The organism is Paenarthrobacter sp. RAF54_2, from assembly GCF_052113945.1.
Lineage (GTDB): Bacteria > Actinomycetota > Actinomycetes > Actinomycetales > Micrococcaceae > Arthrobacter.
Genome location: NZ_JBFRDV010000033.1, coordinates 1 through 45,307, shown reverse-complemented (window position 1 = coordinate 45,307; position 45,307 = coordinate 1). Strand labels below are relative to the sequence as shown.

Below are 45,307 nucleotides of genomic sequence, written 5' to 3'. Positions count from 1 at the left end.
CGCAAACGCCAAGCCGAGGGACGAACCACAAAGGAGATCCGCCGGTGCGTGAAACGCTACCTCGCCCGGCGGATCTACCGAACCCTCAACGCCCCAAACCCCGGCCCTTGCCACACTTGACAACCATAGAAGGATCCCCGCGTTGCTTTAACCTGAGGTATGGACGTCGTCGTCATCGAAACACCCCAGTTGGGGGACCGGAGCTACCTGGTGCATGACGGCCGTGTGGCCTTGGTGATCGACCCCCAGCGGGACACCGATCGGATAGAGACGGCGGCGAGGGAAGCCGGTGTCCGGATCACCCATGTGGCCGAAACCCACCTGCACAACGACTACGTCACCGGCGGATTGTTGCTCGCCGAGGCACATGGCGCCGCTTACCTGGTCAATGCTGATGACCATGTGGAGTTCACACGTGTTCCCGTCACAGACGGACAGGTGCTTCACGTCGGCCAGCTCACTGTGACGGTGGTTGCCACGCCTGGCCACACGCACACACACCTCTCGTACGTGGTCCGGGATGACGTGCACGACGACGGCCCTGAGGCTGTGTTTTCCGGCGGCAGCTTGCTCTACGGTTCAGTCGGGAGAACGGACCTCGTCTCGCCCCACGACACTGCGAAGTTGGCCCACGATCAGTATTCATCGGTCCGGCGACTGGTGGATCTGGCGCAACCCGAGGCATTTCTCTATCCAACACACGGCTTCGGTTCCTTTTGCTCCGTGGGGCCCTCCAGCAAGGTGAATGCCTCAACCATTGGCGAGCAAGCCGCAGCCAACCATGCCCTTACTGATCCCAACGAGGACCATTTTGTGGCCGAGTTGTTGGAGAACATCACGGCCTACCCGGCTTACTACGCGCACATGAGCCCCCTCAACGCCGGCGGCCCCGGTGCAGCGAACTTGCAGGTGCCTGATTCCGTGGACGCCGGGGAGCTGAGCCGGCGCCTGGAGGCGGGGGAGTGGGTGGTGGATCTGCGGCACAGAGTGGCCTTCGCAGACAGCCACCTCCAAGGCAGCGTGAGCTTCGAATACGGGCGAGGTGATAATTTCACCAGCTATCTCGGTTGGGTGATCCCATGGAATCAACCCCTTACCTTGATGGGCCCGCTGGATGAGGTGGAGAAGGCGATCCGCGATCTGGCGAGGATTGGCATCGATAGACCGGATGCCGCCGTCGGGCCTGAGTCGGGTGATTCGGATATCGGCGCCTTGGCGCCGGACACTCCCCAAGTGAGCTACGAGCACGGGGACTGGGCTGCACTCCTCAAAGACCGGGAGCCTGGGGACGTGGTGCTGGACGTTCGCCGCCCGGAGGAATACAAGGCCTCGCACGTCAAAGGAGCACTCAATGTTCCGGTCTACGAGTTGCTCGGCAGGATCACCGAGCTGCCGGACGCCAGGATCTGGGTGCACTGCGCCACGGGATACCGGGCGAGTGTCGCAGCGAGTCTCCTGGACCGGGCGGGACGGGACGTTGTCCTGATCAACGCGAAGTTCAGGGACGCGGATGGGGTGGGAATCGAGACTGAGCCTTAAATCGGGACCGTGCCTAAGACGTTGCAGGCCCGCTATTTCGTGGTCGGCCCGCTATTTCGTGGTTGGGCAACAACGGATAAGCGGGCTGGCAACGGACTAAGGCCGAGCTAACGAGGGGTTTTGTCTGCGCAGAAATCCAGGTTCCGGTAGACGCTCTGGACGGCGGCGTCGGGATCGTGTGCTTCCAGGGCATCCACTAGTTCGTCGTGGCCCTCGCGGGGGATGCCGTTGAAGCCTTCCTTGCGTTGCTGCCGGAGGAGATCGTTGTGGAAGACGCCGCCGAAGGAGACGTAGAGCTGATGCAGCAGCGGATTTCCGGATGCGAGGGCAACCCGTTCATGGAATTCCCAATCGGCCCGGGCCCAGTTGGGGTAGTCCTCGGACTCCCACGCGTCATGGCGCAGGGCCAGGAGGCGGCGCATCTCAGCCAGGTCTTCGACAGTGGCGTGCTTTGTGGCGAGGCGGGCCGCCTGAGTGTCCAAGCCAAGCCGCACTTCCACGATGTGTTCCTGGGTGTGCTCCAAGTACATACGCTGGGCTGCACCGGACATCTCACTGTTGGCACGCACGTATGTGCCGTCACCCCGGCGGACTTCGAGCATGCCCGAGTGCGCCAATGCCTTGATGGCCTCGCGGAGGGTTCCCCGCGAAACGCCCAGGCTTGCCATGAGTTCAGGCTCTGCCGGGATGCGCTCCTGGAGCGGCCATTCGCCTGATTTGATCATGTCCCGCAGCTTGGCGGTGATCTCCTCGGCGAGGGCCGGGCGATGCGAAGGGGTAAGGGTCATGCTGTCCTCGGTCCGGTCTTGGTGGCAGTGCGCTTGCTCGTGAGCATGTGGCAGGTAACCATGAGCGCCACCGCCACGATGGACAGCAAGCTCAGGGGCAGCGCCCAGCCGCCCGTTGCGCTGTGGAGCAGCCCCATGCCAAAGGGGCCAATTGCCGCAATCAAGTATCCCAGCGATTGGGCGATCGTGGAGAGCGCGGTGGTTTCCGCCGTCGACCGGCCGCTGCGGCTGATGATTACCAGGACCAGCGGGAAGATGCCCAAACCAAACCCAAAGAGCACGGCGGAAACGAATGCCAAGGAGGTCGGCAACCAGATCATGGCGGCAATGGCAACCAGGGTGGAGCTGCTTGCGAGGTAGAGGGCAGGCCGCAGCATTCCGGGCCGGGAACCGAAGGCGAGCAGGATCATGCCGGCGGCCACGGAGACCAGCTGCATGATGCCAAACTGCAGCCCGCTTTCGGAGGCACTGAGGCCTTGGGACGTGAGGATGTAAGCGAACCAGCTCATCACGGCATAGGCGAGGAAAGCCTGGAACGTAAAGATGGCGGTGATCAGGATGCCCAGGCGGGTACGGAGCAGGGGCCACATGGATACACGCGGACGGTCCGTCTTGGTGGAATTCCGGTGCGAGTGCAGGACCACCGGCAGGAAGCCGAGCAGCGCTGCGACACCCAGGATGCCCCAGGCGGCAAGACCCATCGATGGCGAACCGAGCTGCTGCGCCAAGGGAACGCTCACTGCCGCTGCGAAGGTAGCGCCACCGGACATCGTGAAGGTGTAGAGGCCGGTCATCATGGAGGTGCGGTCCGCATAGTGCTCGCGAATGAACGACGGCATGGCCACGTTGCAGACGGCAAGTCCGGACATCGCCAGGACCGTTCCGCCGAGGAGCGCACTGGTGGCCGGGACGCCGCGCACCAGCAAACCTCCAGCGAGCAGGGCCAAGGCGATGGCGATAGCTTTCTCGACACCCACGCGGCGGGTCAGCCACGAGGTCCCCATCCCTGCAACCGCGAAGCACAGCAGCGGAATCGAGGGCAGGATTGAGGCCACCAAGGCCCCGTAACCCAGTACCTGCTGCAGCTCGTGGAAGAGCGCCGCTGCGCTGGTGATTCCGGCGCGAAGGTTCAGTCCGATGAGCACCACAGCAATGATGCCGACGACGGCGACGACGCGCGTCTTGGGAACTGCCTGGCGTTGGTTTGCTGCCGTAGAAGCAGTGGCAATCGTAGGGATGTTTCCGGTGGTGGGGGTAAGAGGGGTCGTCGCAGCCATATCTAAAGGTTAGACGTTTGACGTCTAATGTCTACACTTTTGTGGCGAACCTCTCTGGGCGAACCTCTCTGTACGAGCTCGCGGATGGCCTACCGCGGGTTGCGCGAACCCAGCCGCTGCACCGCCAGGGCGAGCCAAAGCTGCACACGATCCTGGGTTTGCGATGGGTCGTAGCCCGTCAGTTCGGTGATCTGGGCCAACCGGTACCGCACGGTGTTTCGGTGCAGGGTCAGGGCTTCGGCGACGGCGGCGACGGAGCCATTGTGATTTAGGTAGCTCTCCAGTGTGGCTACCAGTTCAGAGCCGTGGGCGGCGTCGAACTTCCTTAGCGGAGTGAGGGATTCGCTGGCCATGTCGGCCAACGGAACGTCCTCGCTGGCGAGCAAAAGAGACGTAAGGCTCAGGCGCTCCGGCTCGTTGACCGGCAAGCCGTGCGCCACGGCGTCGCGCGCTTCAAAGTAGCTCCAACGCAGGCCGTTTGGCTTCGTATAGGCGCCGCCGATTCCGATCACGGCGTGGATTCCGGCCTCTTGCAAGTGGTCGCTCAGGCTCTTGGCCAAGGACGTGGCGGAGCTGCCGTCGTCGGTGATGACGGTGACCAGATCCTTCCCTACGACGGCGCTAACGCCGGCTTCCAGCGCCTGGGGCAGCGAGATGCTCACCAGTTGCTTGTGGTGTGCCGTGGACTCCGCCACGAGCACCACGTTCTTCCTGGTGCTGTTGATTCCAACGCCTGCCAAACGGCGGGCGGCCTCTATGGTTTCCAAAGTGCCGTGGATGACGTCGTCCAGAACCTGCCCGGCCATGGCGCGCTGGGCCTGGCGCTGCTTGACCATATTGTTCAGCTCAACACTGATGAGGTTCTGCGCGTAGCTGACGATCCCCGAGTCCACGAATGGCTGCCGCAACCACAGCGTGCAGGCGTCCCTGCGGCCGGTGGGAATCGGGTACGAAGCCCAGCCGTCCGCCGTCGGGGCCGGTTTTCCGGGAACGCTGTTGTAGAGCTGCGCGCTGAACTGGGTGAGCACAACATCAGTGCGCAGCATGCTGCCCAACTGTTTCAGGAGCTCGCCCAGGCCGCCGCCAGTAAGGAGCGATCTGGCCAGGATCTGGTGCCCGGCCAGAAGCCGTTCCAGGTTTGAGTAGTGGTCAGCTGAGTGTGACTCGGCAACGAGCTTTCCGATCGCGATAAAGGGAATCTCGTACGGCACTTCAACCAGGGGCAAACCCCAACGGTTGGCTTCGGCGATGAGCGCCTCCGGAACGGACTCGTGGGTGAGGCCGATGCCGAAGCCGATGCCCACTGCACCTGCCCGCTGGACCTGCCGGACGAATCGGCGTTGGTCGGCGGCGCTCTTCAGGCGCAGGCCAGTGGTGAGGACCAATTCCCCGCCGCTGAGGAAGCGTTGTGGATCCTCCAGCTCCGTCACGGCCACCCAACTGATGTCCTGGTTCCAGGTTGTTTCTGCGCTACCTGTTTTACGGAGCTTCAAGGATGGGACAGCGACGAGCGAGGAGAGGGACATTGCCATGGTTACAAGCGTAACCCGGCGCTGGTCAAGCGCACTAAGGAGGGTATGCCGGTGTGTGCAGCTGACTATTCCTTGGACCCCTTCGCTGGCATAGGCTCTGATCAGCTAAAACCCATGCCCCAGACACCGAAAGAGGGTTGCACACCGTGGTTCAAACCTTGCAGAACTTCATCAACGGCGAATTCGTTACGCCGGCAGGTACGGGTCTCCTGGACATCGTGAACCCCACCAACGGGGAGATCGTTGCCAAGTCGCCGATTTCGGTGCAGGCCGATGTTGACGCCGCCATGACTGCAGCCAGCGAAGCCTTCAAGACGTGGAAGCACGTTACGCCGGGCCAACGCCAGCTCATGCTGCTCAAGCTCGCCGACGCCGTGGAGGCCAACAGCGACGAACTCGTTGACGCCCAGCACCGCAACACCGGTCAGGTCCGGTCCCTGATCGCTTCCGAGGAAGTTGCCGCAGGTGCTGACCAGCTCCGCTTCTTCGCCGGTGCAGCACGCATCATGGAAGGCAAGTCCGCCGGGGAGTACTTTGAGGGCCACACCTCCTATGTTCGCCGCGAACCGATCGGCGTCGTAGCCCAGGTTGCCCCGTGGAACTACCCGTTCCTGATGGCAATCTGGAAGATCGGCCCCGCCCTTGCAGCCGGCAACACCGTTGTTCTCAAGCCCTCGGACACCACACCGGAATCCACCTTGGTCCTGGCGCGCCTCGCCGGCGAGATCTTCCCGGCCGGCGTGCTCAACGTTGTCCTCGGCACCGGCGAAACCGGCGCGATGATGGTTGACCACAAGGTTCCCGGCCTGGTGTCCATCACCGGTTCGGTTCGCGCCGGCATCGCGGTCGCCAGCGGCGCAGCCAAGGGCCTCAAGCGTGCCCACCTGGAACTGGGCGGCAAGGCTCCGGCCATTGTCTTCAAGGACGCCGACATCAAGAAGAGTGCAGCGGCCATCGCCGAGTTCGCCTTCTTCAACGCGGGCCAGGACTGCACGGCCATCACCCGCGTGTTGGTGGAAGACTCCGTCCACGATGATGTTGTGGCAGCAATGGTGGAGCACACCAAGACCCTGCACACCGGTTCGCAGAACGACGAAGAAAACTACTTCGGCCCGCTGAACAACGTGAACCACTTCAACGCCGTCACCTCGGTGGTGGAGCACCTGCCGGCCAACTGCAAGATCGAGACCGGTGGCCACCGCGCAGGCGAGAAGGGCTTCTTCTTCGAGCCCACCATCATCTCCGGCGCCAAGCAGACCGATGACATCGTGCAGAAGGAAACCTTCGGTCCGGTCATCACCGTCCAGAAGTTCAGCACGGAAGCCGAAGCGCTCGAGTTGGCCAACGACGTCGAATACGCTCTGGCATCCAGCGTCTGGACCACCGACCACGGCACGGCCATGCGCATGAGCCGCGACCTGGACTTCGGTGCCGTCTGGATCAACACCCACATCCTCCTGACGGCAGAGATGCCCCACGGCGGCTTCAAGCAGTCCGGCTACGGCAAGGACCTCTCCATGTACGGCGTTGAGGATTACACGCGCATCAAGCACGTGATGTCTGCACTCGATGCATAACGCGTTCGCGTAACCCGTACGAATTTCCCAGAAAGGCAACCACCCCATGACCACTACCGCGAACGAACTCTCGTACCGCATCGAGCAGAAGCGCAACATCAACGGCGCCTTCCCCGGCCCCAAGTCGCAGGCACTGGCCGAGCGTCGCGCCGCCGTCGTTGCTGCCGGCGTCGCCTCCGGTGTTCCTGTTTACGTTGAAGACGCCGACGGCGGCATCATCCGCGACGTTGACGGCAACTCCTTCATCGACCTCGGCTCCGGCATCGCCGTGACCAGCGTCGGCGCGTCCGATCCCGCCGTCGTCGCCGCTGTCCAGGAAGCTGCTGCGCACTTCACGCACACCTGCTTCATGGTGACCCCGTACGAGGGTTACGTAGCTGTGGCCGAGCAGCTCAACCGCCTCACCCCGGGCGATCACGCCAAGCGCACCGTGCTGTTCAACTCCGGCGCTGAAGCCGTGGAGAACGCTGTCAAGGTTGCACGCCTGGCAACCGGCCGCGACGCAGTGGTTGCTTTCGACCACGCTTACCACGGCCGCACCAACCTGACCATGGCACTCACCGCCAAGGCCATGCCGTACAAGACCAACTTCGGCCCGTTCGCGCCCGAGGTCTACCGCATGCCCATGAGCTACCCGTTCCGTGAAGAGAACCCGGAGATCACCGGTGCTGAGGCTGCCAAGCGCGCCATCACCATGATCGAGAAGCAGATCGGTGGCGACCAGGTCGCCGCGATCATCATCGAGCCCATCCAGGGCGAGGGTGGCTTCATCGTCCCGGCCGAAGGTTTCCTCCCGGCACTGTCCGCATGGGCCAAGGAAAAGGGCATCGTCTTCATCGCCGACGAGGTCCAGTCCGGTTTCTGCCGCACGGGCGAATGGTTCGCCGTTGACCACGAAGGTGTTGTCCCGGACATCATCACCATGGCCAAGGGCATCGCCGGCGGCCTCCCGCTGTCCGCCATCACAGGCCGCGCAGACCTGCTCGACGCCGTACACCCGGGCGGCCTCGGTGGCACCTACGGTGGCAACCCGGTGGCTTGCGCAGCTGCACTCGCTGCCATCGACACCATGGAACAGCACGACCTCAACGGCCGTGCCCGCCACATCGAAGAGCTCGCCGTGGGCAAGCTCCGCGAATTGGCCAGTGAAGTTTCCGTCATTGGCGACGTCCGCGGCCGTGGCGCAATGCTGGCCATCGAGCTCGTCCAGTCCGGTTCCAAGGAACCCAACGCTGAGCTCACCAAGGCCGTTGCTGCCGCCTGCCTCCAGGAAGGCGTCATCATCCTGACCTGTGGCACGTACGGCAACGTGATCCGCCTGCTTCCGCCGCTCGTGATCAGCGATGAGCTCCTCATCGACGGCCTCGAGGTCCTCGCTGCAGCCATCAAGGCCAACGCGTAGTCTTCTGGCTAGATCCAAGGAGGGCCGGGGTTTCCCCGGCCCTCCTTGTGCATTAACGGGCGGCGCGCCGGCGTTCGCCGGTGCCCCGCCGACTACGCCGGAGCGCGTCCCATTCGCCGGAGCTGTCCGGCGTTCTGGCACTGTTCCCGCGTCCTCGCGTGGATCAGCCGAACGCACGACGGCGGTGCGCGTCCCGTTCGCGGGAGCACGTCCAGTTCGCTGGAAGTTTCCATACGTTCTGGCACTGTTCCCGCGTTCTCGCGTGGATCAGCCGAACGCACGACGGCGGTTCAGCCGGGCTACGCTCCCGCAGCGGCCGCGATCCGGGCCTTCTTCTTCAGCGACGAGTTCTTCTTCGCTGTGCGCAGCATGTCCACTGTGAGCACCAGCAGGGCGAGCCACACCACGCAGAATCCGATCCAGCGGGCCGTGGTCATGGCCTCGTTGAAGACGGCCAGCGCCACGATGAACTGGAGAATCGGTGCGAAATATTGGAGAAGACCGATGGTGGTCATGGGCAGGCGACGGGCCGAGGCGCCGAAGAAGAGCAGCGGCACTGCGGTGATGACGCCGGATGCCAGGAGCAACCAGAAATGCCCAGGCCCAAGGGCGGTGAGTGTTGCGACGCCGCTCGCGCCCAGGACAATCATGGTGGCGCCTGCCAAGGGGGCGAGGACCACTGTTTCCACGGAGAGGCTGGTGAGCGCATCAACCTTGGGCCCAACGCGCTTCTTAACGAACCCGTAGAGGCCGAAGCTGAAGGCCAGGATTAGCGCGATCCAGGGAAGCTGGCCGTAGGAAAAGGTCAGGACGCCCACTGCGATGAAGCCGATGCCCACTGCCGCCCATTGGAGTGGCCGCAACTTCTCCTTCAGCACGAATACGCCGAGCAGGACCGACACCAACGGGTTGATGAAGTATCCAAGGGAAGTTTCAACGGCGTGTCCTGTGGTGACGCCGAAAGTGTAGGTCAGCCAGTTGACGGCTATCAGTCCGGCTGCCAAGGCCAACGGCCCAAAGACTGAGCGGTCCTTCACGGCTGCGCCAAAGACCCGCCATGCCCGCGTGACCGTGATCAGCAACGCACAGAAGATCAGCGACCAAACGACGCGGTTGGCAACAATTTCGATGGCCCCCGCCGGTTGAAGCGCGAGGAAGTACAGCGGAAGCAGTCCCCACAAACTGTAAGCGCCAATGCCAAAGAGGATTCCCGCCGTCGACTCGCTCCAGACCGGCTTTCGCCCGCGGGTCCCGCCGCCAGAGGTCCCGCCGCGCGTGCTCCCGCCAGAGGCATGAAGTTCACTGCTGGACGCACTCGCAGTCGCGGGCTGGTTGGAAGTGGACGAGTTTGCGGTGATCTGCTCGGGTGTCGACACAATGTCGCCAACACCAAAAGGGGTCGCAATATTCCGAAATGTTGGCACCAATCACCTGTTTTCGTGTGACTCCCGCTATATAGGACGCCGGGTGCAGGGTGGACATCTAGAATTGGAATCTGCGCGCCCCAACAACGGCGTGGCTTACTGCTTCGGAAGGGCTTACGGTGTCCAACTCAGCCGCCACCACCCCCAAACGTCCGCTTCGCGTCGCCATCGTTGGCGCCGGTCCCGCCGGCGTGTACGCCGCCGACATCTTGACCAAGTCCAACGAGGTCAAGGACGGGGACGTGGAGGTCAGCATCGATCTCTTTGAGGCGTACCCTGCGCCCTATGGGCTGATCCGTTACGGTGTGGCGCCGGATCATCCCCGCATCAAGGGCATCGTCAACGCCCTGCACAAGGTGTTGGACCGCGGCGACATCCGCTTCCTTGGCAACGTGACCTACGGCCGGGATCTGACGCTTCACGATTTCCGAGCTTTCTATGACGCCGTGATCTTCTCCACTGGTGCCATCAAGGACGCGGACCTCAACATCCCCGGCATCGGGTTGGACGGTTCCTTCGGCGGAGCCGATTTTGTTTCGTGGTACGACGGACACCCGGACGTTCCCCGCGATTGGCCATTGGATGCCAAGGAGATTGCGGTCATCGGCAATGGCAACGTTGCCCTTGATGTGGCTCGCATGCTGGTCAAGCACCCCGAGGAACTGCTGGTTACCGAGATCCCGGAAAATGTGTACGAGGGGTTGAAGATATCACCCGTTACCGACGTCCACGTGTTTGGACGCCGCGGTCCCGCACAGGTGAAGTTCACCCCGCTGGAATTGCGGGAGCTGTCCCACTGCAATGACGTAGACATTGTGCTGTACCCGGAGGACTTCGAGTTTGATGAAGCCTCCGATGAGGCAATCCGCACCAATAACCAGATCAAGACCATGGTCAACACTATGACCAACTGGCTGGTGGAGGAACACGCGGAATCCGAGCAGCCATCCTCGCGACGTCTGCACTTGCACTTCCTGCACAGCCCGGTGGAAATCCTGGACTCGCCGGAAACTCCCGGCAAAGTTTCCGGCATCAAGTTCGAGCGAATGCAGCTGGACGGAACCGGCAACGTCAAGGGCACCGGTGAATTCGTGGAGTACCCGGTGCAGTCCGTCTACCGCGCGATCGGCTACCACGGCTCGCCGCTTGAGGAGCTTCCGTACGATGCCCGACGCGGTGTCATACCGAACGACGGCGGTCGCGTCCTGGATGCCGACGGCAAGCCCGTGCCGGGAATCTATGCGACCGGCTGGATCAAGCGTGGACCTGTAGGCCTGATCGGTCATACCAAGGGCGATGCACTGGAAACCATCGGCTGCCTCCTGGAAGACCGGCTCACGTTGCCTCCAGCAGAGAACCCGGATCCGCAGGCCATCATCGATCTCCTCGAGGAACGCGGCATCGAATACACCACCTGGGAGGGGTGGAACCGGCTGGATGCGCACGAGGCTGCCCTCGGTGCCGCATGGTCCAAGTCGGAGTCCGAATCCGGCAACGGCAATGGCGTGATCAGGGAACGCATCAAGGTAGTCCCGCGCGAGGAAATGATCCAGATCTCCCGCGGCTAGCCCCGCGTTTGTGTACAGCCAACGCCCTCAACAGGCTTCGCAAAGGCGTCAGCTGTACACAAACTGCATTCCTGGAACTAGACTTTCGGGTACTGTGCCGCCAGCACATACGCAGCGCACTGTCATTGCGGATTACCGGGGAGTTCGATGAGGAATCCAATCCATCCGCCTGTTCCAGGCAGCGAAGCCGGGAGGCTGGTGCAGAAGCGCGCCCTGGCCGCTCATGAAAACCTGGATATGCTGCGGGCCGGGACTCCTGAGGAAATCTCCGGCCTCCGGCGCTTGGTGCGCGAATCCTGGCAGCGTTCGGCCAGCCTGCAGGCCAATCCTGATGTCCCCGAAGCGCCGCTCGCGATGGACCGCGACGAACTGGAGGACTACCGCCGCCAACACCCGCTGGCTGCGATCATGCCCGTCATCAGGAAGTTGCTGGTCCAGCCCAGCCATGACAGTGGGCTGCTCGTGGCGGTGGGGGACGATGTCGGGCGGCTTTTGTGGGTGGATGGCGATCCCGTCATGCAGCGCAGGGCCGAGGGAATGATGTTCGTTGCGGGCGCCGATTGGTCCGAGGCCTCAGTGGGTACAAGCGCTCCTGGGACGGCGCTGGCCTTGGATAGGAGCATCCAGATTTCCGGTGCCGAGCACTTCAAGAGATCAGTTCACCCCTGGAGTTGTACCGCCGTTCCCTTCCATGATCCGGATTCCGGTGCCGTGCTGGGCGTCGTGGACATCACTGGAACGGAGACTGCGGTGGCCCCGCACACAGTATCTCTGGTGGAAGCAACCGTTGCGGCCGCGCAGGCGCAGTTGCGCATCGAACGCCTCCAGCTCGCCGCCGCTGCCCGGGACAAACCACGACGCCGGAGTTCAGCTTCCGCTGCCAGCCGCACTCTGTACCGGAATAGCCTGCAGTCGTTGGGCCGCGATCAGGCCCTTCTCAGCATTGATGGCCGGACCGTTTCCCTGTCCGCCCGGCACAGCGAAATCCTGGCTATCCTCTGCAGTCAGCCGACCGGCCTCAGTGCGGATGACCTCTGCGCCCAGCTATACCCAGGAGACGGCTCGGCTGTGACGTTGCGGGCCGAAATGGTGCGCCTGCGCAAGGTTCTCCATGAACTCAGCCCCGAGGCAGTTCCCGAATCGAGGCCCTACCGCTTGCCTGTCGAGTTGCTTCCCGATTCCGGCCAGGTGCTCAGTTGCTTGCAGCGCGGTGCGCATCGGATTGCGTTGGAGATCTATAAAGGCGCCGTCCTGCCGCGCTCGGAGGCGCCCGGCGTCGTGCAGTTGCGTGAGCGGGTTTCGCATCTGTTGCGGGAAGCACTGCTCAGTGATGGCAGCGTCGATTCGCTCCTGAAGTACGCTGAGCTGCCCGAGGCGAAGTACGACGTCGAACTCCGCCTTGACGTCCTGAAGCTGCTGCCGCCGCGCTCACCCAAGCGGGCCGCCGTCGTGGCTGACCTTGAGCGGATCGAGACGGAACTGACGGCCTGAACCACGCGCCTGAACCACCTCGCGTGAGCTGAATCACACGGTTGCAACGTAGCTGCAACCTGCCCGCTCCTAGGCTCGAATCAATGGCGACAGCCACCGTGATTCGCAGCAAAGGAGCTAGCAATGACCGTTTATGCACAGCCGGGTACCGAGGGTTCGAAGGTCACCTTCAAGGACCGGTACGAGAACTGGATTGGCGGGGAATGGGTTGCTCCCGTCAAGGGCGCCTACTTCGAAAACATCACGCCCGTCACTGGCAAAGCTTTCTGCGAAGTTGCCCGCGGCACATCCGAGGACATCGAACTGGCCCTCGACGCCGCGCACAAGGTTGCGCCTTCCTGGGGCAAGACGTCAGCTACGGAACGCGCCGCGATTCTGAACAAGATCGCGGACCGCATCGACGAGAACGTAGAGTTGCTCGCGGTTGCCGAGACATGGGACAACGGCAAACCCGTCCGGGAGACACTCAACGCGGACATTCCCTTGGCTGCCGATCACTTCCGCTACTTCGCCTCGGCTGTCCGTGCCCAGGAGGGCCACCTTTCGCAGCTCGATGAGGACACCACCGCCTACCACTTCAAGGAACCGTTGGGCGTGGTGGGCCAGATCATCCCCTGGAACTTCCCCATCCTCATGGCTGTGTGGAAGCTGGCCCCCGCGCTTGCCGCAGGTAACGCCGTCGTGCTTAAGCCAGCCGAGCAGACGCCAACATCGATCCTGGTACTGATGGAATTGATCGGCGACCTGCTGCCCGCGGGTGTAGTGAACGTGGTCAATGGTTTCGGCGTGGAAGCCGGAAAGCCGCTGGCTTCCAGCCCCCGTATCCGCAAGATCGCCTTCACGGGCGAGACCACCACGGGCCGGCTTATCAGCCAGTACGCGTCCAACAACCTCATCCCGGTCACGCTGGAACTTGGCGGCAAGAGCCCCAACATTTTCTTCGACGACGTCGCAGCCCAGAACGACGCTTTCTACGACAAAGCACAGGAAGGCTTCACGCTTTTTGCCTTCAACCAGGGCGAGGTCTGCACCTGCCCCTCACGTGCCCTGGTTCAGGAGGGCATTTACGACTCCTTCATGGCTGACGTCGTAGCCCGCACCAACAAGATCATCCAGGGCAACCCTCTGGACACGGAAACCCAGATCGGTGCCCAGGCTTCCAACGACCAACTGGAGAAGATTCTCTCCTACATCGACATTGGAAAGCAGGAGGGCGCCAAGGTCCTCACTGGCGGCGCACGGGCAGAGCTTTCCGGTGACTTTGCCGGCGGCTACTACGTCCAGCCCACGATTTTCGAAGGCCACAACCGGATGCGGATCTTCCAGGAGGAGATCTTCGGCCCTGTGGTCTCAGTGACCAGGTTCAGCGACTACAACGACGCTATCGGCATCGCCAATGACACTTTGTATGGCCTGGGTGCCGGTGTTTGGTCGCGCAACGGAAATGTGGCTTACCGCGCAGGCCGGGAAATCCAGGCCGGCCGCGTGTGGGTCAACAACTACCACGCCTACCCGGCCGGTGCCGCCTTCGGTGGCTACAAGTCCTCAGGCATTGGCCGTGAAAACCACGCCATGATGCTGGACCACTACCAGCAGACCAAGAACCTGTTGGTCAGCTACAACGAGAACAAACTCGGCTTCTTCTAGGAGTTTGTGCACTCCCAACGCAACCTCGGCTCATTCGTATAGATCAAAGGAGATCGTCAATGTCCACAACCATGCAAGCAGCAGTAGTTACGGAGTTCGGAACCGACCTTAAGGTCATGGAGATGGAAAGGCCGACGCCGGGTCCCGGCCAAGCGCTGGTGCGCCTGATCACGTCGGGGGTATGTCATACCGACCTGCATGCGGCCGAAGGTGACTGGCCGGTCAAACCCACCCCTCCGTTCGTGCCCGGCCACGAGGGAGTGGGCGAAGTAGTGGCCCTCGGCGAAGGGGTGACGGACGTCGCCCTGGGGGACATTGTTGGCAACGCCTGGCTGTGGTCTGCCTGCGGAGATTGCCAGTACTGCCGCACTGGATGGGAAACGTTGTGCGAGTCCCAGCAGAACGGTGGCTACAGTGTGGACGGCTCGTTTGGCGAGTTCATGTTGGTGGATACGCGTTTTGCAGCCCGCATCCCGGAGGGCTCGGATCCCGTGGAGGTTGCTCCGGTTTTGTGCGCTGGAGTCACCGTCTACAAGGGCTTGAAGATGACCGAAGCCAGGCCTGGCCAGTGGGTCACCATCTCCGGAATCGGTGGATTGGGTCACATCGCCGTCCAGTATGCAGTGGCCATGGGACTTCGTGTGGCCGCCGTGGACATTGCCGATGACAAGCTGGCGTTGGCCAGGGAACATGGCGCTGAACTAACGGTCAACGCACTGCATGAGGATCCAGCAGAGGTCATCCAGCGCGAAACCGGCGGCTGCCACGGTGTCCTTGTGACGGCCGTGCACCCCTCTGCGTTCGGGCAAGCAATCGGAATGGCCCGCCGTGGCGGGACCATCGTCTTCAACGGGCTTCCTCCGGGTGACTTCCCGGCGCCGATTTTCGAGATCGTCCTTAAGGGACTCACTGTCCGGGGATCGATTGTGGGCACCCGCCAGGATCTTGAGGAAGCGCTCGAGTTCTATGCTCAAGGCAAGATCAAGCCAACGGTCTCCACCCGCGAGCTGTCCGAGGTCAACGCGGTCTTTGACGAGATGAAGCACGCCAAGATCGATGGCCGAGTGGTTCTGAAGTTCTGATGGACAACCCCGTGTTGGAAGCCGCGGTGACACTCTCCGGGGAGAACTTTTCCCGGGTGGCGCTCACCGCGGCCTCCGTCGAACTATTGCGGAAGCTCTGGGAGCAGCATGGGCCGCTCATGTTCCACCAATCGGGTGGGTGCTGCGACGGCTCCGCTCCCATGTGCTATCCGGCGGGGGAGTTCCTCACCGGTGATTCGGATGTCCTCCTGGGCCGGTTCGACCTCAGTGCAGACTTCGCAGCTGGAACTGGCCAGGAGCCAAAGCCTCTCGAGTTCTGGATGTCCAGGGAACAGTTCGCCTACTGGTCCCACACCCATCTCACTGTTGACGTGGTCCCAGGCCGAGGAAGCGGCTTCTCCGTCGAGTCCCCGGAGGGGAAGCGGTTCCTGATCCGCTCCACCATCATGGACTGGGATGTCCCAGGTGTTTAGTGGTGTGACGGGGGCTACTTGCTTCCGTCACACCAGTCACATCAGTAACGCGGAGTCGGGACCCGTCTCACTATCTGGGATAAATATGGCCGTCCACTGACCGGACACTATTCTTGATGAGTCCTATACCACCCCCATCCAGAATGTGGCATTTTTATGAACATTTTCAGGACCAAGTCGATCGAGCAGTCGATCGCCGACGCCGACGAGCCCGGGCGCAAGCTGAAGCGAAGCCTCAGTACCTGGGACCTGATGATTATGGGTGTCGCCGTCGCTGTCGGTGCCGGTATCTTCTCCGTTGGCGCCAAGGCTGCTGCAAACTTTGCCGGCCCGGCCGTCACCATCTCCTTTGCCATCGCAGCCGTCACGTGCGCCTTGGCCATCATGTGCTATGCCGAATTTGCCACGGCCATCCCCGTGGCAGGTTCGGCCTACGTGTTCACTTACGCCACCATGGGCGAGGTACTCGCGTGGATCATTGGATGGAACCTCATCCTTGAACTCTTTACTGCTGCCGCGGTGATCGCCAAGTACTGGGGCATCTACCTCAGCAAAGTCTTCGCCCTGATGGGCCTGGACATTCCGCCGTCGCTCAGCCTGGGCGGCGTTGACCTCTATTGGGGCGCCTTCCTCATTGTCGCGATCTTCACTGTGCTGCTGGTGCTGGGGACGAAGTTGTCCGCCCGCGTTGGCAACATCTTCACTTTGATCAAGATCGCAGTAGTGCTGTTCGTGATTGTTGTGGGCTTCAGCTACGTGAAATTCTCCAACTACACACCGTTCATTCCCGCCTCGGAGCCGACTACGGGCACAGGCGCCGCTGATGTCATGAAGCAGTCCTTCTTCGGCTTCCTGACCGGTGCTGCTCCTGCCCAGTACGGCACCTTGGGCATTTTCGCCGGTGCTGCCCTGGTGTTCTTCGCCTTCATTGGGTTTGACGTTGTTGCAACCTCCGCGGAAGAGGTCAAGAATCCGCAGAAGACACTGCCACGCGGTATCTTCGGCGGCCTGGCTGTGGTGACGTTGCTCTACATCCTGGTCTCCCTCGCGTTGACCGGCATGGTCTCCTACACCCAGCTGGCGGAGGAAAAGAACCCCACGCTGACCACAGCTTTCGAGGCCGTGGGCAACAACGACGCCGCCAAGGTCATTGCTTTTGGGTCCCTTGTGGGCCTGACCACGGTGATCATGGTGCTGCTCATGGGCCTTTCCCGTGTGGTGTTGGCCATGAGCCGCGACGGACTGCTGCCGCGGTCGCTGTCCAAGACCAGCGAGAAGCGCTCCACCCCTGCACGCCTGCAGATCATCTGTGGTGCAGCGGTTGCCCTGGTGGCCGGATTGACCAATGTGGATCTCCTCGAGGAAATGATCAACATTGGAACGCTGTCAGCCTTTGTGATGGTCAGTCTGGGCATCCTGGTGCTGCGCAAGAAGCGTCCGGACCTCAAGCCTGCGTTCCGGGTCCCGTTCGGCAAAGTCTTGCCCTGGGTGTCCGCGATCCTGTGCGTCTACCTCATGACCAACCTGGCGGTCGAAACCTGGATCTTCTTTGCGATCTGGCTGGTTATCGGCATGGTCATCTACTTCTCTTACGGACAGCGCCACTCGCGGCTCAACGAGAAGTTCGCCGCATCCAAGGCAGCCGTCAATGGCGGTTCTGCAACTACTGCGGTCAAGGGCGACGAGGACGAAGACTCCTTTACCAAGGTCTAAACCAATCCCAGCTGCCTGTCAGACAGCTGGCTCGAATTATCATCGGAAGCGCTCGGGAGAATCAATTCCCGGGCGCTTTTGGTGTACCCAGTCGCTTTTGGTGTTCCTGGGCCGTCAACCCACGGCACTGGGGACCGGACACCGTGAAAGGGACAGGGACTACGGCGCAGCGTGCTTCCCGACCCAGTCCACCATCGGCCTCAGCACTTCCCAGCGATCAGCGATCTCCTGTTTGGCTGACGGCGTGGAGAACCATTCCGGTTCACCAACCTCCACCCCAGCCGACAAGGACTTGTGCTTGAGGAGCTCGGCGCGTGGATGATCTTTATCGAAGCCCCGCGGAATGGTCTTGAGCATCTCGCCTTGGATGGCGAAACCCGCTGCGGCAACTGAGTCCACAATCTGCTGCAATTCCCCTCCACTTTCAGGAGCGTCCACAGCAGCGCGAAAGCGTGCCAATTGCGCGGGAGTATATGAATGGCAGCCGCCGCCGATCAACAGACCATCGGCGCTGACCTGGAGGTAGAACCCCAGGCCTTCCTGTGACGCTGCGAAGGCACCCTGGGCCGTTTTGTAGGGTGACTTGTCCTGGGAGAACCTGATGTCCCTGTTTGGCCGGAAGATCTTCGCCGGCCCGAACTCAGGCTCCAGCTCTGAAAGGAGGGCCACCAGCGGCTCCTTGACGGCGGCGTCGTAGATGTCTTTGTGCTCCAACCACCACTCGCGGTTGTTGTTCTCTTCCAGTTCTTCGTAGAAGCGGAAGGCTGCGGATGGAATTCCCTCGAATGTGCTCATGGAAGGATCCTATGGACCATGGCACCAGCGCAGCCAGAGCCCGGCCTGCCTATGTGGAAAAACAAAGAAGAACACCCCGCTGCGGAGATCCGCAACGGGGTGTTCGACGGTAATTCTTACCGATCCGGACGCTTAGAGCTTGTTGGCTGCTTCGGCGTCAGAGGAGGCCTGGCCTGCACCGAGGTTGGCGCGCAGCTTGGCGCCGAGTTCGGCGTCAACGTTGGTCCAGTACTGGATGGCGCGTTCCTTGATGTCGGCGCTCTTCACGCCGCCCACGGCACCGGTGATGGTGTCCAGAAGGCGGGCCTTGGCAGCGTCGTCGTAGACCTCGCGGTACAGGGTACCGGCCTGGCCGAAGTCGCTGTCCTCGGAGTGCAGGGTGTGCGCGGAGAGTGTGAGCTCGCCGTCGTTCTCCCAGCCCCCTGCCGGTGAAGTGGGCTCAACAGCAGCCGGGCCACCAACGGAGTTCGGTGCGTAGACCGGGGTGGTGGGGGCGTTGAACAGGTAACGTCCGGCGCCGTCCTGGCTGTAGTTGTTGACCTGGTTCTTGGGCTGGTTCACCGGGATCTGGGCGTGGTTGGTACCCACGCGGTAGCGGTGTGCATCGGCGTAGGAGAAGATGCGGGCCTGCAGCATCTTGTCCGGCGAGGCAGCGATGCCCGGTACGAAGTTCGACGGCGCGAAGGTGGCCTGCTCGATCTGCGYGAAGTAGTTCTCCGGGTTCTTGTTCAGCTCCATGGTGCCCACGTGGATCAGCGGGTAGTCCGCGTGCGGCCAGACCTTGGTGAGGTCGAACGGGTTGAAGCGGTACGTCTTGGCGTCCTCGTAGGGCATGACCTGGACGTGCAGTTCCCAGGAGGGGAAGTTGCCGGCTTCGATGTTCTCGGAGAGGTCGCGGATGTAGAAGTCTGCATCCGAGCCTGCCAGCTGCTCAGCCTGGTCGCCGGTGATGGTCTTGACGCCCTGGTTGGACTTGAAGTGGTACTTGACCCAGAAACGCTCACCAGCGGCGTTGATCCACTGGTAGGTGTGTGAGCCGTAGCCCTGCATTTCACGCCACGAAGCCGGCAGGCCACGGTCGCCCATGAGCCAGGTGACCTGGTGTGCGGATTCGGGGGAGAGGGTCCAGAAGTCCCACTGCATGTCAGCGTCACGCAGGTGGGTACCCGGAAGGCGCTTCTGGGAGTGGATGAAGTCCGGGAACTTGATGCCGTCGCGGATGAAGAACACCGGGGTGTTGTTGCCCACGAGGTCGTAGTTGCCCTCGGAGGTGTAGAACTTCACGGCGAAACCGCGGGGGTCGCGCCAAGTGTCAGGAGAACCATTCTCGCCGGCAACGGAGGAGAAACGGATCAGCATGTCCGTCTCGACGCCCGGCTGCAGGAACGCGGCCTTGGTGTAGGCCGAAACGTCCGAGGTGGTCTTGAAGGTACCGAAAGCGCCGCCACCCTTGGCGTGCACTACACGCTCCGGGACCCGCTCGCGGTTGAACTGCGCAAGCTTTTCCACCAGATAGTGGTCGGTCAGGATGATGGCACCGTCGGCGCCGACGGACTTGGAGTGCGCGTCGGAAGTAACGGGGGCACCTGACTGGGTTGTTGAAATAGCAGTCATTGTTCTCCTTGTTCTTATTTTTGAGTTACGGACGTTTGTTTGGGGAGCTGTTGTTTTGCCTGGCAATCCTGGCAGATGCCCTGATAGAGGACGTCTGCGATCTGGATGGTCATTGGCTTGGAATTTTCATCCCAGTGCGGTGTGAGGCACGGTGCGTGTCCCACGGCGCAGTCCACGTCTTCCACGCGGCCGCAACTGATGCAGACGGCGTGGTGGTGGTTATCGCCCACCCGGGTTTCGTAGAGCGCCGGGGAGTGCGGGGGTTCAAAGCGGCGCAGCATCTGCAAATCCGTGAGGTCGCTAAGCACAACGTAAACGGACTGCGCCGTCAGTTCAGGAAGCTCTTTGCGGGCGGCGGCAAGGATGCCTTCTGCCGGGGAGTGCGGATGGTGCTGGACCGCGGCCAGCACTGCCAGCCGCTGTTTGGTCACACGCCTGCCGTGGGCATGCAGGGCACTGGCCCATGCTTCCTGGTCGGCTGTGTGATCGGTCATGCACTCATTGAACCACTTATTTTGAGCAGTTCACAATAAGGCACGGCTAACTTCCGGCAAATTAAACAAATCCACCATCGGATTGTCTTGTTCCGCGGCAGATCGACCCACCGCGTGGATGCGGAGGGCTGAACCCGGCTTCCCGCCTTCGACAGCCACACAGCTGAAGCCCGTGAGTCCACTGGTCAGCGGCAGCGCATCCAAGGCGCTCCCCATGGCAACGAGTTCCCCGGGAAGGACACTGGAAATCGCAGCCGCCCCGCTGGCGGGCTCAATCACGCTGTGATGGCGGGCTGCGTCAACTGTCGCGACCAAGGGAACCAGGACAGGCATCGGGACGGGCACGACGCCGGACATGGCCACAGGCGCGGACCCCACCTTCCCGGTGGGTGCTTTGGGGATGCTGGCGGCACCAAGCCGCAGCGATTCCCGGATCCGCGCATCGACGATGTCCAGGCTGTCCTCAGGCTCGGGAACGCGATGGTGGGCCGGCAGCGCGAGTTGGCGTCCCGGCGTCGTGCTTTCCGCCTCCCAACGAGCGAAAAGGTGGAACGTGGGTGTGGAAGACTCAGCCACCGGCTCGCCGACAGCAGAACCCAGCGGGTGCCACCGGTGGGCGAACATCACGGCGAACCGCTTCGCATCAAGGACGTCGTCCAATGCTGCCCGGGCGAGGTTGTGGCAGAACAACCAGTCGGCCGCGGAGGATTCCGTAAATTCCATGGAGGGGTCCGAGAGGCGGATCAGTACGTGCCCGGCCGTCAAAGGGTGACGAGGCCTGGCAATTTCCCAGATGCCCGAGCGGAACAGCAATCGTCGCGACAAGACCATGTGGACTCCTCCCCCCGGGTGAGCCTACCAACCAGCGCGTTACGGCGGGAGACGCGTTATTCAAGCGAAGCGGGCAACGACGTCACTGGGGTTCGCTTGGGTCGCTAGGGTGGCTAGGTGGCGAAACTATTGGCAGACATCACCCCGATCAAGGAGAGCGTGGCCTTCCGGCGGCTTTGGCTTGGGGCTTCGGTGGCTGCCATCGGTACCCAGCTCACGTTGGTGGCCGTCAGCCTGGAGGTTTACCGTCTGACCCAGGAGAGCTTCTATGTAGGCCTTCTGGGTATCTTCGCGCTGGTCCCGCTGGTCATCACCGGACTATACGGCGGCTCTATCTCCGATGCCTACGATCGCCGCAAAGTAGCGCTGATCGCATCACTGGTGCTTTGGGCCAGCACCGCCGGCTTGGCACTGCAGGCGTGGCTGGAGATCGGCAACATCTGGATCCTTTACGCGTTGGTTGCCATCCAAAGTGGTGCACAAGGCATCAACGGTCCCGCCCGAAGCGCCATCATTCCGCTCCTTGTCCGGAAGGACCTGCTCCCAGCGGCGAACGCCTTGAGCATGCTGACGTTCGGCCTGTCCATGACCGCCGGGCCACTCCTGGCGGGCGTGCTGGTGGCCACGATCGGTTTCGGATGGACTTACACGATCGATGTCATCAGTTTCACCTTTGCCCTGTGGGGCCTCGCCAAACTCCCGCCGCTGCCTCCGTCAAAGGATGCGGTCCGGCCCGGGCTTCGCTCCGTAGTGGAGGGCTTCCGGTTCCTAGGTACGCGGCCCAATGTCCGGATGACCTTCATCATTGACCTCATCGCCATGATGTGCGCCCAACCCCGTGCCCTGATGCCTGCAATTGGGGCAGTCATGATTGGCGGCGGCGAGACAACGGTGGGCGTGCTGTTGGCATCCACCGCCGTGGGCGCCTTCTTGGCTGGCTTGTTTTCCGGTCCCCTCGGCAGGGTGCGGCGCCAGGGCAGCGCAGTGGTGTGGTCGGTGGTCGGGTGGGGCGCCTCGATTGCAGGCTTTGGAGTGGTGGTGTTGCTGGCTGGAGATTCGGGCCGCGAGGGGGTAACGCCCTGGCTCCTTCCTGCTGCCCTGTGTTGTGCGCTGGCGGGGATTTCGGATTCTGTCAGCGCTGTCTTCCGCACCACCATCCTCCAGTCCGCCACGCCCGATCACTTGCGCGGACGGCTGCAGGGAGTGTTCATCGTGGTGGTCGCCGGAGGTCCCCGCGTGGGAGACATGCTGGCTGGCGGGGTGACACAATTCCTCAGCGAAGGCGGAGTGCTGCTGATGGGCGGGATCGTCTGCATTGTCTTGGCTTGGCTGGCATCGCGCCTGCAGCCGAGGTTCGTCGCGTACGATGCGAAGCATCCGGTGCCGTAGCCAGCGGGCCTCTGGCAGGACAGGGCGGTACAGGTACAAAAGGTCGACGGCGGCCCAAAGGATCGACGTCAGCGCAAAGATCGACGCTGGCCCAAAAGATCGACGCCAGCCCAGGCGTGCCAGCTACGGAACACGGCGACCGCCGTCGGCGTTAATCGGTAAAGAGTTAATCCGTACACAACCATTCACGAGCCAAAGAAAGTGAAAGAACAACCGTGCACAAACACAACAATGGACTCAAGACCGCAGCACTTTTCGGTGTGCTGTGGGCGGTGCTGTTGGGTTTGGGCGCCATTATCGGGGCCGGCACGCGCAGCACCACGCCCATCTGGATCTTTGCCCTGATCGGGGTAGCCACCACCGCCTACGGCTACTGGAACAGCGACAAGATCGCCATCCGCTCCATGGCCGCCTATCCCGTCACCGAAGCCCAAGCCCCACAGCTGTACCAGATTGTCCGGGAGCTTTCCGTGCGGGCCAACAAGCCCATGCCGCGGATTTACCTCTCGCCCACCATGACGCCCAACGCCTTCGCTACCGGCCGCAGTCCCAAGAACGCCGCGGTCTGCTGCACCGAGGGAATCCTGCATGTCCTTGATGCCCGCGAGCTCCGGGGTGTCCTGGGCCATGAGCTCATGCACGTGTACAACCGAGACATCCTGACGTCGTCCGTAGCTGCCGCCGTTGCGGGCGTGATCACGTCCGTGGGGCAGATGTTGTTGTTCTTCGGCGGAGGGGACCGGCGCAACGCCAACCCCATCGCGATGATCGCCATGGCCCTGCTGGCGCCGTTCGCGGCCTCCCTGATCCAAATGGCGATCTCCCGCACCCGCGAGTACGACGCCGATGAGGACGGGGCCGAGCTGACCGGCGATCCGCTGGCGCTCGCCTCAGCCCTACGTAAGATCGAATCTGGTGTCTCCCAACTTCCGCTCCCGCAGGATCAAAGGTTCGTGAATGCTTCCCACCTCATGATCGCGAACCCGTTCCGTGGCGGTGGCATGCGGCGCCTGTTCTCTACACACCCGCCCATGAAGGAACGCATCACCAGGCTTGAGCGCATGGCCGGCCGGCCGCTTTCCTAAGGACGCCGCTTTCCTAAGGCCTAAAACGTCGTGAACCCGCTGTCCCGTTGCTGGGCCAACAACGGAATAGCGGGTTCACGACGGAATAGAGGAATCAGCCGAAAAGTCCTTCGCCGATGAAGGCGCCCTGCTGGATGCCCGGAGGCACGGCAAAAAGCCCAGAGCCCGTGTGTTTCAGGTATTCGACGGACAAGGTATCGCCCTTGGCCAGAGCCATCTGCATGGGAACGTAGTGGGTCCGCGGATCCTTGACAAACGCGATGAAGAACAGCCCTGCGTCCAAGTGCCCGAGCCCGTCTGAGCCATCCGTGAAGTTGTAGCCGCGGCGAAGCATCCGCACACCCCCGTTCTGGTCCGGGTGGGCCAGACGGACGTGCGAGTCCAAGGGGATGAGTGGATCACCATTGCGGCCAGCGAGCTTGAAATCGGGCGCCGTGAACTCTTCGCCACCGGACAGCGGCGCTCCCACGCCCTTCGTCCGCCCGATCAGGCCTTCCTGCTCGCGCAGCGACGTCCTGTCCCAAATCTCGATGTGCATCTGGATCCTGCGCGCCACAAGATAGCTGCCGCCCCTCATCCACTCTTCGTTCGACGACGCTGGAGAACCTACCCACACGTGCTCCTCAAGGAGGGCGTTGTCCTCAACCTTGAGGTTGTTGGTGCCGTCCTTGAAGCCGAAGAGGTTGCGGGGCGTCACCTGCGCCCGGGACGTGGATGACGTGCGGCCAAAGCCCAATTGCGACCAGCGGACCCGCACCTTTCCGAAGCCGATGCGGGCAAGGTTACGGATGGCGTGTACAGCCACTTGGGGATCGTCGGCGCATGCCTGGACCACGATGTCGCCTCCGGTGCGGCCCGGTTGAAGGTCGTCGCCCGGGAAATGTGGGAGGTCGATCAAGGCTTCGGGCCTGCGTCCGTCCAAGCCAAAGCGCACCTTGCCATTTTTCTCAAACAGCCCTGCGCCGAAACCGAAGGTCAGAGTCAGTTTCGCCGCAGCGAGGTCCAACGCCTCACCGGTGTCTTCCGGCGGGGCGTCGTAAGGACCATCGACGGCGCCAGTCGCGCCTGTGCTGCGGCCTGCCGTCATGGCCTCAGCCGCAGCGGTCCAATCCTTCAGGAGCTTGATCAGCTCTTTCCGGTCCTCGGTGGTGACATCAAAGGCAGCCATGTGAAGGCGGTCCTGGGCCGGAGTCGTGATGCCGGCTTGGTGCTCGCCGAAAAAGGGAACAACAGCATCCCCTGTGTCGGATTCCGCGGCCGACGCAGCACCGGCCGCGACCACGTCGTGGCCCAGGAAACCGGCGGCGATGCCAGCCACTGCGCCTGCGCCGCCCACTCCGGCAAGGGAAAGGAGGCCGCGGCGGGACAGTCGGGAGGTGCCAGCGGTAGCTGACGCACCGCCGTCGGACGTCGCTTCGGAACCTACGACGCCGGTCGCCTCGCCTGGGCGCGGGGAATCGTTCACATCCAGTGGCTGTCCGGCACCTGGAGTTTCGGGGGCTTCGCCGGTGTGCCCGTAGGGGCAGCCGCTCACAGCACGACGGCCGAGGTGAGCTTGGACAGCGGTTCGCCCAAGGAATCGACCAGCGCGGCGAGCTGCTGGATTTGATCCTGGCTCAACTCGTTGTAGTAGGAGAAGCCATCGCCCTTGGCGTGCTTCTTCAGCTCGGTTTGGAGGGCTGTGAACTTCTCGTCCAGGGACTTGGCAAGCTCGGCGTCTTTTTGCTCCAAGGCCGGCTTCAGGCTCTCGAAGGCGATGCGGGCGCCGTCCACGTTGGCCTGGAAATCCCAGAGGTCGGTGTGGGACCAGATCTCTTCCTCGCCCGTCACCTTACCGGTAGCAACCTCATCGAGGAGTTCCTTGGCGCCGTTGCCCAGCTTGTCTGCCGTCAACTCCACCGTGCGGGTACGCGTTGCGAGGTCCGCAGTATCTGCAACCAACTGAGCGGAAATCGCGGTTCGTTCGGCCGGCGTCATGGCGGTGTAGTCCGCTGGCGGGAACAAATCCTTCTCGGCGCGGTGCCAGCCGGTCCACTCCTGGCCAAGCTCGAGATCGGCCTCGCGCGCATCCAGCTTGGGGTCGAGATCGCCAAACGACTCGGCAACGGGCTCGATCCGCTCCCAGTGCATACGGGTCGCCGCATAGAGTTCACGGGCCTTGGCGGCGTCACCGGCTGCGAAGGCATCTGCAAAGGCCTTGGTGCCTGTGACGAGTTGCTCCGTTTGGTCCTTGACGTAAGCGGCGTACTGTTGGGAGCCGGTCTCAAGCAGCTTTTGGAAGTCAGCATCTGCGCTTGGCTTGTTTCCGGATTCCGTGACCTCGAACGAAGCCCGGATGCCGTCGCCCTGCATACCCGGCTTGCAGGCGGTGTTGTACTTGCCTGCAGGAGCCGTGAGCACCAGGTTCCGCGTAATTCCAGGCCCGATGGTCTCCACTTCACCGATGATCCGCAAACCGTCCTCGGCCAGCAGGTAGAACTCGGTGACTTCAGTGCCTTCGTTCTTCACGGCAAACGTCAGGTTGCCGCTGGGCGCAGTGCCTGTGGAGACCTTGCATTCATTAGCGGTGCTGCTGACCTGGATCGGCCCATCCGTGGCCGCCGTGGTTTTCGCATTGTCAGTGCAGCCCGCCAGAACCATGGGGACGGCGGCGGCCGCGCCGATGACGGTGAGGGTCCTGCGAAGCTTCGGGGAAGTGGACGTGGACAGGAACGTGCCAAGCATGGGGGTCCTTTGTGTTGGGGGAAGGCGCGGGGTGCGAGGGCCTGCGCGTCGAGTTGGAGAGGCTCTGGGTTCTTACTGCTGCAGGGCGACTGCCGGGTTCGCGGCGGGCGTCTTCACTGCTGCCGCCGGAGGTTGGGAGCGGTTGGTCCGGATGTACAGGAACAGGACAGGGATGACATACAGCAGCCAGGCTGCGGCTTCCAGCCAGGTGGTGGCGGGGGAGAAGTTTAGTGTCCCCTTCAGCAGGGTCCCGTACCAGGACGACGGCGGAACGGCGGCTGAGAGGTCGAAGGCCAGGTTATGCAGGCCCGGAAGGATGCCGGCTTCCTGGAGATCGTGGATGCCATAGGCAAGGACGCCTCCGGCGATGATGATGAGTCCCACTCCCGTCCAGGTAAAGAAGCGGCCCAAGTTCACCTTGAGGACGCCACGGTGGAGCAAGTATCCGAGTCCGGCAGCGGTCAGAAGGCCAAGCAGGGCGCCAAGGAGTGGGAACGTGGTTTCGCCGGTCGCTTGCGCTGCGGCCCAAATGAAGAGTGCGGTTTCGAGTCCTTCACGGCCCACAGCCAGTGCGGCAACCAGCGCAAGGCCCCATGCGGCGCCGTCGGCCGCTTTGTCCACGTGGGACCTGAGGTCGCTTCCGAGGCTGCGGGCGGTGCGCGCCATCCAGAAGACCATCCAGGTCACGAGTCCTACGGCAACAATGGACAACCCTCCGCCTATGGCTTCCTGGGCTTCGAAGGTGAGGCCCCGCGGGCCGAAAGTAAGAAGGGCGCCGAAAGCGAGGGAGATGGCAATGGCAATCCCGACTCCGGCCCAGAGCCGGGGGAGCAAGGACTGCCGGCCGGTCTTGATGAGGTAGGCCATCAGGAGAACCACGATGAGCGAGGCCTCGAGGCCTTCACGCAGGCCTATCAGGAAGTTGGCGGTCATGTGCGTTTCTTTCACTCAGGGGAGCCATACTTAGGCTTGCCTAATGAAGAAGAATACTGCCATGGGGTGATTACGCAAAAACTTTGTGCCCTAATGTCTGCGGCCATTACGACAATCGATGTAGCCAGGCCATAAAAAACCGGGATCCAGCGCCCTGAGCGGCGCCGGACCCCGGCTTTTATGACGCTGGTGGTGCAGCGTGGGCAGTCAGCTGCGGAAGTTTACGAACTGCAGGTCTGCCTCTTCGAACTTCTTGAGGATGTTCATGGTTTCCTGCAGGTCATCGCGGGACTTGGAGGTGACGCGAAGCTCGTCGCCCTGAATCTGGGACTTGACGGACTTGGGAGCTTCGTCGCGGATGATCTTGTTGATCTTCTTGGCGATGTCCTGCGCGATGCCCTCCTTGATGGTGCACTCAAGCCGGAATTCCTTGCCGGAGGGGTAAGGCTCGCCCTGGTCCAGGGACTTCAGGGAGATGCCACGCTTGATGAGCTTGGACTGGAAGACGTCCAGGACGGCGAGGACACGATCCTCTGAGTTGGCCTTCATCAGGATCTTTTCACCGCTGAAGTCAATCTCCGCGCCGACTCCCTTGAAGTCGTATCGCTGCGCGATTTCCTTCTGGGACTGGTTGAGCGCGTTGGCGACCTCTTGCTTGTCTACCTTGCTGACGACGTCGAATGTTGATTCGCCTGCCATGACTCTCCTTAGGTTGGGGGCCCGGTAAGGGCGGTTTGTCTGCCATCCAGCCTAGTACGGAAGGCGCGGGATGGGGCCGTGGATAACTTTCACAGTTCGCTCACAGCACATGCTTGGTTGGAACCGAGGTGGATGTTTGAGAGTTGTACCAGTTGGAAGAGCCCACCCCCGGAGGTAAGCATGAGCCACAAGGCCGTCCACTACGTCACAAAATCCGCATCCGCGGCAGCTGGTTCGATCGGGACTGCAGCGGCAGCCGCGGCGAGCGCGGTGGCAGCGGTGACCGTGGCGGCGTCGATCGTCCTGAGCCCGGTGCCGGATGCGGCTGCGAGAATGGACGGGGTGCACGCCGATTTGCTGCGGGCGGTGGAGCTCAACCAAATCACGGCCGAGCAAGCAGAAAAGTTTGAAGCGAAACTGGCTGGCCGGATCCTCGGAGAAGCCTGAAATACCGGCCATTCCGGCGTGTCCGCCCTCGATTAGATTCTTGGCCGGAAGTTCTGTAAGGTTATCTCTGCCTTCGGTTACCGGATCGAAAAGAAACGGTCTCCGGAAGTGATCTTCTTTTGAAGTTTGGCAGATTACCCGAGCGGCCAAAGGGGGCTGACTGTAAATCAGCTGGCAACGCCTACGGGGGTTCGAATCCCTCATCTGCCACCCAAAGGGAAATCCCCGGAACCAACAGGTTCCGGGGATTTTTCGCGTTCGGAGGTGCACGCGTTCGGAGTGCAGCGACCAGGGAACCCGCGACTCCCGCTCTTGTTCGCTGTACTCACAAATGAGCGCCTAAGTCGGGGGCAGCAGGCCTCACTCACGGCCCTCTTGGTCTCCCGAACCAGCGCACCGCCGCGGAATCGGCCGGCGTCGGGGCTTCCGCTCTCCGGCGCTGGCTGTGACAGCCGGAGTTTCAGGACGAGTACAGGCGGCTGTCCCGGGAGGCGCACCGGCAGGCAGTGAGCGAGCCGRCCCTCTCGGCCCAACAGGAGGCTGTGGCGGTTCTGGCAGGGCTGATGGGCAGCAGGTCCGCTGGCGTGCGCCTACGGGCAGGGTCCAAGCTCCTCGATCTGGGGTACCGGGTGAAACCTCACCTGGGACCGCATGGTGACCGCCGGTGAGCGGGATTCAATATCCGACAGCTCATGACAGATCCCAAGTACGGCGGCTTTGGATGGAGCGAGGTGAAGCACCCGAAAGCACTGCAGCTATACCGAATGTGCGCTGCCCGGGGGTGGCTGGAAGATCCTTCGTACGCTCTGGATGGAAAGATGACGCCATGACTGAGGAACAGAATATTTACGTCTTCGTAGCCTCCAAGCGTGTGGGACAAGGTGAGGTCAAGGCCCGGCAGATCCGTGCGCTGTCCCAGCTGGAGTTTCGTCGAATCGATGCTGCTATCAAGGCCGTCGAACAGTACCTAACGGGCTTTGATGCTTATATCTGGCGTGGGCTGGAGGATCTGCATAGGACTGTGGAAAAGGTCAGAACCCAATGGGCGGAAGGTGGGACCGACCTTGATGCGGGACCTCTGATGAGTGAACTGGAATTCCGCGTTATCAACGTTTGCGCAGTGGTCAAGATGTATGCCGAACATGTCATCGTGTTGCTGGGCCAGACGTACGGGGAGGAATCGACTGAACGAGACGAGGTGAAGAAAAAACTCTCCCAACTCTACGATTCGAGCTTGCCGTACAGGGTGAGCAACCACCTGAGAAATGCGCTGGTCCACGGATCGCCGCGTGAGCTATTGTCCACGAACGTCGTAACCAGAATTAAGGATTCAGGCGAGATCGTGACAACGGTGGAGGTCCTACTATCCCGAGAAGGTTTCCGCAGGCACGCCCAGAACGCCAAGGTTCGCAATGAAGTAGTCGCCTTACCTGAGGAGTTGGAGTTGATTTCTACCGTGACGGACGCTGCCACGGGGCTAGTGGCGCTCCACGGTGAGATTATGCATCTGCTGAGCCCCGAGGTAGTCCTCGCCTTAGAGATGTTGGCTGGGCTTTTCATTGAGGCCCGGGAAGTTCTTGAGGAAGGGGAATGGGTGGGGTTCCTTGAGCTTTCCCCTATTGCCGTCGGCATGCGGCAGATGCGGCCGCTAATGTTCCCCGAGAGCGTATCCAAATTTGTGTATCAGTACCTAAGCGAAGGATCCCGCTGACTGCTGGGGGTTTGTTGAGGAAAAGGCGTTTGTTGGGGATAAAAGCTGACAACTAGAGCGGCTTGCTCCGGTGTGAACCCCTTGAAAGCAAGGCGCGCTGGGTCACTACTGATAACAGCTGATGACTGGGCTGTGACAAGGTGCACAAGGCCCAACAGCTGGGGCCTTGTCTCTCATGGAACGCGGTCTACCACGAGGCGGGCACGCCAAAGCCGGCAACCTTGTTACAGGCAACACCTCAGCGCCGCCGATCACACCGCCGGCAACTGGGTTATCGCGACCGGAATCGAGTCCCCGACCGTTGTAGGCACCAATGTCGGATAGTTCTGGCGTGGCCAATTGGGGAGGCTCCCTACGCACAACTCGGCGGCCTCCCTGCATAGCGGCTACGCTCCAGGTGCTGGCCTACTCTCGGTTGGTCCAGCAGGCCAGGGCCCAGACACCGACCGCACCAGGTCCCCAATGAAGCTAGCCTCGACGGTCGACAGGTCCAGCATCTGATTGGCGATGGCAAGCAGATCGTCTGAGGTTTGTGTTTCTACGGGCTTGCCCAGAGGTTTGAGGTCGGCGCGCCAGTACTGACCATCATCGTCGTTGCCGATCCACACGGAGTGAAGGATACGACCTCTGCTGTTGTAGACAGTTCGAACTCGGCCCGACCAGTCCTTCACCCTTCGCTGCAACTCGGGATCCTGCACGCGGACTGGGACCAGCTCATTTATCAGTGAGAGCATCCGGTCCATATTGTTGGGAACAACGATGCGGGCGATAGCCTGTTCGACGCCGGCAAGACCCCACGTCACGATCGCTACAACTGCCTCCAGTTGTGCGGACTGCTGAGCCACCTCACCGATTGCAGCCCTGAAATTCGTTGCGCTATTCATCTGCCCCATCCTAGGGGTTCCATAAGACCGGCTTTCTTCCCCTCACTTAACGAAGCCCTCATCCTGCTGAGGGTGGGAGCCTTTCGTGCGTTGAGGCTCAGGGTGGTCTCGGCTAAGAAAGAAATCCGCCTTGGTAACGGGTCAGCAGGCAGTCTTGTATTTGGTGCACAGGTTGCGGCTAGCGGAGGTGGCTGTGGCGGCCGCCTTGCCCATGTCGGCACCATCCGGACCAGCCATGCCTGCGATGTCAAACCAGTGCTTGCCTTCAGCGACGAGGGAGCATGCAGCGCCGCCGGGCTTAAGGAGGATCTCGTCAGATGGGACACCGCCCCGCCAGAACTTCTTAAGGCCGGTCGGGTACTTAGACCGGGCGCGACTGGTCGGGGCGACGCTGGCTGCTGGTGAGGGCGCCGCCAAGAGCGGTGCTATTCGCTATCAGCTCAAGCCTGATCAGTTCTCTGACTGTCCACTAGTGAGGAGCAAGGGAAACTTTCTTAGGGAATATGGGTAGGACTCGCCTTACGTAGGGAAAATGACTCCCTATTAGCCTTTTTAGATCGCTTTTGAATCATGACAGACAATCCAACTCTTAAAGGTGACGCCACAGCCTGGCAAGTGGCCGAGTACCTGCACCACCACCCGGACACGATCCGTATCATGGCCCGATGTGGGGAGTTCCCCAACGCGTACAAAGCAGGTACAGGCTCCCGGAACTCCCCCGCCCGGATCCCATGGTCCGGCGTGGAGAAGGGGCGGAAGAAGCAGCCGAGGGTGAACAGTTGAGTAAGACCCGGACCCCGCAGTCAAGGAAACTTGCTGAATATCCCAGACACCAGCCAGTTACGCGCACCGGATCCTGGAACGCTGGCGGCAGCGACGCCTGGGGCTCACCGATCGGCGAGAAAAGCCGGCTGTTGGGAACCACCAAGGGTGTCATCACCAACGGCACCCTTGGCTTTGGCCTGCCCGTCGTGGAATCCTGACCCTGACCGTGGCGGCATGGGGCGCTCGGCGGATACGGACAGAGGAAACATGGGCTCCAACGATTTTGTTTCACACATCTACTTGCAGTCCAACGACTGGCCTGAAGATTATCGCGAGGACGCGATCAGCAAGATCGCCATTCACTCTGAGAGGCGCATAGCCAGGGTTGTCGGGGAAAAAGACGTCCTGTGGGCGACAGGATCAGTCAAACGCACAGAGGACCGGGGCGTGAGCCTGTCGGCTGTAGTCTTCACAGACGCCTTCGTCGTGACAGATAGCGTCTCAGCGGTCGCAAATGGTGGCGTGCCTAGAGGTGGGGCCACGCGGGTTATCCCTTGGACCGAACTTTCGGGACTTACGCTCCACGAATTCCATGAACCGGGCTACGGCTCCCAAGTAGAGTCTGCGCAATTCACGGTCACATTCGGAGACGAGTCGAGCTTCTTGATTACAGACAGCAAATACGAGGGCAGGGCAGCGGGCCTGGTCTTCCTTGATTTTGTGCTGGCCAAGCTGGCGTCCAAGTAAGGCCGGTAATGGATGGTGGAGATTGGGTCGCGGCCGGTGCCGCGGTTGTTGCGGTCATCGCGTTGGTTTTCACGGCACTGCAGGCTAGATCTGCGAAGATCCAAGCCCAGGCGGCAAGGGATCAGGTGGAGATCGGCAAGCGCCAAGCGGAGATGCAGGAGCAGCTCAATCGCGACCAGCAACAACCGTACGTGTGGGTGGACTATCGGGTTGATCCCGTCTCATATTGGCTGGTCGATCTAGTCATCAAGAATGAGGGGCCGACAACAGCCCGGAATGTTCGGATAACCTTTGATCCAATGGTTGGGCGGGCCAAGAACCTCTCTGACATGGATCTTGCGGGTCTTCCGGGCTTTGTGGACGGCTTCTCAGCAATCCCGCCTGGTCGGGAGATGCGCTGGAGTCTCGGTTCGCACACTGACCTCTATGACCAGCGTGTGCTGACCAGACATAAAGTGAGGATCTCATTTGACGGTCCATTCGGTCCTGTGGAGCCCTACGCTTACACGCTTGCCTACGACGACATGAAGTTTGCAGCGCTCAGAGATCCCGGCCACATAGGACAGGTGGCGAAGGAACTCAAGGAGATTAAGCGTTACGTCGAAAAGGGCGTTCAAGCGGTCCGTGATCTGTCGCCTGATGAAGAGTAGGTGATCACCTCGTGAGCACAGACCTTGGATTTTGCCCAGATACGTGAGGGCACTTGCTCGCCGCTCACGCGCCTGATTTCCCAAGATCTTGCACCGCAGGACAGCGCGAAATGTGCCTGGTCAGGCTGTGACAACTGTAAATCAGCTGGCAACGCCTACGGGGGTTCGAATCCCTCATCGGCCACCCAAAGGGAAATCCCCGGAACCAACAGGTTCCGGGGATTTTTCGCGTTCGAGGGTGCACACGTCCGGAGCGCAGGGGCCAGGGCCGCTAACCCGGATAACCCAGTTCAGGGAACCCATGCCTCCCGCTCTTGTTTGCTGAACTCACCGTTGTGCGGCGGGGAATTCGAACGACTCCGGGAATTCTCAGCTGGCTTGCGACTCCGTCCCAGTCCCACGCCTGACCGCCCCGCTCTCCCGAAGCTCCGCGATCTCACGCCTGAGCGCTGCAATTTCAGTGACAAGGTCTGCCAATTCAGCGCGGACAGGTTCTTCGGCGGCTGCTGCCTTGTTTTCCGCGGCCGCCGCAACATCCTCCGCGTTTTCCTCGATTCGTTGCACCAACCACGAGGCAATAGAGGCCGTCACAATACCCAGGACCGCAATCCCGCTCATCATGAGCGCTGCCGCCACGATCCTGCCGATGGGGGTGACGGGATAGAGGTCTCCGTAGCCAACTGTGGTGATGGTGGTTATGGCCCACCATGCGGCGTCTCCGAACGTCAGGATCTTGGCGTCCGGCGCATTCTGCTCCACGTCAAGCACTGCAAGGGCGCCGATGAGCACCAACATCGCCGCCGAGCCGGCAACGTATGTCGCAACGCGTCCGCGCAGGGTCTCTCCCACAGTGCGTTGCAGTACGGACAGGAGCGTGACCAGCCGAAGAAGGCGGAGTGGCCGGAAGAAGGGGAGCACCACGATGAGGAGTTCATGCAGGTTCCAGATGAACCATCGCCTTCGATCCTCGGCCAGCCAAAGGTTGGCAACGTAGTCCAGCGCAAATATCCCCCAGGTAATCCAGAGGATTATTTCGAAGGGGAGGCCGGCCGCGCCGTCCACGCGTCCTATAACCTGCCAGGCATATGCGGAGAGGAAAATCAGTGCGGTCGCCATGAGGGGCCATTCGACGAGGTCCCGGTATCGCGCTTGGGTCATACGGGAATCCTAGTCACAGCAGCAACCCCTGCCGCTGAAAAACGAATCAGACGGAGGGAGTCTCCAGCCAGTATCCGTCCATGTGGTGAACCAGCTGCCGGCCCAGACCGCCTTTGAGCTGCACCCAGAGTGTGCTGCGGTCATCGGTCATGCCGTCGATGCTTCCTTCGATGCGATTGCCCCGGGCGTCCCGGAGTACGACGTCCTGATGGCGGGCGAGGTCAGGCCAGACGTCAGCGTGCGGCTTGGTGCTTTGCAAAGTGCTCAAGGGGTCTCCCTGGTGATGAGTCGATGTTTCCGGGTTTCAGATATTGTGCACGGGATGGATGAACTGGCGGTAAACGTTTGTGCAATCGTTGGACATAAAGCGATGGATGTACTAACGCCGTTGGCAACACCGCGTCCACTATGCGGTCTGCCTATTCCCAGTGAAGTTACTCGCGGGTAACATTGCTCGCATGCATTTGCTTCTCCGCACCCTCATGCTGCTGTTCACCTCATCCAAGCGTTCACCCTTGGGTGCTTGGGAAACGTCCTCGCTGCCCCTGCGCGTTCTGCCGACGGACATCGACATCGCGATGCACGTGAACAACGGTATGTATTTCTCCTTGATGGACCTCGGCCGTTTCGACCTCATGGTTCGCAGCGGTATCTGGAAAAAGATGCGCCGACGCGGCTGGAGTCCCGTGGCTGCCGGAGAGACCATCGCTTTCCGCAAGTCATTGCAACTCTGGCAGCGCTACACCATCGAAACGCGCATCATCGGACTGGACACCAAAGCCATCTACTTTGAGCAGCGCATGGTGGTGGACGGTGAGATCTACGCTCGCGCACACATCGCAACCCGCTTGGTCAACAAGGGAAAGCCGGTAACGCAGGAGGAGATCATTGCTGAGTTCGGTGAGCCACCGGCTGACTTGGAATTGCCGGAGTGGATCCATGAGTGGCGCGAAAACAATGCGCTCCCTGGAGCCCGCCGGCCAGCTCCGCATGTGTGGGCTTAGGGGAACTCAAACACCTACGTCCCGCCGCTGAAGTGCAAGCGCGCCCAGGACGATCAGCGCCGCGGAAATACCCAGCAAGCCTGAAGCGGCTCCCCAATCAGCGCCGTTCGTTACGGGTGAATTGCCGTACGCCCAGTGGTACGGCGAAAGGTTCAGCAGCCAGTCGACGTCGGGACTTTGCCTCCCAACAGCGTTGAAGACATAGCCGAGGACGGCCACGGCGGCACCCGCCGCAATCGCATAAACCTTCCGTCCCGTCAGCGCACCTACGCACAGCGCCGCTGTTCCGCTCAGCAGTGCCAAAGCGGCAAACAGCACTACCGCACCGAAGAGATGCCCGACGTCGATGTCCAGTTTCGAGGGCCCGTTCAGCACCAGCACCAGCAGGAAGACCAAGGCTGAGAGGATCGCGACGCGGACCACGAGTGCCAGGGCGCGTTCAAGGACGACCTGGATTCGGGTCACGCTATGGGCCAAGGTCAATTCCAGCAGCCCCGACTCCTCGTCCCCGCCGACTGCCGCCGCGCCCCAACCGACGGAGGCCATGGACATCAGCAGGAAACCGATCAACCCGAAAAGGGTGGCCTGGGTATAGCCAGGTCCGGTGGCGATCTGGTCATAGTTCAGGGCCTTGGTCATCTCCTGGGGGAGTGCGTCGATCATTTGCTGCATTTGCGCGCTGCCGCCGATGGACGGATACAGCGGCAGGTACAGCATGATCGCGGCCGTTAGTCCCAAGGCCCATGCGAGAGTGGACCGCCACGAGTCAGTCAAGGCTTTCGTGAAGAGGGGGAGGAACTTAGACATGGTGTGCTCCTTCCGTGTGGCTCAGGGACTTGTGTCCATTTCCATTTCGTCCGTTTCCGCCGTGTCCGTTTCCGTTGCCCGCATAGTGCCCCGTGTAGAGAGTCAGCACGGCTTCCTCCAAATCCGGCTCCTCCAGGACGAGGTCCGTGAGGTTTAATCGGGCCAGCTCCTGCACCAATGGCTGGACCTGCCCCGAGAGCGTCGCCGTTGCTTCGACGGCGGCTTCCGCTGCGCTGTCACCAGGAAGCTCCCGCAGCACAACGTTGGCGACGCCGGGCACCCGCGCCAGCAGCGCCCCGACGTCGTGCGTTTCTGCGCCCGCCGCGTTGAACCGCAACTGCCGTACGGCCGCGTTCCTCAAGGCCTCAACAGTGGAGATGGTCACGATGCCGCCGTCGCGGAGGATGGCTACGGCGTCGGCGGCCTGCTGGACCTCGCTCAGCACGTGTGAGCTGAGGAAGACCGTGGCGCCATCGTCCGCCACTTCGCGGACCAGTGAATGGAATTCCTGTTGGACCAGGGGATCCAGGCCGCTGGTTGGTTCATCGAGCACCAGGAGCTCGGGGCGGTGCATGAACGCCTGCAGGAGGCCGAGCTTCTGCTTATTCCCTTTGGAGAGCTTGCGGGTCTGCCGGTCCAAATCCAGGTCCAGCCGTTCTGCCAACTCGTTGACATATTTGGGCTGTACCGGGCCGCTGATGGCCTCGAAGTGTTCGAGCATGCGGCGGCCCGTGGTTCGGTTCTCCAAGTGGAGTTCACCGGGGAGGTAACCGATCCTGCGGCGCAGCCCGATTCCGGCGCGGCGCGGATCCTGGCCCAAGACTGAAATGGTCCCCGCGCTTGGCCGGATGATATCCAGCAGGCAGCGCATGGTGGTGGTTTTGCCCGCCCCGTTCGGTCCAATGACGCCGAAGACCGTTCCCGGTTCAACGGCGAAATCGAGTCCGTGGAGGACCTCGCGCTGGCCGAACTTCTTGCGCAACCCCTCGACGACGATTGCCTGGGTCACGGGGCATGCTCCCTTCCTTGGTTGATGGTGTCCTGCTGCAGGGCGTCGCGGGCCGAGTCCAGGAACCGCGAATCCGTATAGAAACCGTTGGTGTAGATGTCCAGCGCAGGCACGGTCAATTGCCGCAGCAGTTCCGGTCCTATGCCGTGCGGTTCGGCTACATCTGCACCCAGCGCCCGTGAGAGGTGCCTGCCCAGCATGAGCATTGAGAGGCTGTTTGATGCAACGACGACGGCGGTGGACCGGACGTCGTCGAAGTCGCGGATGGTGCCGGCAGCGATTCCGGCCTCGATGATGTCCTGCGTCTGGCGCACCACGGCGTCGAAGAATGCGTCGCCGGCCTCGGATTCGTCACCCAGGGAGCGGCGAATGTAGGCGATCTCGTTGGCGTACTGGTCCGGGTGGTTGAGGTAGTCCTGGATCAATTGGCGTGCGGTGCCTGGATCTGTTTTCTCCCTGCCCTGGCTGGCTGTCTGCGCGAGGACATGCTGGTCGCATGCTTCGCGCAGACCTGCCTTGCTGCCGAAATGGTGGATTACGAGTCCGGGGCTGACCCCAGCGGCAGAGGCGACCGCGCGGACGGTAGCAGGGCCGAAACCATCGCGGCCGAACAGTCCAATGGCGGCGTCACGGATGCGTGCACGGGTGGTTAAGTCCTCTGCGGTTAAACGCATGTTTCATACACTAAACACTTGTTCAATCGCTGGCAAGAGGCGTCTAGCGGACCAAGTTGTTAGGAGTCCCTGACCGGGCCTCGGTGCAAGGCAAAGGTAGATCTCGTTGCGGATCCGATTTAGTAGACCAGACCGGGGATGGTCCAGAGTCCCGTCCATGGATTCGTCAGCGTTCAATGCCCGCAGGAGCGAGGGGATGGAGGCCGGCGCGCAGCTGCGATGCAAGACCGTAGGGCTGATATAGCGGACCTCATGGCCAACATAGTCGCTGCAAGAGTCCATCTCGCTAAGGCCAGGAGGGTCTAGGAAACGCCAGGGAACGACCCATGTCGGAAGAACGCGTTAGTGGCCCCGGCTGGCTTTGTTTTCGACACCTCAGGGGTATTTTGGCCAACAATCTGGAGCCCAACGACTTCGACCTGAATCACTCCGCGACCTTTGGCGTGACAACCAGAAATACTCAATAAAGTCAGCAGGGAGTGTAATACTAGGGGCACGCAAAGAAGGATGGGGATTACCGATGACTGCAATGGTCGTAGACTTCAAGACACACGAAGACCTACTCATGGAACGTGAAGCGCTCATTCAGCGGTCCGGAATGCATCTCTCCGAACTCATAGCCGGGGCTGAGGACTACAGCTTGACGGTTGAGCAGTACGCCATATTCGAAGCGATTGCTGATATCAACTATCTTCTCGGTGAGTAGTCCTGCCCAACGCAAACGCGAGCACCGGGCCAATGTTGAGAACAAGGCTGGCCAGTTTGCGGCCCAAGTGAATCACACCCTGAAGGCATTCCTGGGCTGCGAAGAAGACCTTATGCACGTTGATGCTTCAGAGAACCGGGTCGTCGTCAAAACGATCAGTGGTGCAGGTCTGACACTCGAGGTAGAAGGCAAACCCGTCTTTCGGCTCGGCGCTAAGTACTACTGCGAACTGAACGAGGCGAATACATACCTTGCTGTCGAGCAAAGTATTTTCACTATCTTCCACTTCGACCGGACAGAGCCCATACTCCGTTATGACTTCATCCGAGAACCAAAAAGCGATGTGCCTTCCGCGCACATCAACATGCACACGGACTCTGAGGCATTGACCAAAGCCATGGAAGATGCCGGCAAGAACAAACGAACCGAGCGCCGACGGGCAAGTGGCGCACCAGCGAAAGCCTCTCAACTGCATCTCCCATTGGGTGGCCCACGCTTTCGTCCGGCACTAGAAGATGTACTCGAGATGTTGGTTGTAGAGTTCGCAATTGACCGTGCTATAGGGTGGGGCGAGTCACTGCGGGAGGGCCGTTCCTTATGGCGCGATACTCAACTTCGCGCAGCTGTAGCGGATAATGCCGGGGCCGCTGTCGAAGCCCTTGAAGAGCTGGGCTTTATGGTGTCCTGGCCGGGACCGGCGAGTGAAAAGCCACCATTGCGGAAGCAGAAACTTGAGCAGTTCTAAGTTAGGGCTCGGTCGGTGGCGCGTCCATGGTAGGGGGAACAGCCTGCGACCTGAGGACGTGTCGCACCAATCTGCACGCATGCGGCTGCCCGCAGGGATCTGAAAGGTCCCGGACCGTTAACGCAGCATGGAGGTCGTTAGAGGCGTACCTGATGATCCCCATTTGCGAATGTGAGTGGTTGATTCCTCTCCCGAGTTACATCCGGCGCCAGGAGCTGGACCCGCGCCTGAGAGCTCTCGCGACCCAAACGAACCCGGTCGGGGCAAGCAAATTGACGCGTAGAGAGCATGGCGCGTCGCCGGAAGGCACCCGCCGGTACTGCAGGGCCAGCGAGGTATGCCCGGTTTCTTGGCAGAAGTCGCCGACGAGGGTTCCATGCTTGTTGGGTCAGGTGCCCGGCATCTGGATGATGCCCAGTTGCTGCATCAGCGCGAGGTCGTCGCGATCGGACCAATGCTCCACGATCCTGCCGTCCTGAATTCTGTGGATGGCCACGGCGGTTTCGTCCAGTTGGGCGCCTGTAGCAGGCAGCGGACCGGGCAGCTCGCCTTCGTGTCGACCATGGGCGGTCAGCCTGGTAACCACCTTGTCGCCTTCGCAGATCTGATCTTCAATAACATGATGTCCCGGCGTGGCCTGGAGGAAAATGCGGAACGCCTCCTTCAGTCCCTCCCGTCCAGCCGAGAGCCCGGGGAAAGGAGGGTGATGGTCCAGGTAGTCTTCAGCAACCAGATCGTCCATCGCTTCGATGTTGCCGGCATCGATCGCTTCGTAGAAGCGCCTAACCAGCGCTTTGTTATCCTCAGGCTCCACGTTCATTCCCTTCATTGAATGCGTGGCTGCCGGGCAAGAACTGGTCGGGCAAGAACTGGTCAGGGCAGGCAACGCAACCCGTCCCCAAGTCACCATGGGAGGCCAGTCTAGGACGAAGGATCCGGCGATGACAGGGGTTCCCGTGACTCAGCGGAACGATGCCCGCCGGCCGGGGAACATAACGATGTGACACCAAACGCTGCGTCGTCGCTGCCTGAAGTGCCGCCGTCGAAGATACTGGCTTGACTGTCTTCGTGGGGGAGCAGTGACGGGGCCCTTGGGTCCGAAGATGCAGGGGTAGATAAGTGGGTTGTGCGGGGTCGGCTTCGTGGTCGAAGAAAAGCAAAATCGCCCGGTCAGCGGCGGCGCTGCTGTTGGTCCTTGGCCTGCTTGGAACAGTGGTACCGGCGCAAGCGGTCCCGTCGGCGAGCATCAAGTTTCAGACTTCCACTCCTCCCGTCACAGGCGCCATCGGGCAGCTTTACAGCACCAGCACTTGGGCCCGAAGCGTTCTGATCCGGCCCACGGCAGCGGAGGAATGCTCCAGCACCGGTTGCGTGCAACGGTTCGTCGGTGGCGATATCGCTTGGTCTGCCCGTACGGGAGCCCGTGTGGTGGTCAATGGGCCGGTCCGCACCGCATGGTGGGACGCCAATGGTCCTGCTGGCTATCACGGCTATCCCACGACAGACACTGTAAGCGGCCTGCGCAATGGGGGTTCCAAGCAACTCTTCGAACGGGGAGCCATCAGTTTCTCGGCAGCTACTGGTGCCCAACGCACAACGGGGTCCATCCACTTGGCATGGGGGAGAACGGGTTTTGAGGCTGGTTTCCTCGGGTACCCTGCTGGCAGCGAACGCACAGGACTGCCCGACGGCGGTGCCTACCAGGTCTTCGAGCGCGGCTTTATTGTGTGGTCCCCGGCGACTGGGGCACATCCCTCCATGGGCGCCATACGTGAGCGCTGGCGCCAATCCGGGCTGGAAAGCGGCGAGTTTGGCTATCCCACTACAGATGAAGCGACCGGACTGCGTAATGGCGGCTCATCACAGCAGTACCAGCACGGAACCATGATCTGGTCCCCCGCCACCGGAGCGAGGGCCCTGACGGGAGCCATCCGTGGCTACTGGTCCGCGACGGGAGGCCAGAACGGTGCCTTGGGATATCCGGTCAGCGAGGAATACCGGCAAAACGACTTCGTCTACCAACTCTTCCAGGGCGGCACGGTCTACTGGTCGGCGGCCACTGGTGCGCATTCAACCACCCATGGCGACGTCCACAACCGCTACGTCTCCCTGGGTGGAGCTGCCGGCCAATTGGGCTTGCCCCTCACGGACAAGCTTCCGCGGGCCGGGGGTCTGGTGCAGCAGTTCGTCAACGGTTGGCTTGTTTGGGGGCCTGCAACGGGAGCGCGGATTGTGGGGCACCCCACGTATAAAGTGTGGTCCATCAATCCGGGCGAGTTCGGCTGGCCGGTGCGCGATACCTGGTCCGATGCCCGGGGCTCCCACGTCGCCTTCCAAAAGTTGGAAACTATCTGGAACGATTCCACCCAGGAGCTGTATTCAGCCGAAGCAGTGGACGCCTCCACCGTGGTTTTCCTTGGCGATTCGCAGCTGGACCTTGATTCCTGGGGTGAACAGGGCGCCCGCGCCGCTGGCTATACCCGCCAGGTGGTCCGAAGCATCGGTGGCATCGGATACGTCTCGGGGAGCCCCGCCGTCGGTGGCAATTCAGCGACGGATGCCGTGCTCCTGGACCGGATCCTTTTGCCCCAAGGAAACCCCGGACTGGTGGTGGTGACTCTTGGTGGAAACGACGCCCGGATTTTTGCCACCGATGCAGCGATCTTGTCCCAGGCCAACCGGCTGTGGGATGAACTGCGCCGCAAATATCCCCGCAGCACGATCCTTATCACTGGTGTTCTTTCGCGCTACGACGTCAGCCATTTCCAGCGGCGATGGGTGGACGGGCTCCTGACCCGGGAAGCTGCTGTCCGGGGCTGGCCACGCATCTCGATGGCCGGGACCGCGACTATCGCCGGAGCTACCTGGAATTATCTTGATGACGTCCACTTAAACCAGACCGGACACAACAAGGTGGCCCCGCTCTACGCATCCGCGCTCAAGTACGTCCTGGGCAGGTAGCCGTTTATTCCCGGTGACGCGGGAAGCGAACAACGCCCCTCTCCACGGGACTTAGCGAGCGGGGTCGCGTACCGTGGAATCATGGCTACAGTTGACATCACTGGAGAACAGTTCGCATCGACCATCGAGGGCAATGACATTGTCCTGGTGGATTTCTGGGCTGCCTGGTGCGCCCCGTGCCGCCAGTTTGCGCCCACCTATGGGGCAGCTTCGGAGAAGCACCCGGACGTGGTCTTCGCGAAGGTAGACACCGAGGCTGAGCAGCAGCTCGCCGCCGAAGCCGGGATTACGTCCATCCCGACGCTCATGGCTTTCCGCGAGAAAGTGCTTGTCTTCTCGCAGCCGGGTGCCCTCAACGGCCCGCAGCTGGAGCAGGTCATCGAGGCCGTGAAGGGCTTGGACATGGAAGAAGTCCACGCCCACGTGGCCAAGGCGCGTGCCGAGGCCCAGGAAAGCTAGACTCGCCCGGCGAAACCGCCGGAACAGCATCGAGGTCGCCGGAAAATTCCGGCGACCTCGATGCTTTAAGGTGTTCCCGCAGTCTTGCGGCGATTTCGCTGAGCTGGTGTGGGGAGCTGAGCCAGTGCTGGGAGAGGCTAGAGCCGTTCGAGCTTGACCGGCTCAGCCAGCAAGGCGCTGAGGGACTCGTTCAGGTCCTGCACGGCAATGCCCTTGGAGTGCTTCTCCAGAGCCGCTTCCGATTCCCAGCGCTCTGTGAGCACCAGCTTCTCCTCAGTGGCTTCGGTCAGTTCATAACGGATGCAGCCGGGCTCGTTGACGACCTCGTCGATCGCGATTTCCAGGGCGAGCTTCACGCGGAAGAATTCGCCGTCGTTGGGGATGAACGTGGCCTGCAGGTCGATGGGTGCACTCATGGATCCAACCCTACCGGGAGGACACGGAGCCGATTGTCCACTTTACGGTTCTGTTGCGCGCACTGACTTGGTAGCGTTCGGTCATGTTGTCCTACACCGCCGGAGACACTGACGTCCCGCTGCTCGAAGAGACCATCGGTGCCAATTTTGAACGCATCGCAGCGCAGTTTCCACTCAGGGACGCGCTCATAGAAGCCGCTGCCACACCTGGCGGGGACGCCCGTCGGTGGAGTTACGAAAAGCTTAACGACGACGTCGATCACCTCGCCCGCGCGCTCCTCGCCGTCGGTGTGGAGAAAGGCGAGCGCATCGGCATCTGGAGCCCGAACTGTGCTGAGTGGACCATCCTGCAGTACGCCACGGCAAAGATCGGGGCCGTGCTCGTCAATGTCAACCCGGCTTATCGCCGGCATGAACTGGAGTTCGTGGTCAAGCAGAACGGCATGCGGATGCTGGTGACTGCCCCCTCGGACAAGAACAGTGATTACGTGGTTATGGCCAGGGAAACTGCAGGCACGTGCCCCGAACTCAGGGAGATCGTCTTCCTCCCCGGAGAATCGGTTGCGGGGCTCACCCCGGGTGTCCCCGAGGCCGGCCACGAACTGACGTATGCCGAGCTCCTGACCCGGGCGGACGGCGTCGGGCCTTCTGCAGTACGGGACCGTATGGCTGAACTGGATCCGCACGATCCCATCAACCTTCAATACACATCAGGCACCACGGGCTTCCCGAAGGGTGCGACCCTCACCCACCACAACATCCTCAACAACGGCCACTCGATCGGCCGCCTCCTGGGCTATACGGAACATGACCGCGTGGTGATTCCGGTGCCGTTCTACCACTGCTTCGGAATGGTAATCGGGAACCTGAATGCCCTGAGTTTCGGGGCGGCAACCATCATCCCAAGCAGGGGATTCAGCCCAGCGGCGGCGTTGGAAGCCGTGCAGGACTTTGGCGGCACGTCGCTTTATGGCGTGCCCACCATGTTCATCGCCGAACTCGCGCTGCCCGACTTCGCCACGTTCGATCTCTCCACGCTCAGGACGGGTGTCATGGCGGGGTCGTTGTGTCCCATTGAGGTGATGCGCCGGGTCATTGATGAGATGCACATGGTGGATGTGGCTATTTGTTATGGCATGACTGAGACGTCGCCGGTGTCCACCATGACACGGGCGGGGGACACTTTGGAGCACCGGACCAGCACAGTGGGCAGCACCATGCCGCACCTTGAGAGCCGGATCGTGGATCCGGGTACGGGTGAAGTGGTGGAGCGCGGCGTCATCGGTGAGCTGTGCACGCGTGGCTACGCGGTGATGCAGGGCTATTGGGGCCAGCCGGATAAGACCGCCGAGGCCATTGACGCAGAGGGCTGGATGCACACGGGCGACCTCGCCCGCATGGACGAGGACGGGTATCTGGTGATCGAAGGCCGGATCAAGGACATGGTGATCCGTGGTGGCGAGAACATTTATCCCCGCGAGATTGAGGAGTTCCTGTATCTCCATCCGTCTATCCAGGACGTGCAGGTGATCGGCGTTCCGGACGCCAAATACGGCGAGGAACTCATGGCCTGCATCATCCTCAAATCGGGGACGGAAACCCTGACCGCCGAGGACATCGCCGAGTACTGCAGTGGCAAGCTGGCGCACTACAAGATTCCGAAATACGTGGATGTCCGCGAGAGCTTCCCGATGACCGTCTCGGGCAAAGTTCGGAAGGTGGACATGCGCCAGGAAGCGGTCTCCCGCCTCCACCTCTAAAGCAACGCGGGGATCCTTCTATGGTTGTCAAGCGTGGCAAGGGCCGGGGTTTGGGGCGTTGAGGGTTCGGTAGATCCGCCGGGCGAGGTAGCGTTTCACGCACCGGCGGATCTCCTTTGTGGTTCGTCCCTCGGCTTTGCGTTTGCGGACGTAGTCGACGGTGGCGGGGTCGAAGGTCATCCGGCTCAGGGCGACCATGTGCAGGGCTTTGTTCAGTGTTCTGTCACCGCCGCGGTTGAGTCTGTGCCTGACGGTGTTACCGGATGAGGCAGGAATGGGGTTGACTCCGGCCAGGGAGGCGAATGCCGCTTCGGAGCGGACCCGTCCGTGGTGGGACCATGCGGTCAGGCAGATGGCGGCGGTGAC

The 45,307-nt window shown here is 61.7% G+C and carries 45 protein-coding genes and 1 tRNA gene; 24 read left to right on the top strand and 22 right to left on the bottom strand.

The genetic code is table 11. The features are described from left to right. Positions 1-159 precede the first annotated feature (159 nt). On the top strand, positions 160-1,539 hold the full coding sequence (locus tag AB4Y87_RS23605) for an MBL fold metallo-hydrolase (RefSeq protein WP_442006673.1): 1,380 nt from the start codon (positions 160-162) through the stop codon (positions 1,537-1,539). Between the two features lie 107 nt (positions 1,540-1,646). On the opposite strand, the gene AB4Y87_RS23600 is transcribed toward AB4Y87_RS23605, so the two are convergent. The 3 genes from AB4Y87_RS23600 to AB4Y87_RS23590 form a co-directional block, all read right to left on the bottom strand. After that, the gene (locus AB4Y87_RS23600; RefSeq protein WP_442006672.1) at positions 1,647-2,327 is read right to left on the bottom strand and encodes a FadR/GntR family transcriptional regulator; all 681 of its coding nucleotides are present in this window, start codon (positions 2,325-2,327) and stop codon (positions 1,647-1,649) included. Next, positions 2,324-3,604, bottom strand: coding sequence for an MFS transporter (locus tag AB4Y87_RS23595; protein WP_442006671.1), 1,281 nt, complete (start codon positions 3,602-3,604; stop codon positions 2,324-2,326). The genes AB4Y87_RS23600 and AB4Y87_RS23595 overlap by 4 nt, the downstream gene beginning before the upstream one ends. 89 nt (positions 3,605-3,693) lie before the next feature. Further along, positions 3,694-5,136 carry a PucR family transcriptional regulator gene (locus AB4Y87_RS23590; RefSeq protein ID WP_442006670.1) on the bottom strand — a complete coding sequence of 481 codons (1,443 nt, stop codon included), beginning with the start codon at positions 5,134-5,136 and terminating at the stop codon, positions 3,694-3,696. Positions 5,137-5,282: 146 nt separating this feature from the next. Here AB4Y87_RS23590 and AB4Y87_RS23585 point away from each other — a divergent pair, with 146 nt between their 5' ends. Both AB4Y87_RS23585 and gabT read left to right on the top strand, forming a co-directional pair. Continuing rightward, the gene (locus tag AB4Y87_RS23585) at positions 5,283-6,713 is read left to right on the top strand and encodes a gamma-aminobutyraldehyde dehydrogenase (RefSeq protein WP_442006669.1); all 1,431 of its coding nucleotides are present in this window, start codon (positions 5,283-5,285) and stop codon (positions 6,711-6,713) included. A gap of 46 nt (positions 6,714-6,759) precedes the next feature. After that, positions 6,760-8,115 (top strand): 4-aminobutyrate--2-oxoglutarate transaminase, encoded by a 1,356-nt coding sequence (gene gabT / locus AB4Y87_RS23580; RefSeq protein WP_442006668.1) that lies wholly within the window; start codon positions 6,760-6,762, stop codon positions 8,113-8,115. Positions 8,116-8,414: 299 nt separating this feature from the next. Here gabT and rarD read toward each other — a convergent pair whose 3' ends face one another. Further along, complete coding sequence (rarD, locus tag AB4Y87_RS23575; RefSeq protein WP_442006667.1) at positions 8,415-9,491, bottom strand: EamA family transporter RarD; 1,077 nt, start codon at positions 9,489-9,491, stop codon at positions 8,415-8,417. Between the two features lie 167 nt (positions 9,492-9,658). Between rarD and AB4Y87_RS23570 the strand changes: the two genes are divergently transcribed. The 6 genes from AB4Y87_RS23570 to AB4Y87_RS23545 all read left to right on the top strand — a co-directional run bounded on the left by AB4Y87_RS23570 (position 9,659) and on the right by AB4Y87_RS23545 (position 17,474). Further along, entirely contained in the window at positions 9,659-11,107 is a 1,449-nt protein-coding gene (locus AB4Y87_RS23570; RefSeq protein WP_442006666.1) for an FAD-dependent oxidoreductase, read from the top strand. 147 nt (positions 11,108-11,254) lie between these two features. Then, positions 11,255-12,598 carry a GAF domain-containing protein gene (locus tag AB4Y87_RS23565; protein WP_442006665.1) on the top strand — a complete coding sequence of 448 codons (1,344 nt, stop codon included), beginning with the start codon at positions 11,255-11,257 and terminating at the stop codon, positions 12,596-12,598. 123 nt (positions 12,599-12,721) lie between these two features. Continuing rightward, positions 12,722-14,245, top strand: coding sequence for an acetaldehyde dehydrogenase ExaC (gene exaC / locus AB4Y87_RS23560; protein WP_442006664.1), 1,524 nt, complete (start codon positions 12,722-12,724; stop codon positions 14,243-14,245). A 59-nt stretch (positions 14,246-14,304) separates the two neighbouring features. Further along, positions 14,305-15,327: an alcohol dehydrogenase AdhP gene (adhP, locus tag AB4Y87_RS23555; RefSeq protein WP_442006663.1), complete on the top strand. Its 1,023-nt coding sequence runs from the start codon at positions 14,305-14,307 to the stop codon at positions 15,325-15,327. Beyond that, on the top strand, positions 15,327-15,761 hold the full coding sequence (locus AB4Y87_RS23550; protein ID WP_442006662.1) for a DUF779 domain-containing protein: 435 nt from the start codon (positions 15,327-15,329) through the stop codon (positions 15,759-15,761). The genes adhP and AB4Y87_RS23550 overlap by 1 nt, the downstream gene beginning before the upstream one ends. 156 nt (positions 15,762-15,917) lie before the next feature. Further along, the gene (locus tag AB4Y87_RS23545) at positions 15,918-17,474 is read left to right on the top strand and encodes an amino acid permease (protein WP_442006661.1); all 1,557 of its coding nucleotides are present in this window, start codon (positions 15,918-15,920) and stop codon (positions 17,472-17,474) included. A gap of 159 nt (positions 17,475-17,633) precedes the next feature. Here AB4Y87_RS23545 and AB4Y87_RS23540 read toward each other — a convergent pair whose 3' ends face one another. The 4 genes from AB4Y87_RS23540 to AB4Y87_RS23525 form a co-directional block, all read right to left on the bottom strand. After that, on the bottom strand, positions 17,634-18,269 hold the full coding sequence (locus tag AB4Y87_RS23540; protein WP_442006660.1) for a DUF2461 domain-containing protein: 636 nt from the start codon (positions 18,267-18,269) through the stop codon (positions 17,634-17,636). A 132-nt stretch (positions 18,270-18,401) separates the two neighbouring features. Next, a complete protein-coding gene (locus AB4Y87_RS23535; protein WP_442006659.1) occupies positions 18,402-19,883 on the bottom strand; it encodes a catalase in 1,482 nt (493 codons plus the stop codon). Between the two features lie 14 nt (positions 19,884-19,897). Then, on the bottom strand, positions 19,898-20,377 hold the full coding sequence (locus tag AB4Y87_RS23530; RefSeq protein WP_224088431.1) for a Fur family transcriptional regulator: 480 nt from the start codon (positions 20,375-20,377) through the stop codon (positions 19,898-19,900). A gap of 30 nt (positions 20,378-20,407) precedes the next feature. Continuing rightward, positions 20,408-21,208 carry a hypothetical protein gene (locus AB4Y87_RS23525; RefSeq protein ID WP_442006658.1) on the bottom strand — a complete coding sequence of 267 codons (801 nt, stop codon included), beginning with the start codon at positions 21,206-21,208 and terminating at the stop codon, positions 20,408-20,410. Between the two features lie 117 nt (positions 21,209-21,325). Here AB4Y87_RS23525 and AB4Y87_RS23520 point away from each other — a divergent pair, with 117 nt between their 5' ends. Next, the gene (locus tag AB4Y87_RS23520; RefSeq protein ID WP_442006657.1) at positions 21,326-22,597 is read left to right on the top strand and encodes an MFS transporter; all 1,272 of its coding nucleotides are present in this window, start codon (positions 21,326-21,328) and stop codon (positions 22,595-22,597) included. Positions 22,598-22,812: 215 nt separating this feature from the next. After that, positions 22,813-23,682: a zinc metalloprotease HtpX gene (htpX, locus tag AB4Y87_RS23515; protein WP_442006656.1), complete on the top strand. Its 870-nt coding sequence runs from the start codon at positions 22,813-22,815 to the stop codon at positions 23,680-23,682. A 94-nt stretch (positions 23,683-23,776) separates the two neighbouring features. Here htpX and efeB read toward each other — a convergent pair whose 3' ends face one another. The 4 genes from efeB to AB4Y87_RS23495 form a co-directional block, all read right to left on the bottom strand. Next, positions 23,777-25,147, bottom strand: a complete 1,371-nt coding sequence (gene efeB, locus AB4Y87_RS23510) for an iron uptake transporter deferrochelatase/peroxidase subunit (protein WP_442006655.1) — start codon at positions 25,145-25,147, stop codon at positions 23,777-23,779. Between the two features lie 65 nt (positions 25,148-25,212). Then, a complete protein-coding gene (gene efeO / locus AB4Y87_RS23505; protein WP_442006654.1) occupies positions 25,213-26,406 on the bottom strand; it encodes an iron uptake system protein EfeO in 1,194 nt (397 codons plus the stop codon). A 72-nt stretch (positions 26,407-26,478) separates the two neighbouring features. Then, positions 26,479-27,339, bottom strand: coding sequence for an iron uptake transporter permease EfeU (gene efeU / locus AB4Y87_RS23500; protein WP_442006653.1), 861 nt, complete (start codon positions 27,337-27,339; stop codon positions 26,479-26,481). A 207-nt stretch (positions 27,340-27,546) separates the two neighbouring features. Further along, a complete protein-coding gene (locus AB4Y87_RS23495; protein ID WP_018776783.1) occupies positions 27,547-28,038 on the bottom strand; it encodes a YajQ family cyclic di-GMP-binding protein in 492 nt (163 codons plus the stop codon). Positions 28,039-28,218: 180 nt separating this feature from the next. Here AB4Y87_RS23495 and AB4Y87_RS23490 point away from each other — a divergent pair, with 180 nt between their 5' ends. The 3 genes from AB4Y87_RS23490 to AB4Y87_RS23480 all read left to right on the top strand — a co-directional run bounded on the left by AB4Y87_RS23490 (position 28,219) and on the right by AB4Y87_RS23480 (position 30,196). After that, a complete protein-coding gene (locus AB4Y87_RS23490; protein ID WP_442006652.1) occupies positions 28,219-28,485 on the top strand; it encodes a hypothetical protein in 267 nt (88 codons plus the stop codon). A 128-nt stretch (positions 28,486-28,613) separates the two neighbouring features. After that, positions 28,614-28,695, top strand: a tRNA-Tyr gene (locus tag AB4Y87_RS23485). Between the two features lie 616 nt (positions 28,696-29,311). Beyond that, positions 29,312-30,196 carry a hypothetical protein gene (locus AB4Y87_RS23480; RefSeq protein WP_442006651.1) on the top strand — a complete coding sequence of 295 codons (885 nt, stop codon included), beginning with the start codon at positions 29,312-29,314 and terminating at the stop codon, positions 30,194-30,196. A gap of 386 nt (positions 30,197-30,582) precedes the next feature. Here AB4Y87_RS23480 and AB4Y87_RS23475 read toward each other — a convergent pair whose 3' ends face one another. After that, entirely contained in the window at positions 30,583-31,080 is a 498-nt protein-coding gene (locus AB4Y87_RS23475) for a hypothetical protein (protein WP_442006650.1), read from the bottom strand. A gap of 141 nt (positions 31,081-31,221) precedes the next feature. Continuing rightward, the gene (locus AB4Y87_RS23470) at positions 31,222-31,497 is read right to left on the bottom strand and encodes a hypothetical protein (protein WP_442006649.1); all 276 of its coding nucleotides are present in this window, start codon (positions 31,495-31,497) and stop codon (positions 31,222-31,224) included. 153 nt (positions 31,498-31,650) lie between these two features. On the opposite strand from AB4Y87_RS23470, the gene AB4Y87_RS23465 reads away from it, so the two are divergent. The 4 genes from AB4Y87_RS23465 to AB4Y87_RS23450 are packed head-to-tail and all read left to right on the top strand — an operon-like array spanning position 31,651 to position 33,242. After that, positions 31,651-31,863, top strand: a complete 213-nt coding sequence (locus tag AB4Y87_RS23465) for a hypothetical protein (RefSeq protein ID WP_442006648.1) — start codon at positions 31,651-31,653, stop codon at positions 31,861-31,863. Further along, positions 31,860-32,063 (top strand): hypothetical protein, encoded by a 204-nt coding sequence (locus tag AB4Y87_RS23460; RefSeq protein ID WP_442006647.1) that lies wholly within the window; start codon positions 31,860-31,862, stop codon positions 32,061-32,063. The genes AB4Y87_RS23465 and AB4Y87_RS23460 overlap by 4 nt, the downstream gene beginning before the upstream one ends. A gap of 49 nt (positions 32,064-32,112) precedes the next feature. Continuing rightward, the gene (locus AB4Y87_RS23455; RefSeq protein WP_442006646.1) at positions 32,113-32,592 is read left to right on the top strand and encodes a hypothetical protein; all 480 of its coding nucleotides are present in this window, start codon (positions 32,113-32,115) and stop codon (positions 32,590-32,592) included. A gap of 8 nt (positions 32,593-32,600) precedes the next feature. Then, the gene (locus tag AB4Y87_RS23450; protein ID WP_442006645.1) at positions 32,601-33,242 is read left to right on the top strand and encodes a hypothetical protein; all 642 of its coding nucleotides are present in this window, start codon (positions 32,601-32,603) and stop codon (positions 33,240-33,242) included. A gap of 369 nt (positions 33,243-33,611) precedes the next feature. Here the strand turns inward: AB4Y87_RS23450 and AB4Y87_RS23445 are convergent, their stop codons facing one another. Both AB4Y87_RS23445 and AB4Y87_RS23440 read right to left on the bottom strand, forming a co-directional pair. Further along, complete coding sequence (locus tag AB4Y87_RS23445; protein ID WP_442006644.1) at positions 33,612-34,400, bottom strand: potassium channel family protein; 789 nt, start codon at positions 34,398-34,400, stop codon at positions 33,612-33,614. A 46-nt stretch (positions 34,401-34,446) separates the two neighbouring features. Further along, positions 34,447-34,668: a hypothetical protein gene (locus AB4Y87_RS23440; protein ID WP_442006643.1), complete on the bottom strand. Its 222-nt coding sequence runs from the start codon at positions 34,666-34,668 to the stop codon at positions 34,447-34,449. A gap of 190 nt (positions 34,669-34,858) precedes the next feature. On the opposite strand from AB4Y87_RS23440, the gene AB4Y87_RS23435 reads away from it, so the two are divergent. Further along, on the top strand, positions 34,859-35,404 hold the full coding sequence (locus AB4Y87_RS23435; protein ID WP_442006642.1) for an acyl-CoA thioesterase: 546 nt from the start codon (positions 34,859-34,861) through the stop codon (positions 35,402-35,404). A 6-nt stretch (positions 35,405-35,410) separates the two neighbouring features. Here the strand turns inward: AB4Y87_RS23435 and AB4Y87_RS23430 are convergent, their stop codons facing one another. From AB4Y87_RS23430 to AB4Y87_RS23420, 3 genes are read right to left on the bottom strand one after another with little or no spacing between them, the layout of a single operon-like run. Then, positions 35,411-36,211, bottom strand: coding sequence for an ABC transporter permease subunit (locus tag AB4Y87_RS23430; protein WP_442006641.1), 801 nt, complete (start codon positions 36,209-36,211; stop codon positions 35,411-35,413). After that, the gene (locus tag AB4Y87_RS23425; protein WP_442006640.1) at positions 36,204-37,220 is read right to left on the bottom strand and encodes an ABC transporter ATP-binding protein; all 1,017 of its coding nucleotides are present in this window, start codon (positions 37,218-37,220) and stop codon (positions 36,204-36,206) included. Before AB4Y87_RS23425 ends, AB4Y87_RS23430 begins: the two co-directional genes overlap by 8 nt. After that, entirely contained in the window at positions 37,217-37,894 is a 678-nt protein-coding gene (locus AB4Y87_RS23420; RefSeq protein ID WP_442006639.1) for a TetR family transcriptional regulator, read from the bottom strand. The genes AB4Y87_RS23425 and AB4Y87_RS23420 overlap by 4 nt, the downstream gene beginning before the upstream one ends. A gap of 520 nt (positions 37,895-38,414) precedes the next feature. Here AB4Y87_RS23420 and AB4Y87_RS23415 point away from each other — a divergent pair. Together AB4Y87_RS23415 and AB4Y87_RS23410 are read left to right on the top strand one after the other, a co-directional pair. Next, positions 38,415-38,600 carry a hypothetical protein gene (locus tag AB4Y87_RS23415; protein WP_442006638.1) on the top strand — a complete coding sequence of 62 codons (186 nt, stop codon included), beginning with the start codon at positions 38,415-38,417 and terminating at the stop codon, positions 38,598-38,600. A 67-nt stretch (positions 38,601-38,667) separates the two neighbouring features. Beyond that, positions 38,668-39,345 (top strand): hypothetical protein, encoded by a 678-nt coding sequence (locus AB4Y87_RS23410; protein WP_442006637.1) that lies wholly within the window; start codon positions 38,668-38,670, stop codon positions 39,343-39,345. A gap of 388 nt (positions 39,346-39,733) precedes the next feature. On the opposite strand, the gene AB4Y87_RS23405 is transcribed toward AB4Y87_RS23410, so the two are convergent. Continuing rightward, positions 39,734-40,174 (bottom strand): ester cyclase, encoded by a 441-nt coding sequence (locus AB4Y87_RS23405; RefSeq protein ID WP_442006636.1) that lies wholly within the window; start codon positions 40,172-40,174, stop codon positions 39,734-39,736. A gap of 290 nt (positions 40,175-40,464) precedes the next feature. On the opposite strand from AB4Y87_RS23405, the gene AB4Y87_RS23400 reads away from it, so the two are divergent. Then, entirely contained in the window at positions 40,465-42,306 is a 1,842-nt protein-coding gene (locus tag AB4Y87_RS23400; protein ID WP_442006635.1) for a GDSL-type esterase/lipase family protein, read from the top strand. An 81-nt stretch (positions 42,307-42,387) separates the two neighbouring features. Further along, complete coding sequence (locus AB4Y87_RS23395) at positions 42,388-42,765, top strand: thioredoxin family protein (RefSeq protein ID WP_223946614.1); 378 nt, start codon at positions 42,388-42,390, stop codon at positions 42,763-42,765. Positions 42,766-42,902: 137 nt separating this feature from the next. On the opposite strand, the gene AB4Y87_RS23390 is transcribed toward AB4Y87_RS23395, so the two are convergent. Beyond that, positions 42,903-43,181, bottom strand: a complete 279-nt coding sequence (locus AB4Y87_RS23390; RefSeq protein WP_442006634.1) for a putative quinol monooxygenase — start codon at positions 43,179-43,181, stop codon at positions 42,903-42,905. Between the two features lie 83 nt (positions 43,182-43,264). Between AB4Y87_RS23390 and AB4Y87_RS23385 the strand changes: the two genes are divergently transcribed. Further along, positions 43,265-44,941, top strand: a complete 1,677-nt coding sequence (locus AB4Y87_RS23385) for an AMP-binding protein (RefSeq protein WP_442006633.1) — start codon at positions 43,265-43,267, stop codon at positions 44,939-44,941. Between the two features lie 27 nt (positions 44,942-44,968). Here AB4Y87_RS23385 and AB4Y87_RS23380 read toward each other — a convergent pair. After that, a partial coding sequence (locus tag AB4Y87_RS23380; RefSeq protein ID WP_442006632.1) for a transposase occupies positions 44,969-45,307 on the bottom strand: 339 nt, incomplete at its 5' end.

Excerpts from the sequence above, each read along its gene's own strand:
- AB4Y87_RS23605 (WP_442006673.1), top strand. The coding sequence starts at position 160 with ATGGACGTCGTCGTCATCGAAACACCCCAGTTGGGGGACCGGAGCTAC.
- AB4Y87_RS23600 (WP_442006672.1), bottom strand. The coding sequence starts at position 2,327 with ATGACCCTTACCCCTTCGCATCGCCCGGCCCTCGCCGAGGAGATCACC.
- AB4Y87_RS23595 (WP_442006671.1), bottom strand. The coding sequence starts at position 3,604 with ATGGCTGCGACGACCCCTCTTACCCCCACCACCGGAAACATCCCTACG.
- AB4Y87_RS23590 (WP_442006670.1), bottom strand. The coding sequence starts at position 5,136 with ATGGCAATGTCCCTCTCCTCGCTCGTCGCTGTCCCATCCTTGAAGCTC.
- gabT (WP_442006668.1), top strand. The coding sequence starts at position 6,760 with ATGACCACTACCGCGAACGAACTCTCGTACCGCATCGAGCAGAAGCGC.
- AB4Y87_RS23565 (WP_442006665.1), top strand. The coding sequence starts at position 11,255 with ATGAGGAATCCAATCCATCCGCCTGTTCCAGGCAGCGAAGCCGGGAGG.
- exaC (WP_442006664.1), top strand. The coding sequence starts at position 12,722 with ATGACCGTTTATGCACAGCCGGGTACCGAGGGTTCGAAGGTCACCTTC.
- adhP (WP_442006663.1), top strand. The coding sequence starts at position 14,305 with ATGTCCACAACCATGCAAGCAGCAGTAGTTACGGAGTTCGGAACCGAC.
- AB4Y87_RS23550 (WP_442006662.1), top strand. The coding sequence starts at position 15,327 with ATGGACAACCCCGTGTTGGAAGCCGCGGTGACACTCTCCGGGGAGAAC.
- AB4Y87_RS23545 (WP_442006661.1), top strand. The coding sequence starts at position 15,918 with ATGAACATTTTCAGGACCAAGTCGATCGAGCAGTCGATCGCCGACGCC.
- AB4Y87_RS23540 (WP_442006660.1), bottom strand. The coding sequence starts at position 18,269 with ATGAGCACATTCGAGGGAATTCCATCCGCAGCCTTCCGCTTCTACGAA.
- AB4Y87_RS23530 (WP_224088431.1), bottom strand. The coding sequence starts at position 20,377 with ATGACCGATCACACAGCCGACCAGGAAGCATGGGCCAGTGCCCTGCAT.
- AB4Y87_RS23525 (WP_442006658.1), bottom strand. The coding sequence starts at position 21,208 with ATGGTCTTGTCGCGACGATTGCTGTTCCGCTCGGGCATCTGGGAAATT.
- efeO (WP_442006654.1), bottom strand. The coding sequence starts at position 26,406 with ATGCTTGGCACGTTCCTGTCCACGTCCACTTCCCCGAAGCTTCGCAGG.
- efeU (WP_442006653.1), bottom strand. The coding sequence starts at position 27,339 with ATGACCGCCAACTTCCTGATAGGCCTGCGTGAAGGCCTCGAGGCCTCG.
- AB4Y87_RS23495 (WP_018776783.1), bottom strand. The coding sequence starts at position 28,038 with ATGGCAGGCGAATCAACATTCGACGTCGTCAGCAAGGTAGACAAGCAA.
- AB4Y87_RS23490 (WP_442006652.1), top strand. The coding sequence starts at position 28,219 with ATGAGCCACAAGGCCGTCCACTACGTCACAAAATCCGCATCCGCGGCA.
- AB4Y87_RS23480 (WP_442006651.1), top strand. The coding sequence starts at position 29,312 with ATGACTGAGGAACAGAATATTTACGTCTTCGTAGCCTCCAAGCGTGTG.
- AB4Y87_RS23475 (WP_442006650.1), bottom strand. The coding sequence starts at position 31,080 with ATGAATAGCGCAACGAATTTCAGGGCTGCAATCGGTGAGGTGGCTCAG.
- AB4Y87_RS23465 (WP_442006648.1), top strand. The coding sequence starts at position 31,651 with ATGACAGACAATCCAACTCTTAAAGGTGACGCCACAGCCTGGCAAGTG.
- AB4Y87_RS23455 (WP_442006646.1), top strand. The coding sequence starts at position 32,113 with ATGGGCTCCAACGATTTTGTTTCACACATCTACTTGCAGTCCAACGAC.
- AB4Y87_RS23450 (WP_442006645.1), top strand. The coding sequence starts at position 32,601 with ATGGATGGTGGAGATTGGGTCGCGGCCGGTGCCGCGGTTGTTGCGGTC.
- AB4Y87_RS23445 (WP_442006644.1), bottom strand. The coding sequence starts at position 34,400 with ATGACCCAAGCGCGATACCGGGACCTCGTCGAATGGCCCCTCATGGCG.
- AB4Y87_RS23435 (WP_442006642.1), top strand. The coding sequence starts at position 34,859 with ATGCATTTGCTTCTCCGCACCCTCATGCTGCTGTTCACCTCATCCAAG.
- AB4Y87_RS23430 (WP_442006641.1), bottom strand. The coding sequence starts at position 36,211 with ATGTCTAAGTTCCTCCCCCTCTTCACGAAAGCCTTGACTGACTCGTGG.
- AB4Y87_RS23420 (WP_442006639.1), bottom strand. The coding sequence starts at position 37,894 with ATGCGTTTAACCGCAGAGGACTTAACCACCCGTGCACGCATCCGTGAC.
- AB4Y87_RS23415 (WP_442006638.1), top strand. The coding sequence starts at position 38,415 with ATGACTGCAATGGTCGTAGACTTCAAGACACACGAAGACCTACTCATG.
- AB4Y87_RS23405 (WP_442006636.1), bottom strand. The coding sequence starts at position 40,174 with ATGAAGGGAATGAACGTGGAGCCTGAGGATAACAAAGCGCTGGTTAGG.
- AB4Y87_RS23395 (WP_223946614.1), top strand. The coding sequence starts at position 42,388 with ATGGCTACAGTTGACATCACTGGAGAACAGTTCGCATCGACCATCGAG.
- AB4Y87_RS23390 (WP_442006634.1), bottom strand. The coding sequence starts at position 43,181 with ATGAGTGCACCCATCGACCTGCAGGCCACGTTCATCCCCAACGACGGC.
- AB4Y87_RS23385 (WP_442006633.1), top strand. The coding sequence starts at position 43,265 with ATGTTGTCCTACACCGCCGGAGACACTGACGTCCCGCTGCTCGAAGAG.